This window comes from Bradyrhizobium sp. B039 (genome assembly GCF_038965675.1).
GTDB lineage: Bacteria > Pseudomonadota > Alphaproteobacteria > Rhizobiales > Xanthobacteraceae > Bradyrhizobium > Bradyrhizobium diazoefficiens.
This window is the reverse complement of the sequence record NZ_CP152416.1, coordinates 5313359-5366063: the sequence shown is the minus strand read 5'-3', so window position 1 is coordinate 5366063 and position 52705 is coordinate 5313359. Positions and strand designations below refer to the sequence as shown.

At 62.7% G+C, this 52705-nt stretch carries 64 protein-coding genes, 1 tRNA gene and 5 pseudogenes (1 of these 70 only partly in view); 33 read left to right on the top strand and 37 right to left on the bottom strand.

What is annotated here, in order from left to right; translation table 11 throughout:
- The 3 genes in view from AAFG50_RS25310 to AAFG50_RS25300 are tightly spaced (at most 16 nt apart) and all read left to right on the top strand, a layout consistent with a single transcriptional unit that may run on beyond the window.
- On the top strand, positions 1–217 hold the 3' end of the coding sequence (locus tag AAFG50_RS25310) for a MarR family transcriptional regulator (RefSeq protein ID WP_028171470.1). Its footprint begins 341 nt before the window's first position; 217 of the gene's 558 nt are visible here — the last part of the coding sequence; its start codon lies beyond the left edge, outside the window; it ends in the stop codon at positions 215–217.
- A gap of 16 nt (positions 218–233) precedes the next feature.
- On the top strand, positions 234–899 hold the full coding sequence (locus AAFG50_RS25305) for a DUF4166 domain-containing protein (RefSeq protein ID WP_011088018.1): 666 nt from the start codon (positions 234–236) through the stop codon (positions 897–899).
- Positions 896–2332, top strand: coding sequence for a TIGR01777 family oxidoreductase (locus AAFG50_RS25300; protein ID WP_028171471.1), 1437 nt, complete (start codon positions 896–898; stop codon positions 2330–2332). The genes AAFG50_RS25305 and AAFG50_RS25300 overlap by 4 nt, the downstream gene beginning before the upstream one ends.
- 11 nt (positions 2333–2343) lie before the next feature.
- Here the strand turns inward: AAFG50_RS25300 and AAFG50_RS25295 are convergent, their stop codons facing one another.
- Positions 2344–3195, bottom strand: a complete 852-nt coding sequence (locus AAFG50_RS25295; protein WP_028171472.1) for a LysR substrate-binding domain-containing protein — start codon at positions 3193–3195, stop codon at positions 2344–2346.
- A gap of 113 nt (positions 3196–3308) precedes the next feature.
- Here AAFG50_RS25295 and AAFG50_RS25290 point away from each other — a divergent pair, with 113 nt between their 5' ends.
- The gene (locus tag AAFG50_RS25290; protein WP_028171473.1) at positions 3309–3731 is read left to right on the top strand and encodes a 4-oxalocrotonate tautomerase family protein; all 423 of its coding nucleotides are present in this window, start codon (positions 3309–3311) and stop codon (positions 3729–3731) included.
- 45 nt (positions 3732–3776) lie between these two features.
- Here AAFG50_RS25290 and AAFG50_RS25285 read toward each other — a convergent pair whose 3' ends face one another.
- Positions 3777–4490 carry a DNA helicase gene (locus AAFG50_RS25285; RefSeq protein ID WP_028171474.1) on the bottom strand — a complete coding sequence of 238 codons (714 nt, stop codon included), beginning with the start codon at positions 4488–4490 and terminating at the stop codon, positions 3777–3779.
- 199 nt (positions 4491–4689) lie between these two features.
- On the bottom strand, positions 4690–5439 hold the full coding sequence (gene lipB / locus AAFG50_RS25280) for a lipoyl(octanoyl) transferase LipB (RefSeq protein ID WP_028171475.1): 750 nt from the start codon (positions 5437–5439) through the stop codon (positions 4690–4692).
- Positions 5440–5506: 67 nt separating this feature from the next.
- On the opposite strand from lipB, the gene AAFG50_RS25275 reads away from it, so the two are divergent.
- From AAFG50_RS25275 to AAFG50_RS25265, 3 genes and pseudogenes are all read left to right on the top strand, one after another.
- Positions 5507–5749 carry a FliM/FliN family flagellar motor switch protein gene (locus AAFG50_RS25275; RefSeq protein WP_011088012.1) on the top strand — a complete coding sequence of 81 codons (243 nt, stop codon included), beginning with the start codon at positions 5507–5509 and terminating at the stop codon, positions 5747–5749.
- Between the two features lie 164 nt (positions 5750–5913).
- Positions 5914–5998 (top strand) — tRNA-Leu (locus AAFG50_RS25270).
- A 323-nt stretch (positions 5999–6321) separates the two neighbouring features.
- A pseudogene (locus tag AAFG50_RS25265) lies at positions 6322–6441 on the top strand (isochorismatase family protein); the annotation flags it as partial.
- A gap of 29 nt (positions 6442–6470) precedes the next feature.
- Here the strand turns inward: AAFG50_RS25265 and AAFG50_RS25260 are convergent.
- On the bottom strand, positions 6471–6728 hold the full coding sequence (locus tag AAFG50_RS25260; RefSeq protein WP_063194972.1) for a hypothetical protein: 258 nt from the start codon (positions 6726–6728) through the stop codon (positions 6471–6473).
- A gap of 293 nt (positions 6729–7021) precedes the next feature.
- Here AAFG50_RS25260 and AAFG50_RS25255 point away from each other — a divergent pair, with 293 nt between their 5' ends.
- Positions 7022–7396 carry a hypothetical protein gene (locus tag AAFG50_RS25255; protein ID WP_011088010.1) on the top strand — a complete coding sequence of 125 codons (375 nt, stop codon included), beginning with the start codon at positions 7022–7024 and terminating at the stop codon, positions 7394–7396.
- Positions 7397–7399: 3 nt separating this feature from the next.
- Here the strand turns inward: AAFG50_RS25255 and AAFG50_RS25250 are convergent, their stop codons facing one another.
- Positions 7400–8710, bottom strand: a complete 1311-nt coding sequence (locus tag AAFG50_RS25250) for a polysaccharide deacetylase family protein (RefSeq protein ID WP_028171477.1) — start codon at positions 8708–8710, stop codon at positions 7400–7402.
- A gap of 179 nt (positions 8711–8889) precedes the next feature.
- The gene (locus tag AAFG50_RS25245; RefSeq protein WP_271555320.1) at positions 8890–9663 is read right to left on the bottom strand and encodes a polysaccharide deacetylase family protein; all 774 of its coding nucleotides are present in this window, start codon (positions 9661–9663) and stop codon (positions 8890–8892) included.
- Positions 9664–9773: 110 nt separating this feature from the next.
- Here AAFG50_RS25245 and mgtE point away from each other — a divergent pair, with 110 nt between their 5' ends.
- From mgtE to AAFG50_RS25225, 4 genes are all read left to right on the top strand, one after another.
- The gene (mgtE, locus tag AAFG50_RS25240; RefSeq protein ID WP_028171479.1) at positions 9774–11195 is read left to right on the top strand and encodes a magnesium transporter; all 1422 of its coding nucleotides are present in this window, start codon (positions 9774–9776) and stop codon (positions 11193–11195) included.
- Between the two features lie 184 nt (positions 11196–11379).
- Positions 11380–11682, top strand: coding sequence for a helix-turn-helix domain-containing protein (locus AAFG50_RS25235; RefSeq protein ID WP_011088006.1), 303 nt, complete (start codon positions 11380–11382; stop codon positions 11680–11682).
- A 130-nt stretch (positions 11683–11812) separates the two neighbouring features.
- Positions 11813–12631, top strand: a complete 819-nt coding sequence (locus tag AAFG50_RS25230; protein WP_028171480.1) for an aldo/keto reductase — start codon at positions 11813–11815, stop codon at positions 12629–12631.
- 149 nt (positions 12632–12780) lie between these two features.
- The gene (locus AAFG50_RS25225; protein WP_028171481.1) at positions 12781–13761 is read left to right on the top strand and encodes a hypothetical protein; all 981 of its coding nucleotides are present in this window, start codon (positions 12781–12783) and stop codon (positions 13759–13761) included.
- A gap of 12 nt (positions 13762–13773) precedes the next feature.
- On the opposite strand, the gene AAFG50_RS25220 is transcribed toward AAFG50_RS25225, so the two are convergent.
- The 4 genes from AAFG50_RS25220 to AAFG50_RS25205 all read right to left on the bottom strand — a co-directional run bounded on the left by AAFG50_RS25220 (position 13774) and on the right by AAFG50_RS25205 (position 16049).
- Positions 13774–14025 (bottom strand): hypothetical protein, encoded by a 252-nt coding sequence (locus AAFG50_RS25220; protein ID WP_028171482.1) that lies wholly within the window; start codon positions 14023–14025, stop codon positions 13774–13776.
- Positions 14026–14751: 726 nt separating this feature from the next.
- Positions 14752–14937, bottom strand: a complete 186-nt coding sequence (locus AAFG50_RS25215; RefSeq protein ID WP_028171483.1) for a hypothetical protein — start codon at positions 14935–14937, stop codon at positions 14752–14754.
- Between the two features lie 400 nt (positions 14938–15337).
- Positions 15338–15787 (bottom strand): hypothetical protein, encoded by a 450-nt coding sequence (locus AAFG50_RS25210; RefSeq protein ID WP_028171484.1) that lies wholly within the window; start codon positions 15785–15787, stop codon positions 15338–15340.
- A gap of 37 nt (positions 15788–15824) precedes the next feature.
- Positions 15825–16049, bottom strand: coding sequence for an AlpA family phage regulatory protein (locus AAFG50_RS25205; RefSeq protein ID WP_038967980.1), 225 nt, complete (start codon positions 16047–16049; stop codon positions 15825–15827).
- A 478-nt stretch (positions 16050–16527) separates the two neighbouring features.
- Here AAFG50_RS25205 and AAFG50_RS25200 point away from each other — a divergent pair, with 478 nt between their 5' ends.
- The 6 genes from AAFG50_RS25200 (at position 16528) to AAFG50_RS25175 (ending at position 22433) form a co-directional block, all read left to right on the top strand.
- Positions 16528–17055: a hypothetical protein gene (locus AAFG50_RS25200; RefSeq protein WP_162185845.1), complete on the top strand. Its 528-nt coding sequence runs from the start codon at positions 16528–16530 to the stop codon at positions 17053–17055.
- 190 nt (positions 17056–17245) lie between these two features.
- Complete coding sequence (locus AAFG50_RS25195) at positions 17246–17539, top strand: hypothetical protein (protein WP_011087999.1); 294 nt, start codon at positions 17246–17248, stop codon at positions 17537–17539.
- 13 nt (positions 17540–17552) lie between these two features.
- A complete protein-coding gene (locus tag AAFG50_RS25190; protein WP_011087998.1) occupies positions 17553–20747 on the top strand; it encodes a hypothetical protein in 3195 nt (1064 codons plus the stop codon).
- A gap of 283 nt (positions 20748–21030) precedes the next feature.
- Positions 21031–21594 carry a hypothetical protein gene (locus AAFG50_RS25185; RefSeq protein WP_011087997.1) on the top strand — a complete coding sequence of 188 codons (564 nt, stop codon included), beginning with the start codon at positions 21031–21033 and terminating at the stop codon, positions 21592–21594.
- Between the two features lie 82 nt (positions 21595–21676).
- The gene (locus AAFG50_RS25180) at positions 21677–22285 is read left to right on the top strand and encodes a hypothetical protein (protein ID WP_011087996.1); all 609 of its coding nucleotides are present in this window, start codon (positions 21677–21679) and stop codon (positions 22283–22285) included.
- A complete protein-coding gene (locus AAFG50_RS25175) occupies positions 22257–22433 on the top strand; it encodes a hypothetical protein (protein WP_156149846.1) in 177 nt (58 codons plus the stop codon). The genes AAFG50_RS25180 and AAFG50_RS25175 overlap by 29 nt, the downstream gene beginning before the upstream one ends.
- 223 nt (positions 22434–22656) lie before the next feature.
- Here the strand turns inward: AAFG50_RS25175 and AAFG50_RS25170 are convergent.
- Positions 22657–22902, bottom strand: a pseudogene (locus tag AAFG50_RS25170) (DNA polymerase/3'-5' exonuclease PolX); the annotation flags it as partial.
- A 108-nt stretch (positions 22903–23010) separates the two neighbouring features.
- Here AAFG50_RS25170 and AAFG50_RS25165 point away from each other — a divergent pair.
- Both AAFG50_RS25165 and AAFG50_RS25160 read left to right on the top strand, forming a co-directional pair.
- Entirely contained in the window at positions 23011–23457 is a 447-nt protein-coding gene (locus AAFG50_RS25165) for a nuclear transport factor 2 family protein (protein ID WP_011087994.1), read from the top strand.
- 221 nt (positions 23458–23678) lie between these two features.
- The gene (locus AAFG50_RS25160) at positions 23679–24095 is read left to right on the top strand and encodes a hypothetical protein (RefSeq protein ID WP_011087993.1); all 417 of its coding nucleotides are present in this window, start codon (positions 23679–23681) and stop codon (positions 24093–24095) included.
- Between the two features lie 224 nt (positions 24096–24319).
- Here AAFG50_RS25160 and AAFG50_RS25155 read toward each other — a convergent pair whose 3' ends face one another.
- The 9 genes from AAFG50_RS25155 to groES form a co-directional block, all read right to left on the bottom strand.
- Positions 24320–24784, bottom strand: coding sequence for a hypothetical protein (locus AAFG50_RS25155; RefSeq protein ID WP_011087992.1), 465 nt, complete (start codon positions 24782–24784; stop codon positions 24320–24322).
- Positions 24785–24847: 63 nt separating this feature from the next.
- On the bottom strand, positions 24848–25963 hold the full coding sequence (locus AAFG50_RS25150; RefSeq protein WP_049832391.1) for a trypsin-like peptidase domain-containing protein: 1116 nt from the start codon (positions 25961–25963) through the stop codon (positions 24848–24850).
- 72 nt (positions 25964–26035) lie between these two features.
- Positions 26036–26536 (bottom strand): Hsp20/alpha crystallin family protein, encoded by a 501-nt coding sequence (locus AAFG50_RS25145; protein WP_011087990.1) that lies wholly within the window; start codon positions 26534–26536, stop codon positions 26036–26038.
- An 84-nt stretch (positions 26537–26620) separates the two neighbouring features.
- Entirely contained in the window at positions 26621–27082 is a 462-nt protein-coding gene (locus tag AAFG50_RS25140) for an Hsp20 family protein (RefSeq protein WP_011087989.1), read from the bottom strand.
- Positions 27083–27597: 515 nt separating this feature from the next.
- Positions 27598–28524, bottom strand: coding sequence for an RNA polymerase sigma factor RpoH (gene rpoH, locus AAFG50_RS25135; RefSeq protein ID WP_028171491.1), 927 nt, complete (start codon positions 28522–28524; stop codon positions 27598–27600).
- A gap of 165 nt (positions 28525–28689) precedes the next feature.
- A complete protein-coding gene (locus tag AAFG50_RS25130) occupies positions 28690–29148 on the bottom strand; it encodes an Hsp20 family protein (protein ID WP_028171492.1) in 459 nt (152 codons plus the stop codon).
- A 592-nt stretch (positions 29149–29740) separates the two neighbouring features.
- Positions 29741–30088 carry a hypothetical protein gene (locus tag AAFG50_RS25125; protein ID WP_011087984.1) on the bottom strand — a complete coding sequence of 116 codons (348 nt, stop codon included), beginning with the start codon at positions 30086–30088 and terminating at the stop codon, positions 29741–29743.
- A 202-nt stretch (positions 30089–30290) separates the two neighbouring features.
- Positions 30291–31913 carry a chaperonin GroEL gene (gene groL, locus AAFG50_RS25120; RefSeq protein ID WP_011087983.1) on the bottom strand — a complete coding sequence of 541 codons (1623 nt, stop codon included), beginning with the start codon at positions 31911–31913 and terminating at the stop codon, positions 30291–30293.
- 48 nt (positions 31914–31961) lie between these two features.
- A complete protein-coding gene (gene groES, locus AAFG50_RS25115) occupies positions 31962–32276 on the bottom strand; it encodes a co-chaperone GroES (RefSeq protein WP_028171493.1) in 315 nt (104 codons plus the stop codon).
- Positions 32277–32549: 273 nt separating this feature from the next.
- Here groES and AAFG50_RS25110 point away from each other — a divergent pair, with 273 nt between their 5' ends.
- Positions 32550–32753, top strand: coding sequence for a hypothetical protein (locus AAFG50_RS25110; RefSeq protein WP_011087980.1), 204 nt, complete (start codon positions 32550–32552; stop codon positions 32751–32753).
- Positions 32754–32832: 79 nt separating this feature from the next.
- On the opposite strand, the gene AAFG50_RS25105 is transcribed toward AAFG50_RS25110, so the two are convergent.
- The 4 genes from AAFG50_RS25105 to AAFG50_RS25090 all read right to left on the bottom strand — a co-directional run bounded on the left by AAFG50_RS25105 (position 32833) and on the right by AAFG50_RS25090 (position 35008).
- Positions 32833–33156, bottom strand: a complete 324-nt coding sequence (locus AAFG50_RS25105; RefSeq protein WP_231166505.1) for a DUF2905 domain-containing protein — start codon at positions 33154–33156, stop codon at positions 32833–32835.
- Between the two features lie 44 nt (positions 33157–33200).
- Positions 33201–33917: an ETC complex I subunit gene (locus AAFG50_RS25100; RefSeq protein ID WP_011087978.1), complete on the bottom strand. Its 717-nt coding sequence runs from the start codon at positions 33915–33917 to the stop codon at positions 33201–33203.
- 53 nt (positions 33918–33970) lie between these two features.
- Positions 33971–34462, bottom strand: a complete 492-nt coding sequence (locus tag AAFG50_RS25095; protein WP_011087977.1) for an Hsp20/alpha crystallin family protein — start codon at positions 34460–34462, stop codon at positions 33971–33973.
- Positions 34463–34555: 93 nt separating this feature from the next.
- Entirely contained in the window at positions 34556–35008 is a 453-nt protein-coding gene (locus tag AAFG50_RS25090) for an Hsp20 family protein (protein ID WP_028160471.1), read from the bottom strand.
- Positions 35009–35489: 481 nt separating this feature from the next.
- Here AAFG50_RS25090 and AAFG50_RS25085 point away from each other — a divergent pair, with 481 nt between their 5' ends.
- The 4 genes from AAFG50_RS25085 to AAFG50_RS25070 all read left to right on the top strand — a co-directional run bounded on the left by AAFG50_RS25085 (position 35490) and on the right by AAFG50_RS25070 (position 37803).
- Complete coding sequence (locus AAFG50_RS25085; RefSeq protein ID WP_028160472.1) at positions 35490–35945, top strand: Hsp20 family protein; 456 nt, start codon at positions 35490–35492, stop codon at positions 35943–35945.
- Positions 35946–36012: 67 nt separating this feature from the next.
- Entirely contained in the window at positions 36013–36342 is a 330-nt protein-coding gene (locus AAFG50_RS25080; RefSeq protein WP_028171495.1) for a hypothetical protein, read from the top strand.
- Positions 36343–36352: 10 nt separating this feature from the next.
- Entirely contained in the window at positions 36353–36574 is a 222-nt protein-coding gene (locus AAFG50_RS25075; protein ID WP_028160473.1) for a hypothetical protein, read from the top strand.
- Positions 36571–37803 (top strand): glycosyltransferase family 4 protein, encoded by a 1233-nt coding sequence (locus AAFG50_RS25070; protein ID WP_011087973.1) that lies wholly within the window; start codon positions 36571–36573, stop codon positions 37801–37803. Before AAFG50_RS25075 ends, AAFG50_RS25070 begins: the two co-directional genes overlap by 4 nt.
- Before the next feature lie 193 nt (positions 37804–37996).
- Here the strand turns inward: AAFG50_RS25070 and AAFG50_RS25065 are convergent, their stop codons facing one another.
- Positions 37997–38248: a hypothetical protein gene (locus AAFG50_RS25065; protein WP_231166504.1), complete on the bottom strand. Its 252-nt coding sequence runs from the start codon at positions 38246–38248 to the stop codon at positions 37997–37999.
- A 43-nt stretch (positions 38249–38291) separates the two neighbouring features.
- Here AAFG50_RS25065 and AAFG50_RS25060 point away from each other — a divergent pair, with 43 nt between their 5' ends.
- Both AAFG50_RS25060 and AAFG50_RS25055 read left to right on the top strand, forming a co-directional pair.
- Complete coding sequence (locus AAFG50_RS25060; protein ID WP_028171497.1) at positions 38292–38630, top strand: PRC-barrel domain-containing protein; 339 nt, start codon at positions 38292–38294, stop codon at positions 38628–38630.
- 78 nt (positions 38631–38708) lie between these two features.
- Positions 38709–39104, top strand: a complete 396-nt coding sequence (locus AAFG50_RS25055; RefSeq protein WP_039184693.1) for a response regulator — start codon at positions 38709–38711, stop codon at positions 39102–39104.
- 74 nt (positions 39105–39178) lie between these two features.
- Here the strand turns inward: AAFG50_RS25055 and AAFG50_RS25050 are convergent, their stop codons facing one another.
- From AAFG50_RS25050 to AAFG50_RS25035, 4 genes are all read right to left on the bottom strand, one after another.
- Positions 39179–39394 carry a hypothetical protein gene (locus AAFG50_RS25050; protein WP_028171498.1) on the bottom strand — a complete coding sequence of 72 codons (216 nt, stop codon included), beginning with the start codon at positions 39392–39394 and terminating at the stop codon, positions 39179–39181.
- A gap of 396 nt (positions 39395–39790) precedes the next feature.
- Complete coding sequence (locus tag AAFG50_RS25045; protein WP_028171499.1) at positions 39791–40117, bottom strand: hypothetical protein; 327 nt, start codon at positions 40115–40117, stop codon at positions 39791–39793.
- Between the two features lie 85 nt (positions 40118–40202).
- Entirely contained in the window at positions 40203–40694 is a 492-nt protein-coding gene (locus tag AAFG50_RS25040) for an Hsp20/alpha crystallin family protein (RefSeq protein WP_028171500.1), read from the bottom strand.
- An 83-nt stretch (positions 40695–40777) separates the two neighbouring features.
- Positions 40778–41053 (bottom strand): Hsp20 family protein, encoded by a 276-nt coding sequence (locus AAFG50_RS25035; RefSeq protein WP_231166736.1) that lies wholly within the window; start codon positions 41051–41053, stop codon positions 40778–40780.
- 565 nt (positions 41054–41618) lie between these two features.
- On the opposite strand from AAFG50_RS25035, the gene AAFG50_RS25030 reads away from it, so the two are divergent.
- The gene (locus AAFG50_RS25030; RefSeq protein ID WP_074077688.1) at positions 41619–41849 is read left to right on the top strand and encodes a hypothetical protein; all 231 of its coding nucleotides are present in this window, start codon (positions 41619–41621) and stop codon (positions 41847–41849) included.
- A gap of 358 nt (positions 41850–42207) precedes the next feature.
- Here the strand turns inward: AAFG50_RS25030 and AAFG50_RS25025 are convergent.
- A pseudogene (locus AAFG50_RS25025) lies at positions 42208–42384 on the bottom strand (DNA ligase); the annotation flags it as partial.
- A 78-nt stretch (positions 42385–42462) separates the two neighbouring features.
- Between AAFG50_RS25025 and AAFG50_RS25020 the strand changes: the two are divergent.
- From AAFG50_RS25020 to AAFG50_RS25005, 4 genes are all read left to right on the top strand, one after another.
- Positions 42463–42705, top strand: a complete 243-nt coding sequence (locus AAFG50_RS25020; protein WP_028171501.1) for a hypothetical protein — start codon at positions 42463–42465, stop codon at positions 42703–42705.
- Positions 42706–42738: 33 nt separating this feature from the next.
- Entirely contained in the window at positions 42739–43476 is a 738-nt protein-coding gene (locus tag AAFG50_RS25015; RefSeq protein ID WP_080668022.1) for an HAD family hydrolase, read from the top strand.
- A gap of 396 nt (positions 43477–43872) precedes the next feature.
- On the top strand, positions 43873–44055 hold the full coding sequence (locus AAFG50_RS25010; RefSeq protein WP_162185844.1) for a hypothetical protein: 183 nt from the start codon (positions 43873–43875) through the stop codon (positions 44053–44055).
- A 194-nt stretch (positions 44056–44249) separates the two neighbouring features.
- Positions 44250–44513, top strand: coding sequence for a hypothetical protein (locus tag AAFG50_RS25005; RefSeq protein ID WP_028171502.1), 264 nt, complete (start codon positions 44250–44252; stop codon positions 44511–44513).
- An 80-nt stretch (positions 44514–44593) separates the two neighbouring features.
- Here AAFG50_RS25005 and AAFG50_RS25000 read toward each other — a convergent pair.
- The 7 genes and pseudogenes from AAFG50_RS25000 to AAFG50_RS24970 all read right to left on the bottom strand — a co-directional run.
- Positions 44594–44759 (bottom strand): annotated as a pseudogene (locus AAFG50_RS25000) (SOS response-associated peptidase); the annotation flags it as partial.
- A gap of 509 nt (positions 44760–45268) precedes the next feature.
- Positions 45269–45391: a hypothetical protein gene (locus AAFG50_RS24995; protein WP_257784482.1), complete on the bottom strand. Its 123-nt coding sequence runs from the start codon at positions 45389–45391 to the stop codon at positions 45269–45271.
- Between the two features lie 94 nt (positions 45392–45485).
- A complete protein-coding gene (locus AAFG50_RS24990; protein WP_074076869.1) occupies positions 45486–46547 on the bottom strand; it encodes an ATP-dependent DNA ligase in 1062 nt (353 codons plus the stop codon).
- A 381-nt stretch (positions 46548–46928) separates the two neighbouring features.
- On the bottom strand, positions 46929–47906 hold the full coding sequence (locus tag AAFG50_RS24985; protein ID WP_231166503.1) for an MFS transporter: 978 nt from the start codon (positions 47904–47906) through the stop codon (positions 46929–46931).
- Between the two features lie 509 nt (positions 47907–48415).
- Positions 48416–50623, bottom strand: a complete 2208-nt coding sequence (locus tag AAFG50_RS24980) for a xanthine dehydrogenase family protein molybdopterin-binding subunit (protein ID WP_028171504.1) — start codon at positions 50621–50623, stop codon at positions 48416–48418.
- A gap of 7 nt (positions 50624–50630) precedes the next feature.
- Complete coding sequence (locus AAFG50_RS24975; RefSeq protein WP_011087966.1) at positions 50631–51647, bottom strand: xanthine dehydrogenase family protein subunit M; 1017 nt, start codon at positions 51645–51647, stop codon at positions 50631–50633.
- A complete protein-coding gene (locus AAFG50_RS24970) occupies positions 51644–52135 on the bottom strand; it encodes a (2Fe-2S)-binding protein (protein ID WP_028171505.1) in 492 nt (163 codons plus the stop codon). Before AAFG50_RS24970 ends, AAFG50_RS24975 begins: the two co-directional genes overlap by 4 nt.
- A gap of 242 nt (positions 52136–52377) precedes the next feature.
- On the opposite strand from AAFG50_RS24970, the pseudogene AAFG50_RS24965 reads away from it, so the two are divergent.
- Positions 52378–52494: pseudogene (locus tag AAFG50_RS24965) on the top strand (cysteine hydrolase); the annotation flags it as partial.
- Positions 52495–52705: the final 211 nt, after the last annotated feature.

Genomic DNA, 52705 nt, shown 5'->3' with positions numbered 1-52705 from the left:
AGCGATCGTAGCGCTCCGGGCCTGCGTGTCCGATGCCGCCGACGATCCGACCATCAATCCGGTCGCGAGCAAACGGCTGAAGGAGATGCTCGCCTTCACCGAGCTCGCCGACCACTGGTTCATGCAGATGCTGAAGGTGCCGCGGCCGCGGCTGGTCGCCCTGATGCGGCTTGGCGAGAAGGTCGTCAACCTGCTGCCGCTGGGCAAGGTCAAATAGCGTCGGGGAGGGTGCGATGACGTCGGCTCGATTATCAGGTTCCAGCGCATCTCTTCCCACTCACGCCAAATTGCTCGACGACCGCCGCTTCCGTGCGTTGCTGTCGGACGAGGATTGGGGCCGCCTGCCGCTCGCGACCTGGCGGCGCTTTTCCAAGCGCGTCGCTGACGGCGACAGCGTCGTTTATGTCGGCGTCGTCGACGAGGTCGCTTTCAGCGACATCGGCTGGTGGCTCGCGCAGCTCGTACGCCTGATCGGCGGGCCATTGCCGACCGGCCGCGACACCGGCGTGCCGATGATCGTCACCGTCACCGAGGACGGCGCCAGCGGCGGCCAGACCTGGACGCGCATCTGCGCGCGCAAGCGCGGCTTTCCGCAGGTGATCCATTCCGCAAAGCGCTTCGCCGGTCCGACCGGGCTCGAGGAATATGTCGGCTTCGGCCTCTCGATGGCGCTGCGCATCGCGGTCGAGGACCAGGTGCTGACCTTCCGCAGCGCCGCTTACGGGCTCCAGCTCGGAAGCCTGTGGATTCCGTTGCCGCGATGGCTGACGCCGGGCGACCTCACGGTGACGCATCGCGATCTCGGCGAGGGCGCCTTCCGCTTCACCCTCGATCTCAGTCACCCGCGTTACGGTGCGCTGATCCACCAGTCCGCCACCTTCAGGGAGGCCGTATCATGACGCCGCTGTTGTGGATCCTCATCGCCGTCCAGATCGCGATGGGCGTGTTCGACACCTTCTATCACCACGAATTCACCGAGCGCCTGGCCTGGCGTCCGTCGCAGCGCTTCGAGCTGAAGCTGCACGGCGTCCGCAACATGCTCTACGCGCTGTTGTTCCTCGTGCTCGGCTGGCTCGAGGTTCATGGCCTGCTGGCGCTCTCGATCGTCGCGGTGCTGGTCGCCGAGGTCGTCATCACGCTGATGGATTTCGTCGAGGAGGATCTGAGCCGGAAATTGCCGCCGAGCGAGCGCATCAATCACACGCTGCTTGCGATCAACTACGGCGCCATTCTCGTCCTGCTGCTGCCGGTCCTGATCGACTGGGCGATGCGGCCGTTCGGCGTGACCGTCGTGTATCAAGGTCTGCTCAGCATCGCAGCGACCGCCTGTGCGGTCGGCGCAGCGCTCTGCGGGATCAGGGATTTTGCGGCGGTGCGCCGGCTCGGCCGCATGACGAGCGTGCCGGCGTACGGGCTCGTCGAAAAGCTCCCCGGGCGCAAGACCGTGCTGATCACAGGTGCCACCGGCTTCATCGGCAGCCGCCTCGCGGCGAGCCTCAGCGCGGCAGGGCATCACGTCGTCGCGCTCATTCGCAACCCGGCGAAGGCCGAGCTGCTGCCGCCGCCGGTGACGCTGATCACCAGCCTCGATCAGCTCGCCTCGGACATGCGTATCGACGCCATCGTCAATCTCGCCGGCGAGCCGATCGGCAACGGCCTTTGGACCGAGGCGAAACGCGCAGAGATACTGAAGTCTCGCATCGACATGACCGGCGAGGTCGTCAAGCTGATCGCGCGGCTCGACCACAAGCCCGACGTGCTCGTCAGCGGCTCCGCGATCGGCTGGTACGGCCTGTGGGCCGACCAGGTGCTGACGGAGTCGGCGAAGTCGCATGCCTGCTTCAGCCACGAACTGTGCGCGGCGTGGGAGCAGGCGGCGCGGCCGGCGGAGGAGCTTGGCGTGCGCGTGGTCTATCTGCGCATCGGCCTCGTGCTCGGCACGGAAGGAGGCTTCATCACGCGCATGCTGACGCCGTTCGAGTTCGGCCTTGGCGGGCCGCTCGGCACCGGGCGGCAGTGGATGTCCTGGATCGAGCGCGACGATCTGATCCGGCTGATCGCCTATGTGATCGCGACGCCCGATCTCACTGGGCCCGTCAACGCCACCGCGCCGATCCCGGTCACCAACGCAAAGTTCACCGAGGAGCTCGGCCGCCGCCTGCATCGGCCCGCCGTGTTCCGCATCCCCGGCGGCCTACTGCGCCGGATCGGCGGCGGCTTTGCCGACGAGCTTCTGCTCGGTGGCCAGCGCGTGCTGCCGAACAAGGCGCTGAGCCGCGGTTTTGTGTTCCGGCACGAGACGCTGCGCAGCGCGTTCGAGGCGATCTTGTGAGGTGATGGACGTCAGGCGGCAACGCTCTTGAACGTCGCCGCCACCGCCCGCAGCGCCGCCAGCTTCGCGGGATCGCTGACCTTCGAATGCAGCATCACCTTCGAGCTGCCGAGTTTCGGCAGCTTGTGCGCGGGCCCGATGTCGATCAGCCCGGGAGGCGCGATCCGCCGCGCCAGCGGCGCGATGGCAAGTCCGGCAAGCGCGGCAGCGACCACTGCGGTGACGCCGCCTCCGACAAAACGTTCGCGCCAGGCGAGGCCGGCCCTGTCGAGCGCGCGGACCGCAATGGCGCGAACGCCGCAGGGCGGGGCGAGCGTCGCGAGCGGCAGCGGCTCACCCTTCGGCAGCGTGAAGCGTCGTGACGCGAACCAGCAAAACTCGTCCTCGGCGAGCTTCTCGCCGCCGCGGCGGCTGCCTTCCTGGCGGACGATCACCGCATCCAGCTCGCCCGCGTCATAGGCGTCCTGCATCTCGCGCGAGAAGCCGATGGTGACGGCGAGCGTGAGGTTCGCGGACATCGCGTGCAGCCGTTCGAGCAGTGGCACCAGTTCGGGGCCCGCGGCATGGTCGGAGATGCCGAGCGAGAGGGATTGTGCAGTCGATGTATCGCCGGACAGCGCGCGGTCATGCGCTTCCATCAGCGCACGGGCGCGATCGAGGAATGCGGCGCCGTCGGCGGTGAGCCGGACCGCGCGCGGCGAGCGCTCGACGAGGCGTTTGCCGAGCAACGTCTCCAGCCGCTGTAGCTTGAGGCTGACGGCGGCCTGGGTGGTGCCGAGCGCTTCGGCGGCGCGGGTAAAGCTCTGGAGATCGGCGACCAGCAGGAAGGCCTTGATGGTGGCGATGTCGAGTGTGGCTGTCATTATAGTCGGTTATCACTGGTATCAACAGAGATAAGATACCAAAATGACGAGGGGAGGTCTAGCTTTTCATCACCACCGCGCAACGCCAGTGCGGCATCTTGAGGAGAACGACCATGCCCCTGATCACCGTGTCCTACACCGCCTCGCGCCAATCGCCTTCGCTGAAGGCCGACATCGCCAGCGCCGTGTCCGAACTCACGGCAAAAATCCTGCACAAGGATCCCAAGGTCACCGCCATCATCGTGAAGTCCGTCGATGCCGGCGACTGGTTCGCAGGCGGCAAGTCACTCGCCGAGCAGAGGCTCGCCAGCTACTGGATCGACATCCATGTCACCGAAGGCACCAACACCAAGGACGAGAAGGCGGCCTATCTCGCCGCGATGTTCAAGCGCATGGCCGAGATTTTGGGCCCGCTTCATCCCGAGACCTATCTGCATGTCGACGAGGTCAAGGGCGACGCCTACGGCTTTGGCGGACTGACGCAGGAGCGGCGCTACATCGCCGGCAAGCTCGAGGTTGCGCTGAAGGCGGCATGACGTTGCGGGCCGCGGGTGAACCATCTCACCCGCGGCCCGAAGCCATCAGCTCGCCGCGCGGAACTGCACTTCGGCGTTGTTGATGAAGCACGTCTTGTCGAACAGCTTGAGGTCCAGCGGGTTCGGCAAGCGGACATCGTCGAGGTCGGGGCATGGCTTGAGTGAGGGATCATAGGACCGGTCGATCTGCGAGATGAAGACGACGATCAGCCCCTTGTCGCGCGCGAACGATTTCAGTGCGCGCACCTGAACGGTCAGGTCGGGGTTTTCCCGTCGCTGGTCGAGCAGTTGCAGATAGTCGATCACCACGACCGTGCCGCGGGGGGCTGCGGCCATCTGCTGGACGACGTAATCGGCGCTGATCGCGTCGGAGCAATCGACCTCGAACATGTCAGCGAATTGCGCGGGGTCCACGCCGATCGCCCGAAGGCGTTCCAACACGTCTTTCTCGGTATATTCGAGCGAGAAGAACGCGGCGCGATGGCCCGACTTCATCGCCTCCACGGCAAGCTCGAGGCTCATCAGCGTCTTGCCCTGACCGGGGCGCGCCCCGACCAGCACCAGGTCACCCGGCCGGAATTGCGGGAACAGCCGATTGGCCGGCGTCATCGCGGCGGCTTTTGCCGCAAGCATGCTCCAGGCGGAAAACCCTTCCGTCGTGGCGATGCGGTCAAGCGCGTGGTGGAGCGGAATGCCTTCCTCGCGGGACAGGCGCTTCGCCTTGCGCTTCAGATGATAGATGGGTGCAGAGAGTCTCATCGTCAAAACCTCCCATTGCGAGCATGGATCGCAACCCCTCCTTATGCCTGGCGCTCGAACAGTCGGCCGATGATCAACTCGCCCGGCATGAGGTCTGCTTTCCCGGCGGAGGGGGGAGGCGTGGGCGGCACCTGAAACAAGCATAGCCGATTCCATTACGAGCGGAGAACTCGCGCGGTCAGGCTCGAACAGGAAAATGTCAGGCGGCCGCTTCCGGCACCAGCGCGCGGGTCGGTCCGAACAGCTCTTCGAACGCCTGCCGAAGCGCGACGTCGACATCGGCCATCGTCACGAGCTGGCCGAGATCGACCAGCGAGGTGACGCCGTAGCGGGGATCGGCGACGCCGCAGGGCACGATCCCTGCGAAATGCGACAGCTCCGGCTCGACATTGATGGCGATGCCGTGGAACGCGACCCAGCGCTTCAGCCGCACGCCGATCGCGGCGATCTTGTCCTCGTGTTCCGACCCCTTGTCGGGCCGTTTCACCCAGACGCCGACCCGGTCCTCGCGCCGTTCGCCGCGGACGTTGAAGGCGGCGAGCGTCTTCAGGATCAGCTCCTCCAGGCTCGCGACATAGGCCCGGACATCAGGCCGGCGGCGCTTGAGGTCGAGCATGATGTAGGCCACCCGCTGGCCGGGCCCGTGATAGGTGAGCTGCCCGCCGCGCCCGGTGGCGAAGGTCGGGAATCGGGGATCGAGCAGGTCCGAATCCTTGCCCGAGGTGCCGGAGGTGTAGAGCGGGGGGTGTTCGAGCAGCCAGACCAGCTCGGGGGCCTCGCCGGCCGCGATCGCGGCAACCCGCGCCTCCATGGCGGCCACGGCCTCCGGATAGGGCACCGGCGCGTCCGAGATCCGCCATTCCACGGGGGGGCCCGCAGAGGCGGAAAACGACGTCAAATCGAGGTCTTGACGCTGATCTTGGCGGGGGTTTTGAGGCGAATTAACCATTGGCTAACCATAACGTGGTGATGATTGCAGGCGCAAATGCCAGTCTCAAGTTGCGGCGGTCCCGACAGTGCCCACTCTCGATAAAGTCACCGTGGATCTCATGGTCGTCCTCGGGACGACCACCATGCCGATCCATCAGGTATTACGTCTTTCCCGCGGCGCCATCATCGAGCTGGATGCAACCGAGGCCGACGAGGTCAAGGTTTTGGCCAACAACCTGCCGGTCGCCTCCGGCGTCGTGCTGGTCGACCGCAACCGGATCGCGGTCGAGGTCAAGCAGATGCTGCCACGCACGCCGGGCACGCGGTAGCGGCCTGGGCATGCGGTAAATGCCGATCCTGCGGGGAGGGCCGGAACTTTCCTGCCAAGCTTGTGGAATTCTGGGCCTTTGCAGGCTTGTACCCCTCTGATGGATTTGTTAGATCGGCGCCGTTGATCCGGCCGGCCCTCAAGCCTCAGGCCGGCATCCCCAAAGCGCTCGTGGCGGAACTGGTAGACGCGCTGCCTTGAGGTGGCAGTGAGTAAAATCGTGGGGGTTCGAGTCCCTCCGAGCGCACCACAAGGCCGAACTTGGCTTTGAAATCCCTGAAGTTTTTCTGATGTAGACCCGGGACTGGCATCACGCCGGTCCTCTTCCGCGCGCCGCTTGCGTCGGTCGGGCCGTCGCGTGACCGGTCCGATCGCTGACACCGTCAATCGATCCCGCGATTCGCCGGCGTGATGGAGCGCGCTGATGGCGCGGGGCTTCGCCCACCGCGGATGACCGCGGAACGACGGCTGTCGGACGCGCATGACAGCCGATGTGCTCGCCGCGTGCCGTCGCGCGGCCATGCGTTTGAAGGTGGAGGACGACGAGGGACAGCGCGTCGGAAGTTGCCGACATCCAGGGCGGAGACGGGCGTCTGCGTCCTGTCGACGGTCCTGAGCGCTGTCGATCTCGGCTTCAGGGTCGTCATCGTCGAGGACGCGCTGTGCAGTTCGTCCGATGTCGCGCACGATGCGGGCGGGAGTAGGGTGATGATCCGCCCCCCTCAGCCATATTCCTCGCCGATGCCGTATTCGCGGTAGATCTCCAGCGGGTCGAGATCGGGAAACAGGCGGCATTTGGCCTGGGCGAGGTGCAGGCTCACCGCCGCCGGCTCCTTGCCGTTCGCAAGCATCTTGCGGATGTCGTCCATATGCGCGTTCGGCTGGTGCTTCGGCTCAAGCTGCTCCAGCGCGACCAGCGCCGTCGCGAGAGCTTCGGTCAGAACCCAGTCGTCGTGGCCCGTGATTCCCTTCTTCGGCATCGGCAGACCCCACATGTGGCGGCGAGTCCCAGTCTATCGCGACTTCCGCCAGATCGCCATTAAGCGTTGCGGACACCCGTGTGCGGAACGGACCGGCCGTCGTGGCCCGGCTTGCATTATGGCCGCGCGTGGCTAAAAGGCGGCGAGTTGAGGGCGATGGTATCTTTGTTGAAACGAAGTTGGCGTAGACGGGCCCGCGCGGCATTCGGGCCGGCTGTTCCGGCCTGTGTCCCATAATCGCTGAACGCGCAGCACGATCCGGTTGCGCGCATCTTCTCTGGGCTGGAGCCAGCATGGTCTTTCTAAGCTTCGTCTACCGCTTCGTGACCAATTTCGCGTTCATGGCGATGGTCTATTTCAGCCTCAACTTCCTGGAGAAATATCAAAACCGGGCGATCGTCGCGATCCTGGTGCTGGTCTACACCGGCATGCGCGCGGCCTCGACGCTGCGTGCGTTCTACTTCTTCCAGAAGATCGAGAAGCTGGAAGCCGAGACCAAGCGCCTTCAGGCCCCGATCAACGATGGCGCCGGCGGAACCTCGACGCGTAAGCAGATCGTGACCGACGTAGCGCGGCTGCGCCGCGACGGCGAGCTCAAGTCCTATATGGACCTGTTCTTCCTGGCGCTGATCGTGCTGCTCTGCGTCGCCAACATCATGCGGCAGTAGAGCTTACTGCGCGCGCTTCTTCAGGCTGGCCACGCGGGTTGGATGCGGCGCGGCGTTCTGCGCAGTGCTCTTTGGAGCAGCGTTCTTGGGGGCAGCGCTCCTGGGGGCCGTGCCCTTGGCCTGCGCGGCATGCTTCGGTGCGCCGTGCGCCGCGTGGGCGGTGCGGCGCGCCTGCGACTTGGCAGCCTTGCTCGTGGCTGCACGGGGCGTCTCGGCCGCCATCGCCAGCCGTGTCGCAGCCCGCCGCGACAGCGTCGTGGACAGCAAGACCTCGATCGAGCCCTCGGGAATCGCGAAGAGCTCGCGGTCGGGCACGGGCAGGGTGGCGGCGACATTCGCCTGCGCCATGGTCCGGCGCGGCAGCAGCGGCTGATGCCCGGTCTGCGCATTGAGATCGGCAAGCGAGGGCGCCGGAAGCGTCTGGGTCTGCGTGAACACGAAGTTCGGCACGGCCGGCCAGCGCGCGATCGGCACGGTCTCGGTCGGCGGATGCAGCAGCCATTCTACCGGCGTGGTCGGCGTCGCCGGGCGGTCCGCGGTCGCGGGCACCACATGCACGATGCGATAGCCGCGCGCCTTGAGATCGCGGATGATCTTGGGCAGCGCCGCCACCGTGCGGGCCTGGATGTCGTGCAGCAGCAGGATGCCCTTGCCCTTGGCCTCCAGCCGCTGGATCGCGAGTTGGTAGACACGGTCGGACGACACGTGCCGCCAGTCGTCGGCGGGGAAATCGGCGCTCCAGACCTGGATGCCGCGCGAGATCAGATAGTTCTCGACGCCCTCGGCGCGCATCAGGCCGGGAATGCGGAAGAACGGTGCGAGCTTGGACGGATCGGTCATCGCGGCCGAGGTCCATTCGATGCCGCCGTTGATCTCGGGCTCGAATTTTTCGATTCCCATCCGGTCGAACGTCAGCGGATGGTTCATGCTGTGCGTGCCGACGGTGTGGCCCGCCGCGACAAGCTTGCGCACCCCTTCCGGATTCGCCTTGGCCTGGCCGCCGATGATGAAGAAGGTCGCCTTGATGCACTCGTCGGCGAGGATCTGGAGCACCTGGTTGGAATATTTCGGCAGCGGACCGTCGTCGAAGGTCAGGACGACCTCGTGATCCTTCAGCGGCAGCGTCTCGCGGTACTGCATCGTGCCGATGCGCGGATGCTCGTGCGGATCGACCACGAGGGTGCGGGAGGTCCCGAGCGCGTCCGGGTGGCCGGGACAGTCGGATGCAAGGGCCGCCGGTGTTCCAACGGTCAGCAAGCCCAAACAAAGGACGATCCACGATCGCGTCCGAACAACAACGCTACTTCCGATCATGAATCCCGTCTGCCTCATACGCGATTGTCGCCATAAGTAGGTCGGAGACATCAGGAAACGGTTCAGGCACAAGAACCTTCCCCACGACGAGTCCGCCTCGATACTTGCACGGCGTAGCATGAACAGAGTGTTAATAGGCCCTAAATCACCCCATTTTGCGACGGCGTGACATTCCGGCATCAGCGCGTATCGGCATTCTTCTGCGCTGCGCCCGCCGGGACGATGTGAACCACCCGGTAGCCGTTCTCCCTCAGATACCGCAGGAAGGCCGGCATGATCGCGGCCGTGCGCGCCTTGGGATCGTGGAAAAGGATGATACCCTTGCCGGCCGCGGCGAGCCGCTCGGTGATCAGCTTCAGTTCCTGCTCCGGCGTCATCTCGTTCCAGTCGCTGGCCCAGAGGTCGGCCCCGAACACGACGATGCCGCGCGACTGGAGCAGGTCGAGCTCGGCTTGCGTCGCCTCGAAATAGGGGAAGCGGAAGAACGGCGTCGAGGGCGTCGTGGTCGAGGTCCCGTGCAGCGCCATCTCGTCGGCGGCGATGCCGCGGTCGATCTCGGCCTTGGCCTTGTCGAGCGGGATCCGCGCCATGAACGGGTGCGACCAGGTGTGATGGCCGATGGTGTGGCCCTCGCGCGCGATGCGCTTGACCATCTCGGGATGTTCGGAGGCGTGCAGGCCGATCAGGAAGAAGGTCGCGCGCGCGCATTCCTGCGCCAGCGCCGCCAACACCTTTGACGTCGTCGGCGGATACGGGCCGTCGTCGAAGGTCAGCACGACCTCGTGATCGGCGAGCGGCAGCGTCTGCGGAAAGCTCTTCAAGCCCACGCGCGGCGTGGTCCTGGCGTCGACGCTCAGAATGCGCGAGGTGCCGAGCGCATCCTTGCGCGGGCACTCGGCGGCTTCGGTCGAGGCGATGCCGGCGAGGGCCGCGAGCACCGCGCCCAGCGACATCGAGGTCCATTTCAGCCGAAGCATCTTTGCCATTGCGCTCGGAGTTGCCTTGTGGGTATTGCCTGAACCATCAGCTCAGACCACCAACCTGTCAAACGGCGAGGCGCACCATGGATGAACATATGGACGGTGCTCCATCCGCTGCGGCCTCGGTACTCGACCACGTGCCGATGCGCAATGAAGACGGCGAAATTCGTCATGAATTCGTCGAGGAAATTGCCCGTGCGATCGAGGCCGGCGACAGCGCCGCGCTGCGCGCCTGCGTTGCCGAGCTGCACGAGGCCGATCTCGGCGATCTCATCGGCGCATTGGAGCCCGACGACCGCGTCCGCCTGGTCGAGCTCACGGGCCGCGACTTCGACTTTTCGGCGCTGAACGAAGTCGACGAGAGCGTCCGCGAGGAGATCCTCGATGAGCTGCCGCCGGAGACGGTCGCGGAAGGCGTCCGCGAGCTCGAATCCGACGACGCGGTCGAGCTGCTGGAGACCCTCGACGAGGCCGAGCAGGAGGAGATCCTCGAGAAGCTGCCCATGCGGGAGCGCGTCGCGCTCGAGCGCAGCCTGCTGTATCCGGAAAATTCCGCTGGCCGCCGGATGCAGACCGAGTTCATCGCCGTGCCCCAGGATTTCACCGTGGGGCAGGCGATCGACTACATGCGCGAGACGCCGGATCTGCCCGACCGCTTCTACGAGATCTATGTCGTCGACAAGGACCAGCACTGGCAGGGCGCGATCTCGCTCGACGTGCTGCTCCGGGCCCGCCGCCCGGTGGCGCTTGCCGAGCTGACCGACGAGAATCGCCGTCGCGTCTCCGTCCTGGAGGACCAGGAGGAGGTGGCGCGCATGTTCGGCAAGTACAATCTCGTCGCAGCTCCCGTGCTCGACACCCAGGATCGCCTGGTCGGCGTCATCACCGTGGACGACGTCGTCGACGTCATCGAGGAAGAGGCGGACGAAGACCTCAAGGCGCTCGGCGGCGTCACCAGCGACGAAGAGCTGTCGGACACCGTGTTCACCATTGCCCGGGCGCGGTTCAATTGGCTGCTGGTCAATCTCGCCACCGCCTTCCTGGCGTCCTCCGTGCTCGGCCTGTTCGAGGGCCAGCTGGAAAAGATGGTGGCGCTTGCGGTGCTCGCACCGATCGTGGCGAGCCAGGGCGGCAACGCCGCGACCCAGACCATGACGGTCGCGGTGAGGGCGCTCGCGACCCGCGAGCTCGGCTCCTCCAATGCCTGGCGCGTGGTGATGCGCGAAGGCCTGGTAGGCCTCGTCAACGGCCTGGCCTTCGCCGTGATCACGGGCATTGCCGCGGTGGCCTGGTTCAAGATCCCCGGCCTCGGCATCGTCATCGGGCTTGCGATCATCTGCAACCTCGTCGCCGGCGCGCTCGGCGGCATCCTGATCCCGATGGCGCTCGAACGTGTCCGGGCCGATCCGGCGGTGGCCTCCGGCACCTTCGTCACCACCGTGACCGACGTCGTCGGCTTCTTCTCCTTCCTCGGGATTGCGACCTTGTGGTTCGGGTTGAGGTAGCTGTCGCCTCCGCTCCGTCATTCCGGGGCGCGCCACTTGGCGCGAGCCCGGAATCCATTTGTCGGCGTGCTCCGGTGCACGATGGATTCCCGGCTCGCGCTCCGCGCGCCCCGGAATGACGGCCCGCCATCATCTTTAATCCGAACTTAAGCGACCTGACGCATCATCGCCCGGGCCTGGGGGAATGAACATGCGGTTGCGGCTGAAGGCGGACGGACGGATCGTCGAGTTGCGGGACGGGCAGGAATTTCCGGTCCAGCCCACGGCCAATGCCGCGCCGGCCGACACCGGCTCGCTCGCGGTGCGCGACCTGCGCCGCCGCGCCTGCCTGACCCAGATGGAGTTCGCCGCCAAGCTCGGCGTTCCCGTCGAGACCATCCGCAACTGGGAGCAGGGCAAGCGCGCCCCGCGGGGACCGGCCCGCGCGCTGCTTGCCGTGATCGCGCATGCGCCCGACACCGTGTTCCAGGCGCTTGCCAAAGCATGACGCGAACCTCCCATTAGCATTGCGCTGAATAACCGGCCCGGTTGCAGCGGCTTCCGTTGGCAGCCTCTCGGACCCGGTCCATAATGATGCCTGATGGTATTTGGGGCGACCGCAACAGAGAGGATTCCTCATGCTGTTCGTCGAGGCCAATGGCGCAAGGATCCCGGCGATCGGGCTCGGGACCTGGGAGTTGAGCGGGCGGCCATGCGCGCGCGTGGTCGAGCAGGCGCTGCGGCTCGGCTATCGCCACATCGACACCGCACAGGTCTACGACAATGAGCGCGAGGTCGGCGATGGCGTGCGCGCCTCCGGCGTGCGCCGCGACGACGTCTTCCTCACCACCAAAGTCTGGACCAACCATTTCGCGCCCCACGATCTCGAACGGTCGGTGAAGGAGAGCCTTGCGCGGCTGCGACTTCCCTCCGTCGATCTGTTGCTGCTGCACTGGCCCAATTCGCACGTGCCGCTGGCGGAGACGCTGGGCGCGCTGTCGCATGCCAGGCAAATGGGCCTGACGCGTCACATCGGCGTCTCCAATTTCACGGTGGCGCTGATCGAGCAGGCGGTCGCGCTGTCGCCGGAGCCGCTCGTCTGCAACCAGGTCGAATTTCACCCTTATCTGGACCAGGCCAAGGTGAGGGCGGCCTGCGACCAGCATGGGCTCGCGCTGGTCGCCTACAGCCCGATCGCCAGGGGGCGCATCAAGACCGACCAGACGCTCGCCGGGATCGGGCGGGCGCATCGCAAGACGCCGGCGCAGGTCTGCCTGCGCTGGCTCGTGCAGCAGAACGTCGCAGCGATCCCGCGCACCTCGCGCATCGAGCGTCTGTCGGAGAACATCGAGATCTTCGATTTCGAGCTCTCCGACGACGAGATGGCCCGGATCGCCGCGCTGGCCAATCCCAAGGGCCGCCTGACCGACTTTGGCTTCGCGCCAAAATGGGATTGAGGGCGGGCTGCCGTATGCCCAGCATGATCCGGAAAAGTGCGAAGCGGTTTTCCGATAAGATCATGCTCGAACAAGAGCCTAAAGCGGGATGACGGTTGATCCTAACCTCATCGCGCTTTAGGAGCAGGGCGGCAACCCAAGATCGGGCGATGGAACTGCGGAAGATCATACGGACGGACATTGCGGCGTCGGCGATCGCGCATCTGACGCTGGTGGCGCTGATCATCGTGATCAGCGAGGTCCATCCGTTCCATGCCGCGCCGCCCGAAGCTGTTGCGGTCGACATCGTCACGCCGGAGCAGGTCAAGGAGCAGGAGACGAAGGCGGAGGAGGCCGCAAAGGAGAAAGCGCCGGAGCCGACCCCGACCCCCGAGCTGAGACTGCCGAAGCTGGACGTCACCGACAAGGCGGATGCAGCGGCGAAGCCGGACGCCAAGCAGCAGGCCGCCTCGCAATCATCGCAGCAGAAAGCGTCGCCCGAACCGGAGCAGCCGACGCAGCAGAAACAGCCGCAGCCGCAACCCTCACAGACGCCGAAGCAACGTGAGGCCACCGCGCAGCCGCAGCAGCCTCAGCAACCGCAACCACAGCCGTCGCAGTTGCCGCCGCAACAGCCGCTGCCGCAGTCGCAACCTCAGCCCGCGCCGCAGCCCTCGCAAGCGGTGCCGCAGCGGCAGGCCGCGCCTCCGGCCTATCAGGCCCCCGAGCCCGACGTCACCGTCAAATACGGCGTGATGCTGGGCCTGCCGCCGGAACTGCCGGTCGAGCCGAAAGACGCGCCGAGGGATGACGGCGGCGATGCCAAGGATTCCATCGGAGCCAAGCTGCCGCCCGAGGTCATTGCCGAGCTTCGTCGGCGCCTCAGGAGCTGCGCAAAACTGCCGGCCGGTGTCGCGCCGACCGACCCGGTGCGCATCAAGCTGCGCGCGGTGTTCGCCACCGACGGCACGCTGGCGCGCCCGCCGATCCTGATCGAAGCCCCGCCATCCGCGAAGGGCGTGGCCATCGTGAAGTCGGCGACGAGCGCGCTCCAGGCATGCCAGCCGTACAAGATGCTGCCGGCCGACAAATACGAGGAATGGAAGGTGTTGGACCTGCCGTTCACGCCGCAGGATTTCGGCGGGGGATAAGTTGCCTCGCAGCTATCCGCGCGCGGCGAGACAGGCGCGGACCTTGTCGGCGGCGGGCTTCGGCACTGCGTGAGCTCGCCACTGCTCGCGCGTCGCGCCCGCCGAGGCGAGGCACTGGTTGATGTTTCGCTCATATGTGGCGCGAGACATGCTGTCGCGCTTGGCCTGGCAGGCCGGGTCGCCGCCGCATTCGTAAAGTGGAGCCGCCTTGGCCGTTGATGCTCCGAGAATGGTTACGGCAACCGCGATCATCAGCTTGTTCATTTCGCCCCCGGAATTATGCTTTGAGTATTCTCAATGCTGCGCCTATAGCGCATCGAACTGCTGCCTGCAACCTTGGGTGAAGTGCCGGCGGCGCTATGGAAGCGCGCACTGACTGTTCACTGGCGACGATCTCGTCGTTGTGTTTCTCAATGGCATCCAGAACAAGCCATTACCCGACGGGCAAGACACCGCGAATGCAGTCAAGCCTCTTTCCCGAAAATATTCCACTTTACCGAAATTCGGATTTATCGTATTTGTCGCCCATCCCGGCTCATCCTTGAGGGGCGATCGTGTGGTCGTCATGTTTCGCGAGCCGGGCTTGCGGTGGACGCGGCAGCGTCGGGCGCGAGAGGCGTGGGCAGGGCGGATTGCTCTCCGTGAGCCCAGGACTTCGTGCTGGATGAGCGGCGCTGTCAGGTTCGTCTCGCCCGTAAGTTTCCGGCTCCGTCGACAGGGCCGGGAAAACTGCGGCGAAATGGCGGGCCGTGCGTACGGCAAAACCGTGTGGTCCTTTCCGCAAGGCCTTTTTCCGGCCTCTTGAAGGCGGTGAAAGTACCTGAAACTAAAGGCATATTTCGGTTGTTGCCCGGCTAACGAACGAGCCGACCGAACCTGCCGGGCCCTATTAGGCCCTAGTTTCACACCTGTCCGCTGGCGCGGCCCTGCTGTTGCGGCGCGCTGTGCGGCCTTCCTGCGGGCTCGACGCTGTCGCCTGCCGGTCGCGATCTAATGGATGCGGTCAGCGATGATGCCGAGCATAACAACTACGGCTGCGAGCAGCCACATCACCCCTCTGATATCCTGCCGCGTATGTCGGATGTAGTCGTCGGTGCCGCCAGTGTCCTTGCGCTGCTCTCTGTTCGCGAGGAAGACCACTACGACTATCATGCCAATGCCGATCAGCGTGAACATGGTACTTCCTTCACTTGAGCCTGCCCGTCCAGGCGGCGAGCATCGAGCAGAGCTTTGCAGCGATGAGCAATAGACGGATGCGGTTATCCCCCGCCTTCGGGCCGTTCGGCGCGGCGGCTTCGGCCGGTTAGCTTGAAGCGGGCAACGCTCGTTGCTGCCCGCCCCAATCGCTTACTTGAAAACGCCGTTTGGCCAAATGGAGCCAACGAGGACGGCTAAGGCGATGAACAACTCGGATAGAGCATGCACCGAGGCGGGTTCGAGCGCGTGCATCGCGTTCACCCTTCATCAATGGATGATTGTTTTGCGATGCATGTTGGACGAGACATGCCCAGTGCGCTTGCGAGACACCGATTGCGACCGAAAACGCGCAAGCTCCTGAATGATAGCGCCTGAACCCCTAAAACTTCACTAAATCCGCGACGCCCGGCGATGTTTCGCGCAATTCGGTAGCGCGCGGTGAAGTGACCAGCCGCACGCCAAGCAGCGCGAGCGGCGAGATGTCGGCACGATGCTCGACCGGGGAGCAGACGTTGCTGCGCAGCCACACCAGTGCCGCCTCATCGCGCTCAACCCCCAGCAGATCGCCCTGCACCTCGGCTTCGCGCTGTTGCCGCGTTTCATGCGACAGCGCCGCCTCGTCATCGGCTTCGGTGTCTATTTCCGCAGCAAGCCGTTTGATGATGGCCTCGGAATGCAGCCACACGAGCAGAAGGGTCGCTGCGTCTATTTCTGCGAATGCAAGCGATGGCGCACCGGTGTTGTAGACCTGCGACTGCAAGCGCTGCATCGGCCCGACGATCTTGCGATCGTGCTCGATCAGGTCCGAGACATCCGGCGCGCCCTGCATCGCCGAGGGCCGCCGTGGGCCGGACAAACCCCAATCATCAGCACGGGTTCACAATCGTGCGCGCGCGCCTTCCTTTGCCCCGCCCCCGACGCGGATCGAATTCGTCAACCGCGTTCTGCCAAGCGATGATCTCGTCCTCAAACCAGACGCGCCGGTTCGGGCTGATGTAGGTTGATTTGGGGAAGCGGCCGGACTTCTCCATGCGGTAAAGCGTGGTGCGCCCGACCGGGATGATCTCCAAAACCTGCTTTTCGTTGAGCATGCGTCGAGGACCGAATCTTGTGGGTTCTTCCTCCTCCAATTGGGCTCCGTGTCGATTTCCTGCTACCATCCGAATCTCAGGTGTTCCCGCGGCATCGCGCCACTGCCTCGTCATGACAATGTCTGCGCTCACACGGAACCAAATGGAGCAACGGGCATTCGGGTGGAAGATTTAACTAGCCGAAATTGCACCCCTCAACCCAATGCCTCATGGTTCGGACTGGCCGACAGCAACAAGGATCACGGATGATCCAGAGCAAGCACGCGCTTATCTAGCGACTGTGCTGAAGGCATTCGGCCCAGTCGGGGCGATAGTCGATTACGTGGGGCCGGATTGGGGAACTGTGTCCGAACCTGATCTATTTGAGCGCCCGACACGCACCGACGAGGTGGCTCGCCACGTTGAGCACAAGCTCCGGGCGGCCGGGCGCCTATACTGGAGAGTGTCGCGGTTCCGTTCCGTTGCGGAGACTCGTGAGTTGCTTGACGATCTCCAGATGAAACTGAGCGTCGTCTACCGCCGGATGCAGCAGCTACCGAATGTCCGCAGAGCATTTAACGCTGGACGGGACAGGGATGTGCCCGACAGCGGATGGTACCAAGATCCGCCCGACAATCCATGGTATCCACATGTGTTCGACACCAGCGTTGCTGAAGAAGAAGTTCCCGAGCACGAAAAATGGGGGCGGCTCCTGCTGGCAATCGAGGACGGCTGGAGCAGAGTTGGGTACTTATTGAGGCCCGATGTGGATTTGGGTGAATTGTTGGAACAGCCGCCAACCAACCAAAAGAACCCGGAACGCGTGCTCTGGGAAGCGATCTTCGCGCTGCTGCGGGAGTGTGGCATTGAGCCGCTGGAGAGGTATCAGCCCCTGATATACACGCTCAGAGCTGCGCACCTGCTGTTCGGAATTGAGGAGCCGCCGAACCCTAACAGCGTCGGCTACGTGAAATTTGAATTCCTGAAGCAGCAGGCAAGCAGCGGCAAACAGCAAGGCATTGGGTGAGGGGGACTAATAATCCCTAGCTAAATATTCACGGCAGGACTGCCTTCCGGCTCAATGAGAAACCTCGTCGACTCAGCGCGGCGAGGTTTTTTCTATCTGAAACCGGGGTCGCATCCGGTCCTGACTTGGTCACCCGCGAGCGGTGATGATGCAGGGTTGACGACCCCCTAAGAGCCGAGGTCTCCATCTCATGGGTTTCACCGTCGTCCCGCGCGGCCGCAAGCCGAAGCCGCCGATCCCGTTGCATCGCTTCGTGCGCAGTGCCTGTCGCGACATTGAGCGCATCACCAGTATGGCGCTGACCTGTGCGCCGACGGACAGCTGGTCGCAAACATTCTTCACCAACCTCATCCGCGCGCTGCGTAATGCGGGGGATGTGCTGGAGCGTGCTGTCGAACTGCGCGTTGCCGAAGATCGCGCGGTTCACCAGGAGAAGCTCGCCGCGATCCGTGAACGCGAAACTGACGCGCGTTTGCACAAGTAGTCGCGGAGCGACAATGAGCACTCCTGACTCTGTTCCGCAGTCAGCTGACGACGTCACGCAAAGCGACGACGACGTCGCCGGTCAGACCAACTTGGCCGGCGCACAACTGACCTTGATCACGAAAATGGACGAACCGTCGCTGATGTCGAAGCGGCTGTCGTTGAATGACGACGGCTCGTTGAACAGCGACGGCTCGAAATGCTGGATGAGCAAGGGTATGGCTACGCGCGCATTCGCCGCCACCGCGGCTATGCTTGCGCGCATCATCGTCGCTTGTCGTCCCAATCAAGCGATTGCGCTCGGCTCGCTGGCGAAGAACATCGCCGATCCCGTCCACATCGTCACGAAAGACCGAGTCAACGAGAGCCCTGGTTGCATTGCCCGGACCCGCGACTTCATCGACTATCGGTCGGGCGTGCCCTCTTGGCTTTTGATTGATTTTGATACCAAGGGCATGCCTCCGGAAGTCAAAGCCAAGATCGCTTCCAACAGCGGTATGTGGGAGTGCCTGCTCACGGTGGCTCCCGACCTCGCGCGTGCCGCCCGCGTGAGCCGCGCCAGCACGAGCGCGGGGCTGTCTCGTGCGGACACCGGTGATTTGATCCCCGGCTCGGATGGTGAGCATCACTACTTGCTCGTCGCTGACGGCGGCGACATCGAGCGCTTCTTGCGCGATCTGCACGATAAATGCTGGCTGAATGGATACGGCTGGTACATGATCGGCCGCGCCGGCCAATTGCTCGAACGGAGCATCGTGGATCGCATGGTGGGCTTTGGCGAGCGCTTGTGCTTCGAGGGTACTCCCTTGCTCGTCCCGCCGCTGGTCCAGAACTCTTCGAAGCGAGAGCCTCGCGTCTTTGACGGCCAGGCGATTGACTCCAGCCGCGTCGTGCCGCCGCCGACCGAGTACGACCGGCACCGGATCAGCCTGGCCAAGGCTGACAGCAAGCGAGCTTTGAGCAAAGCCGCTGCCGAGGTCGCGAACAAGCGCGACCAAGATCTCGCCAAGGCCATCTCAGCTCGGTCAGGCACGCCGATCGCTACCGCGTTGCGTTTGATCAAAGCGCGGCACCAGGGCGTGCTCTATCCCGACATTGAGTTGGAGTTCGATCGCCTTGGTAGCGTCACCGTCGGCGCCGTGCTGGCGACGCCGGAGCGTTACGTGAATGAAACGCTTGCCGATCCGCTGGAGGGCGTGTCGTACGGTCGCGGCAAAGCCATGGTGTTGGGAGGAGGCGAGGGCGATCTCGTGATCCACTCATTTGCGCATGGTCGTTCGCTCTATTACCTGCGTTACGATCTGGCATCAGCAAAGGCGATCGTCACCGCCGGACCCGCCGCCGGCATGGTAGATCACGCGATGGCGATTCTTGCTCAAGCCAGGCTCGAGCTGGACGAGCTCGACGACTTTGCTGCGTCGGTAGCAAAGGCGGCTGGCGCGAGCGTGCGTACAATCAAGGCGCGAATGAAGAACGAGCTCGCTGCGCGAAAGAGCCAGGCGCGGGAAGTTTTTGCGGAGGCGACGACCGATGGCCGTATCGTTCGTCCGCTTCCGTATGCAAATGAGGAATTGCTGCCGACGGTCACCTTCATCGACGATGTTCTCGCAAAAGACGACAGCCCCGAGCCCCCGATGCGCAACGCAAACGGTGTTCCTGTTCGGATCGACGAAAAGGAGCCATGGGCTCTCCATCTTTTGACGTCCGGTTCGGCAAACGCGACCGCTCGCCCCGATGAGCTGATGAAGGCGCCGACCCAGCCGGTGATCACCGAGTTGACGGCGAGCAGCCTGCAGATGCTGATCGAGAAGTATCTCCGCTGGGAGAAGGTCTGCGAAGATGGACCTAACTATTTCGCGGCAACGCCATTGCCGTTCATCAAAGCGTTCTTTGACTATGCAGACAGCGAGATGCCCGTTGTTCGCGGGATCAATCAGGCGCCGCTCGTGACTGCAACCGGACGAGTGATCGACGGAAACGGCCTCGACCGGGCTCTCGGTGTTGTGCATCGCATCGATCCCGCCCTGCGAGCGTGCTTGCCTGCCGGCAAGCCGACGGACGACGAGGCTCGCGTGGCGCTGGAATTTCTGATGCGTGAATGGCTCGTTGATGTGGCTCTCGATGATGCCGGCAAATGTGTCGTCATTGTTCTCGCAATCACCCTGCTGCAGCGCGCGCTGCTTCCCGAGCGTCCGGCGTTCTTCGTCACGGCGGGCCAGCGCGGTGGCGGCAAGACGACGTTGATTCAAATGATTGTCGCGGCAATTCTCGGCCGACCTGCTGCTGCGGCGGCGTGGTCGGATAATGCGGAGGAGCGAAAAAAGGCGTTGTTCTCGTATCTGCGTCAAGCTGTCGGTGTGTTGATCTGGGATAACATCAGTCGTGGATCCACGATCAGCTGTCCCCATATCGAGGCCGCGCTCACTGCGCCCGAGATCTCAGATCGCGTGCTGGGCGTTTCCCTTTTCGAGACCGTGCCGGCGTCGACCATCCAGGTCTTCACCGGCAACTCGATCGCGCCTCGTGGCGACATGGCAAGCCGGTCATTCGTCCTGTCGTTGAACGTCGATCGGCCCGATCCTGAGAATCGCGATTTCAAGCACAGCGATCCCGTGGGCTGGACGCAGGCGAACCGCGCGCGTGTTCTTCGGGCGCTCTATTTGATTCTGGTTGCCGGCATTCAGAACCGGCCGAGTGATCAACAGGCGAAAACGCGCTTCAAGAGCTGGTGGAACTTGGCCGGGTGGCCGGTTGAATACGCGGCAGCTTTGGTCGGCATTGACTTCGATTGCGGCAAACTCCTCTTAGCCGGCGAGGCCCAGGACGAGGAAGCGAGCACGACGTCGCGCGTCCTGACCGCCCTTTGGACGCGGTTTGGTGAGGAGCAGTTCACCGCGCGGTCAGTGGCCTCGCTTTTGTCGGACTACAATCTGGCGACCGACGAGGATGCCGCTGAGCTTGCGGACGGTTTGGCGGAGTTGGCACAGAAAGCGGTCGATAAGGCGACGGCACAGGGCATCGGCAAGCTCTTCCAGAAGCATTTGACCGGCCGTCCAACATGGATCGAAGACCGCGTCGCGTTCCTGCGCCGCGTCCCTGGTCATCAGCAGAATCTATATCGGATCGAGATCCGGCGGGCGGCTGACGATCGGCGGTCGCCTGCGAAGTCCGGCGATTGTGACGATGATCCTTTTTCGGATCCGAACTGACGCGAGATGTCGAAGGGGAAAGAGGGGAAAGAGGGGAAAGAGGGGAAAGAGGGGAAAGAGGGGAAAGTTTACAGCCTCGTCGCAGGGAAATGCGCGAATTTTGGGAGTGAGTTCTCGCTGGTTCGAGAATTTTTCATAGCAGCGGGGCTCTAACATTCCCCACATTCCCCCTTTCCCCAAGCAAGCGTTTTCGGAACAGGTGCGGCGGATTCCCCGCTGCGCTCGGTATGACGATGGGACGCGTCATGGCCGCTCGACAGAGTCCCGATGAGAAGAGGGTCAAATGAACACGTACAACGTCGTCACAATGAAGGGCGATCGGCTGAAAATGCCGCCCGTCAAGAATTTTCACGTCTTGATGGAGTTTCCTTGGCTCCCCGACTTCGCGAAGTGGCTGCTGAAGGTAGTGGAGGCAGAGGAACTCTGGTTCGAGGTGCGTCAGGCTGAATTGTTTGCGCAGAACTTTCCTCACCTGGTAACGTTCCCGGATCCGCAGCTTCATGATTGCGCGCTGGCAGTCGTGAGCGCGCTTCAAGATCAAGAAATGATGGACGGTGAAGCAGACGATGCCTTCGTGTACGCCATCGACTTCAGCTTCTGCAAAGCCCGTGGCTTCGAAACGGAATTCATTCTTTTAAAAGAGCTGGGTTTCTTCACCGTCTTCGAGAATTTCTACCGGACGGCGATTCCGAAGTCGATCGATCGTTGCTTAGTGAAAATTGTCTTCCACCGCGTCGCCTATCATCACCTGGACGAGGAGGGCAAACTGTCAGCGAACTCACCGGGCATTCTCTACATGCCGAAAGCGGAGGCCGAGGCCAAGGCCGAGTGGTGGCGCGCACAATAAGTTACACACCAATCGTCTTCCCGGTCTGGAACTCCAGATCGGGACCTATCGAACGGCGCGGGTCCCTGTCGGACCCGGGCACATGCGGGTCGCACTTGCGCGCACGATATTTGTACTGTATGGTACAAAATTAGGGGTCAGTAGGAAAATGGCGACGATAGCTCAGGCGGCAGCTCATATTTGCTGCTCGCGCTCACAGTTTGATTCTTACCTCGCCGAGGGCGTGATCACCCGGCAGCCTTCCGGGAAGTATGATCTCGATCAGGTCCGTCGAGAGGTTTTGGCGCATCTGCGGTCCGTCGCCGCCGGTCGCGGCGGTGCTGCCGGTAGCAGGCTAACCGAGGAGCGCACGCGCCTTGTGGCCGCGAAACGTCGCCGCGAGGAACGCCAGGACGCTTTCGAAGCAGGCCAACTTGTGCAGCTTGAATCCGTCTGCCGTTGTCTGGAGCAAAGTCTCGTCGGCATGCGCAATCGACTGCTCAACTTACCTGGCGAGACCGCCTATTTGCTCGCTATGCGTCGGCAGGAAGAATGTTTCAAGGTTGTGGATGATGCTGTTCGCGCAGCCCTCGAAGAAATTGCCGATCCGGCCTGGACTGCTGCGCGTATGACGGCTGCGGGCCTTGTGAGCCAGATCGACGAAACCCATAAAGGCGATCATGATGACAAAGAAGACCCGGACGTCGCTTGAAAGTGAGTCGCGCGTTGGCTTTCGTATTCATTCGAATGGCGAAGTGGAAATGCTGACCGAGGCCGAGACCCTCGCGCTCATCTTGCGAGCCTTCCGCGAGGGCATGCGGCGCGCCGGCTGGTCACGGCTGGCACCAACCTTTCACTGAAATGACTTGCCACAGTTTGCGGGTGAGTGGCGCTTGTGTTGGAGATTGGGTAGGCGAGGCTGGCGGCGGGCAAGGTACCGGTGCTGCGAACGCGCTGACGTGGACGTCGCCTTCTACGCATGGGCCACTAGCACGATGTGCGGAATTTTGCTGAAATCGTGACCGCGATCCGTGGCGACCGCAACCACATTTCCCTCCAGCGAGCCATCGTGCGCTGGCGACATTAGGCCGCCCGGGCGAGCGAGCGCCGCTTCTGGCGGAGGTAGCGCGTGATCTCCGGAAGCGTCATCGCGTTCAGGACACGGTCGGCGGGAATGCCGCCCTTCCGGGCCATCTCGACGCCCCAGTGCATGTGGTCGAGCTCCGGGATCGAGTGCGCGTCCGGATTGATGCTGAGCATGCAGCCGAAGTCGAGGGCGGCCTGGTGCCAGCGCCAATCCAGATCGAGGCGCCATGGGTGGGCGTTGATGCTGCACCGCAGCGGTCTCGACGATTGCCGACCATCCGTATTTGATGTCAAATTGATCCTTGTTCTGGGTCGAGCTTTTTTGATGTCCATTTTCAGGGAGGAATTGCGATGCTGCGGGCCTGCTTCTCATGCCTCTTCGTTGCGATCGTTTCGCTGTCAGCAATGGCCGCTGACGGTGATCCGAAGCAGAAGGTCGAAGCGATCGCTTCGGAATATGCTGCAAGCTTCAACAAGCAGGACGGTGCGGGAATTGCCGCCCTGTTCGCGGCGGGCGGGATCCACGTCAATCCGGCCGGTCCGCGTTCCGACATCGCGGAATTCTACCAAGGCGCGTTCAAGGCTGGGTTCGACCACGAGGAGATCACGGTCGACCAGGCATGGCCGCTGGGGTCGGACATGGCGCTTGCCATAGGGGCGTACCGCCTCGCAGGCAAAAATCAGAACGGCGCGCCCATCGAGACGGGAGGTATCTGGACGGCGACCTACGTGACCGAGGGCGGCAAGCTCAAGATTCGTTTGCTGTCGGCGATGCCCAAGCCGCCGCCTCCGAAGTAGGAGGTCGCCTAATGTTCGACGCGCCTACCACAGCACTCTTGCGTGCGGTCCTCGATGAAGTCTGCAAGAGCATCTCGGGGTGCGAGATCGGGATGCGCGCGCACCTCGCTTCGAAGATTTTGGAAGCCGCAACGAAGGGCGAAATCTCCACGAACGATTGAGGCGAGCCGGGCGCAAAGCCCTGGGCGCCAACCATATGGCGCTGAGCGCAGGGGGCGGGGATGAATTTTCAGGTCACGGTCCTGAAAATCCTGGTGAGCTATCCGGACGGCTTCGCCGTCATGGCCGACCTCAAGCGCGACATGGCGATTCTGGCGACCAGCGGACGTGACTGGGCCGAACGCACCAAGCGGCTGGCTGCGCGCGTGCCCGAGCTGGACATCTTCTCGCAAGGTCTCGTCGAGAGGCTCGACGGCGGCTGGCGTATCACCGAGAAAGGCCGCGCCGTTCTCGAGATCATGGAGGCGCGGCCGGTTGCCGTGCCGGCTACCGAGCAGCCTCCCATCCGGGCGACCGATGCCTCGACGCCTGCGGCGACACCGGCGGCATCCCCCGTCGCGACGGGCCGACGCAAGCGGGACCAGAAGCGGCGTCGACGCGATCTGGTCGCAGCGCGGGCAAGGGCCAAGGCTTCGTAACGGAGCCCATCTCAGGCCAGCGTAAGAAGGCGTCGTCCGTCACCGATTTGCCGTCAGCTTCCCGCAACGCCCTCCCGGGCGACGGCCTCCGCCTCGCCCAGATTGGCATGGCCGTTCGCGGCCCGCAGGAGCGCTTGGACAACGTATTTGCGGGTTTCTTGATCGACGCCGCGGGGAGCTTCCGGCAAATGGTCTCCAGCGCCTCAAACCGTAGGAGCAACAGCTTATTCCAGCTCAATTTGCGTTTGAACGGACCTGACGACCCGTTCGAAGGCAGCTTTAGCCAGCCGATCATCAGTGAGCCATTCCATTGTCCAATTCGGTCGACCCTCCAGTTCCCTGAACGTGGCGACTTCGTAAGCGCCTCCGGTGCGCGACAGTGACGCCCCGAGCGTTGGATGGTCACGCACCAGGGACCAAACCCTTGCTTCGATGTCGCGTCGGCTCGCCCTAACCGGATGCAGTTCGTATTTAGCCTGCAGGTCACTGGCAATCTGGTCGAGGCGCGCATAACAGGCCACGGATACCTTGTTGTCCTTTCCGGCGATCCCAAAGCCCCAATTTGCATCGGGGCGCGGCGTAGGACCAAATATGAAAAGATCCTCCAACTCGCCGCACTCTTCGTGCTTGCGAGCGGCCGCCAGCATCATCTGGCGCAGTTCTTCTTCACTCTTGCGATCCTTGACCACCTACATCTCCCCCGAGTACTCATGCCGTACTGCTTTGAAAACCCGTCGCCGCGCCATTCGTTATCATTGATCGGCCGTGCGTCTCACGGGCACAGCTTTTGCTGGACCCACCTCGACGCTCGCGCTGCGAGCAGCGCCATTGCGTTCGAACCGAAGCTCGACGCGGCTACCGACTGGGGTAAGGCCAATCAAATTGCGAAGCTGGGACGCGCTCCGGATCGGCGTGCCATCGACAGCCTTCACGATGTCGCCCTTTTGCAGCCCCGCTTGCTCCGCCGGCGAACCACTGGCAATCTCCGCGATCAGCGCCCCTTGATAGCTCTCCTTGGCCGCAAGATCGACTCCAAGATCGCGGATGGATATGCCGATCTGGCCGCGACGAACTTCGCCGTATTGAACAAGCTGCTCCATGACGCGGCGGGCCATGTTGATCGGCACAGCGAATCCGATTCCGACGTTACCCCCGCCCGGAGAAATGATCGCCGTATTGATCCCGACAAGTTGTCCCCTCAGGTTAATCAGGGCGCCGCCCGAATTTCCGGGATTAATGGATGCGTCGGTCTGGATGAAGTCCTCATACCCTTGCTTGCCAAGGCCGGTTCGGCCGAGGGCGCTGACAATTCCCGAAGTTACGGTCTGACCCAAGCCGAAGGGGTTCCCGATCGCGATCACGAAATCACCGACCTCGATCCGATCGCTGTCACCCAACGGGATGGCCTTGAGGTTACCTCTTAGTCCTTGCAGTTGAAGAACGGCAACGTCGGTTGCAGGGTCACGCCCAACCAATTTTGCGTCGAACTTTCGTCCGTCTTTGGTCGTGACTTGGGCCTTAGAGATCTGCGCAACGACGTGATTGGCGGTGAGTACATAGCCGCGTTCGGCGTCGACGATTACGCCCGAGCCGGTTGCCTGGACTTCCTTTTCAAGCTGCTTGGGAAGATCAAAAAACTCTCGAAAGACGGGATCGCGGTAGAGCGGATTGTCCTCCTTGACCCGGGCGTGCACCGAAATGTTGACGACCGAAGGGGTGGTTTCCCTTACCACAGGCGCAAGGGTCGGGATTTGGACGCCCCTGATGTCCGGAACCTGTGCGAGCACGGGCGACCACGCGATAGAGGCGCAAAGGAGCAAGACTGCGGCGAACCGTCGATCCTTTATTACTGATGAGTTCTTCGACATGGTGAGTAAACGAGTTTTGTAGAGGGGGAATTCCAACGTCCCGACGATCGCACGCCCGGACGTTGGAAAGTGTCAGCCATTGCGATTGATCGCGATGCGGCGGACATTTTTGGCTTCGGCGGATTTCGGCACGGTTATGGTCAGGACGCCGTTCTTGAACGCGGCCGAGACTTTGTCCTCGTCGATGCCCTCCAGCGGGATACGCCGTTCGAATCGGCCGTAGTATCGTTCGCTGAAACGACGTGCCTTGTCTTCCGATTCGGATTTTTTCTCGCCGGAGATCGAAAGAACTCCATTCGCGATTTCGAGACTGACGTCCTTCTCCTCCAGGCCGGGCAGCTCAGCGGTGATGCGCACCTCCTTGTCCGTTTCATCGATGTCGATCTGGGGCCAGCCGAGCCCGCTCAGTCCCCGGCTCGATCCGAACGGCGCAAGATCAAAGCCGCGGAATACCTCGTCGAACATCCGGTTCATCTCGCGATGCAATGTAAGAAACGGATTCACATCGGCTCCGCGGTGAATGCCGACCTCTCGTCCGCCGTTATTCCACGGAATGAGGTCCTTGATACCCATGGTGTGTTCTCCTCAATTCAGGCGACTTCCGCCGCGAATCGCCGCGGAAGTCTGTTCTTCGCTGATGTGCGCGTTGCGTGGCGGTCAGGCCGCCTTGCCGTCGATCTGCCGGACGTTCGAAGCGGACGAACCGCTGATCGAAATCCGGCGCGGCTTCATGGCCTCGGGGATCTCGCGCACCAGTTCGATCTGCAGCAAGCCGTTGTCGAACGAGGCTCCCTTGACCTGGACATAGTCCGCCAGATTGAACTGCCGCTTAAAGGGCCGAGACGAAATTCCCTGGTACAGGAACTCGCGCTGCTGTTTTTCCGACTTCCGGCCTTCGACCGTCAACACGCTTTGTTCTGCGGTGATCGCGATTTCATCGGCCGAGAAGCCAGCCACCGCCAGCGAAATCTGGTAGCGGTCTTCGCTCAGTCGCTCGACGTTGCATGGGGGATAGTTATCCTCCGTGCCGGCCTGTTGCGCGGCGTCCACAAGATCGAACAGACGGTCAAAGCCGATGGTCGACCGCCAAAGGGGAGCGAAATCGTAGGTGGTCCTCATAGCCAAATCCTCCACTGAGCAAGATGGGTACGAGCAGGCTCCGGCGCCCGTCTCCGCCGGGCCCCCGAAGGGCGCCCGGACCGCTTGTCGCGGCACGCTAAAAATTAGAAAAAGCCGATTCGATTTCAAGTGGGCGATCAACGATTTTCAGCGACCGGGGAATCCGCCGATATGGTTTTGCTCGCGGTCGCCCGGATTCTCGCGAAGAGCGATCACTTTCCGGCTCACCAAGTCATAACTACCGCGTGTCTGGCTTTCGACGTCCGCGAATTGGAGAGGATACGGGATCCGCCTCTCATGCTGCGCCCGCAATCCCACCTGTTGTCAAGACAAGTCGGTGTTGGCGATGCCGGCTCCCTCCACCGTCAACGCCGGCGAGCCGCACAACCTGTCTCGAACATCGCGGCCTGCAAGGCGACAACGACTGCTCCAGTCGCTGCGGCTGTGTTTGCCATCACGAGAAGAATGACCAACGGAGTAAACATGGCGATCGGTCCAGTGATCTTTTTGCGGGCTTAGGCCCGCGCCACCCCCTGCTTCATTTCTTTCGCGCGGGAAGACGGCGGGCCATTGGCCTCATGTCGACTTGTCAGCATCGCAGCCTTTACCTTTTGAAACGCTCGCTCCTCGATCTGGCGAACCCGTTCGCGGGATACTCCATATTCCGCGGCAAGTTCTTCAAGGGTCGTCGACTCCTCGTTCAGCCAGCGCGCGGTGAAGATGTTGCGTTCGCGAGCGTTGAGGTTGGCGAGGGCGTTAGCGAGGGCCAGACGACGCTGCTTGGCCTCCTGCTCCTCGGCCAACGTGATTTCACAAGTCGGCGCGGGATCGACAAGCCAATCCAACGTTTGTCCGCCCTCATCCTCGTCGTGGATCGGTACATTCAAGGAAGCGTCTCCACGCAGGCGGCGGTCCATGGTGACAACGTCTCGTTCAGCCACCTTGAGACGCTCAGCAATTAGCCTGACCTGCTCCGGACGCAAATCGCCGTCCTGTAGCGCAGAGATCGCGCTTTTGGCCCTCCGCAGTTTGAAGAAAAGCTTTTTCTGGCTGGCGCTCGCGGCGATCTTGACCAGCGACCAGGACCGCAGGATGTACTCCTGGATGGAGGCCCTGATCCACCACATCGCATAGGTGGCAAGGCGAACGCCCCGATCCGGATCAAACCGCCTCACAGCCTGCATCAAGCCAATGTTTCCTTCCGAGACAATTTCCGCGATCGGGAGGCCGTAACCGCGATAGCGCATCGCTATCTTGGCGACGAGCCTGAGATGACTGGTCACCAGGTGGTACGCTGCGTCGCGATCCCGGTGCTCGCGCCAGCGCCTTGCGTAGGCGAGCTCCTGCTCGGGCGTGAGCAAGGGAAACTTACGGATCTCGACTAGATATTTCGACAGCCCAGCGTCGACAGACGGGGCAGGTAGAGCGGCATTGTTAAACATCTTGCAAACCCCATTAGAGCTAAGGAATTGGACTCGTTTCATCGGGCCTCAATCGACCGGCTCGATCTCGCTTGATCGAGGGGCACGCGCACGGACACGCCGGCACAGGTGCGGCGGCCGGTAAGCGGCTCGGCCTTGTGGTGAGCCCGTCGAACAACCAAGCCGTCAGGCCGCTTCGCGCTTGATCTGCTGGACGTCGGATGCGGCCAGATTGTCAATCGGGATCCGGCGAGGCTTCATGGCGTCCGGAATCTCGCGAACCAACTCGATCTGCAGCAGGCCGTTGTCGAACCGTGCTCCCTCGACCCGGACGTGGGCAGCCAGACCGAACTGCCGCTTGAAAGGTCGCGACGAGATGCCTCGATAGACGAAGTCCCGCCGTCCTTTTTCGCCCTTGCGACCTTCGATGGTGAGCACGCTCTGTTCGGCCGTCACGGTGATTTCATCGGGGGAGAAACCGGCCAAAGCCAGCGAAATCCGATACCGGTCGTCAGACAGGCGTTCTACATTGCAGGGTGGGTAGTTGGCTTCGCCGGCGGTGTGCCGGGCCGCGTCGACCAGATCGAACACGCGGTCGAAGCCGATAGTTGATCGCCACAGGGGGCTGATGTTGTAAGTCCTCATAGCCAAATCCTCCAAGGAGCAAGATGGGTACGAGCAGGCGTCGGACACCTCCGGCGCCCGTCTCCGCCGGGCCCCTAGGGCGCCCGGACCGCTTGTCGCGGCGAGCAGAAAACTAGCAAATCGCCTTTCGGTTTCAAGTAGAGAGCGGAGAATTTTTGTCCGAAAACTAACCCAATGTTACCGAGCCACGGAGCACGTCTTCAAAATTAGGCAAAGCCATCGAGGGGTCTTCAGGGGCCTTACCAGACGCCCCTGCGTCGGTAAGCGATGCGGCAATATCGTACTGAGTTCGATCGTCAGGCGTGTAAACGCTGCAATTCCGCTTCGGCCAGTTCGACCAACCGGGTGAGCCTTTGGCGATGTTCTGCAGCGAGATCCTGTGCTTTGAGAAGTCGCCGCAATGCTCGATTGCTCTGCGTTGGCCCTCAACCACGAAGGATCGGACCCTGGCGGCCCGCTCAAATACGAGCGTCTCAGGCGGAAACCGGACGCTGGTCAGTACGTCCGACATGATCGAATAGCGAGGGGGGAGCCGGCCGGGGGATGCGATCAGCGCAATCGGTCGAGATCGCATCCCGGTGAGTGAATGAAACTAGCCGATCGCTGGTCTCTCCCTATTGCGGTCTTCCGGCATAAGCTTGATTCCCGATGGGTCCAGGATCGGTGAAAGGAGCATGTCGACCTTCAACGTGTTCACGCCGGCGCCCCACGTCAACCAGGGCATCGAATCCAGATACGGGATCGGCGGCAGCGCGATCGTCCCGAAAACCTGCCCCGACTCCGGCTTGCTGCGCGGGCCATCCACCCCCCAAGCCGCCAGCGACGGCAGGACCAGGACCGCTGTCATCGAGGCCGTGAGAATCCCGCGGACCACGCGCTGTCCGAAGGCTTGTTTGCGGTTCTCCGCATGAGCGGAGACAATGGCTTGATCTCTGATCATCTCATCCTCCAATCGGTCGAAAACTGATCCAGGCGATCGTGAGAAGGCTGAGGGCGAACATGAGCCAATGCATTACAGTCGCCCCGCTCTTGCGCGATCGAGATTGCATGCGTGTGCTCATCTGGGTCTCCTTGTGCTTTGCGTTCCTTTCTCTTTTGGTTAGTGGTTGAGCCCGGCCGGTGGCGGCCGGGCTCGATCTTGACTAGAAGTCCATCGGCGGCGCTGCGGGCGCCGGCTCGGACTTCTTCGGCTTCTCGGCGATCAGCGCTTCCGTCGTGATCAGCAGCGCGGCGACGGAAGCCGCATCCTGCAACGCGGTGCGAACGACCTTGGCGGGATCGATCACGCCTGCCTTCGCCAGGTCCTGGTATTCGCCGCTGGCGGCATTGAAGCCCCAATTGTAGCTGGAGTTCTCCAGCAGCTTACCGACCACCAGCGAGCCGTCTTCGCCGGCGTTCTGCACAATCTGCCGCGCCGGCACCTGGATCGCGCGGCGCACGATGTCGACGCCGGCCTTCTGGTCGGCATTCACGGTCTTGATGGCATCGAGCGCCTTCAGGCCGCGCAGCAGCGCGACGCCGCCGCCGGGCAGGATGCCTTCCTCGACTGCCGCCCTGGTCGCGTGCATCGCGTCATCGACGCGATCCTTGCGTTCCTTGACCTCGACTTCGGTCGCGCCACCAACGCGGATCACCGCGACGCCGCCGGCGAGCTTCGCAAGCCGCTCCTGCAACTTCTCGCGATCGTAGTCGGAGGTAGTCTCCTCGATCTGCATCTTGATCTGGGTGACGCGGGCCTCGATGTCCTTCTTGGACCCCGCACCGTTGACGATGGTCGTGTTCTCCTTGTCGATGACGACCTTCTTGGCGCGGCCGAGCATCTTGAGCGTGACGTTCTCGAGCTTGATGCCGAGATCCTCCGAGATCGCCTGGCCACCCGTCAGGATCGCGATGTCCTCCAGCATGGCCTTGCGGCGATCGCCGAAGCCGGGCGCCTTCACGGCCGCGACCTTCAACCCGCCGCGCAGCCGGTTGACGACGAGGGTCGCGAGCGCTTCACCTTCGACATCCTCGGCAACGACGAGCAGCGGCTTGCCGGACTGCACGACGGCTTCGAGCAGCGGCAGCATGGACTGCAGGGTCGACAGCTTCTTCTCATGGATGAGGATGTAGGGGTCTTCGAACTCGACCCGCATCTTCTCGGCATTGGTGACGAAGTAGGGTGACGCATAGCCGCGATCGAACTGCATGCCTTCGACCACCTCGAGCTCGGTATCGAGGCTCTTGGCCTCCTCGACGGTGATGACCCCGTCGTTACCGACCTTCTGCATGGCGTCGGCGAGAAAGCGGCCGATCTCAATATCGCCATTGGCCGAGATGGTCGCGATCTGGGCGATCTCCTCGTTGGTGGTGACTTTTTTGGCGTGCGCCTTCAAATCATTGACGATGGCTTCTACGGCCAGATCGATGCCGCGCTTGAGGTCCATCGGGTTCATGCCGGCGGCGACGGATTTCGCGCCTTCCTTGACGATGGCCTGGGCCAGTACGGTCGCGGTGGTCGTCCCGTCGCCTGCGAGGTCACTCGTCTTGGAGGCGACCTCCCGCACCATCTGCGCGCCCATGTTCTCGAACTTGTCCTCCAGTTCGATCTCCTTGGCGACGGTCACGCCATCCTTGGTGATGCGCGGCGCACCGAAGGATTTCTCGATCACGACATTCCGCCCCTTGGGGCCGAGCGTGACCTTGACCGCATTCGCCAGCGTATCCACTCCCCGCAACACCCGGTCACGGGCGTCTGTGGAGAATTTCACTTCCTTGGCAGCCATGTTCGTTGCTCCTCTCTCCTCAATGACTGTCGGCTTCGCAAGTTGTGCTCAGGCGGCCTTCTTGACCGAGCCGGTCTTGTCGACCACGCCCAGAAGATCGCTCTCCTTCATGATCAAGTAGTCCTGGCCGTCGATCTTCACTTCAGTACCCGACCATTTGCCGAACAAAACGCGGTCTCCCGGCTTGACATCGATCGGGATCAACTGGCCTTGCTCGTTTCTGCCACCGGAGCCCGCGGCGATGATCTCGCCTTCCTGCGGCTTCTCCTTTGCGGTGTCGGGAATGATGATGCCGCCGGCGGTCTTTTCCTCGGCATCAATGCGGCGCACAAGCACGCGGTCGTGCAGCGGGCGGAAATGCATACACATCCTCCATGTCAGTTCAGCGATGTCCAAAAACCGGGTCCGGGCAACCGGCCCCCGGGCGAAAACGACCTAGGATCCGAAAAACGGCCGTTCAAGAGGTCTTTTAAAAATTTTTGTCACTCCGGCCGTCTGACTGCCAACCGCGGTCTTGAACGGCGGATTTGGCTCGACCAGTTAATTGGAAAGAGATCTTCCATTCATCGCCCTCGCTCCGGAGCTGACTGCGGATTGAGGCGTCAGCGAATGTAGAACCCGCCAAGAACGACGAACATGGACGACTATCGCGACGTGGTGACTGCTGGTCTGGCGGTGCTGTGCGCAGGTCTCATGTTGGTCGCCGGCCTCCTGTACATTCTGGGTTCGTCCGACGGGTCAAAACCGGCGGAGATTGAGCCGCCAAGCCCGCAAGTCGCTGCATCGAGTCCTTTGGAGATGGCGCCGGCGAAGCACCATTCGATCGCCAATTTCAGATGAAGGCAAACTGAGGCGCGGTGCCAGAAGCACCGGCGAGGTGCACGCATGGCCAGACCAAGCTCCGCTTGGGCTGCGCTCTTCAGCGGTTCAGGACCCAATAGACCAGGCTGAGCACTGCGCTCAAAAGCAAACATGTCATCAAAGGGAAATAGAACGTCATACTCTCCCGTTCGATCACGACGTCGCCGGGCAACCGACCCAGACCGATCCGGCTGAGATAAGGCCACAGCAGGCCGGCCATTAGACTTACAATGCCGAGAGTAATCAGAAAGCGCGCCATTGTTGCCGATCCTGCGGCTTGAAGATCAAAGGCCAATTTCAGATGCCTGGGTCGTCGTCGCTTCTTTTCCTGCTTTCGCTTAGCCTTCAACACGTCCGCTTGAGTGCGATAGGCCTTTGCCAAGTTAGGCGCCCCGCCGTGAGCGGGCCGACCACCTGCGCTCGAAGTCAGCTTGCCTTTCTGTCGACATGCTCGAAGGATGCTTCCGTAATCTGCGGCTCCTCGAGATCGAGTAGCGCGTCGATCACCTCCTGGAGATGGGAAGGCGTCGCCAGCAAGTTGCCTTTCGAGTGCTCCGTCTCAATCTGAGAGGCATGAAGAGCCCAGCGCCGCAGGATGTCGCGCTTTCGCGTTGGCGACAGATTGCTGTCCAGCAGCACCTGGTGCGGATCCGCGTAGCTCTCGGCAGGTTCAGCCCCAGGCCCGAACCCGTGGCGGATCACCTCCCGCCCAAGGGTCCGCTCAATCCATTCCAGCCGCCGGCGGCGCTGCTGGCTGGCGGCTGGGCCCTCAACGTCGGGATTGTCCGAAATCAGGCGCGGCTTCGCCCCCTGCGCCGGCAAGCCCTCCACTGAGTATTGCAGACCTTGGCGGCGCGCATATGCGATGGCGGCTTCGGCGGACGGGAACGAAAGTTCGACCTGCGAGAGGGGATCGTCGTCGCCGGTCCAACCCATCAGGGGTTCGATGTACGGGGCCGAGCGGCGCTCGAAACGCAGCGTCCAGCGCTGGGCGCGCGCACGTCCCGAAGTCATCGGCGAGGGGGTAGGCTTGTAGATCACGGCCTGCGCATCCGCCGGAAATACCGACTTCGTCACCACCGGCTCCGGGACGGGCCGGCGCGCCGTAAAGTCCGAATGTGCCGATAAAGGCGTGACGTTCATGAACGCCTCCTTCGAGCCGGGCGGGCGGGAGCTGGGCTCCCGTCCGCTTCGTCTTACTTTCCGTTGATTGCGATCCTTTTCACCTTCCGCTGTTCCGTAGGCGACTTCGGCAGCGTGACGGTGAGGATCCCGTCCTTGAAGGACGCGGCGACTTTATCCTGGTCGACGTCGTCGACGGGAATGCGCCGCTCGAAACGTCCGTAGTAGCGCTCGCTGAAGCGACGCTCCTTGTCTTTCGTTTCGCTCTTCTTCTCGCCGCTGATCGTCAGCACGCCGTCGGCAAGTTCGACCTCGACGTCTTTCTGTTCGATGCCGGGAAGCTCGGCGATAACTTTCACTTCCTTGTCGGTCTCGTTGAACTCGACGCTCGGCCACCCCATTGTCGCCGGCGGGGCGAACTGGCCGATATCGACGCCGCGAAACACGTCGTCGAACAGCCGATTCATCTCGCGATGCAGCGAGAGAAACGGGTTGTCTACCTCGGTGCGTCGCGCAGGCAGATTGCGGGAGCCGTTGTTCCACGGAATGAGTTCGCGTAGTGCCATTGTGGTCCTCCTTTCTTGGGTTTGGTCGTCAATGGGCCAGCAGTCCGCAGCGCGGACCTAGCCGCGCAGCGGTTCGATGGGCAGCAGCCAGTGTCAGGCCGCCTGCGTCCGATCGCTCCTCTGGTGGTCGTTGCCGGCAACGTCGATCGCGATTTGACGCGGCTTCAGCGCCTCCGGCATTTCCCGAGTCAGGGCAATCCTGAGCAGGCCGTCTTCGAACGTCGCGTCCTTGACCTGGACGTAGTCGGCCAGGTTGAATACGCGCCGGAAGGGCCGGACGGAGATTCCACGATACAGGTAGTCGCGTTCATCCTCGTCGGTCTTGCGGCCTTCGACCGTGAGCGTCGAGCGCTCTGCGGTGATCGCCACGTCGTCCGGGGTGAAACCGACCAGCGCCAGCGAAATCCGGTACTGGTCCTCGCTGGTGCGCTCGATATCATACGGCGGGTAAGTGTCGCCGTTGTCTACCGTATCGTTCACCAGATTTAAGAGGCGGTCGAACCCGATGGTCGAACGCCAGAAGGGTGATAGATCGTAGGTTCTCATAACCACATCCTCCTCTGAGCAATATGGATAGGAGCAACATCGGATTCTGCCCGATGGCGTCTGCCGGACCCGAGAGGCATCCGGCGCCACGCTCCCGCGTGGCTGCACAAAAACTAGGATGGGGCGATTTTGTTTCAAGAGGAGTGTAGGACAGAGAAGCGACCGGCCGACGGACCGGTCATGCCACACGAAGGCTCCTGGAAAGTCGAACATCGCCGCGTCGGCCGACGACGGGCAAAGACTCGGAGCGGGCCTCATGTAGCCCCGCCCTGGTGGCACTGCGGAAGCCCGTTATCTAGACGGCCCCGGATGGCTGAAAATTTTCCGGCCCTCCCTTGAAACCAAACTCGGTTTCTCTAATTTTCGAGTCGCCGCCGCAGGGCGGCTCTCCGGGCGCCTGACGGGCTCGGCGAATCCAGAGACGGGCACCGGTCGTGTCCGGTGCCGCTCGTAACCATTTTGCTCCGTGGAGGATCTGGCTATGCGCAGTTACGACTTCTCACCGCTCTGGCGTTCGACCATCGGTTTCGACCGCCTTTTCGACCTCGCTGAATCCGCCCAGCGCGCGACCGAGGACAATTACCCGCCCTACAACATCGAACGGCTCGGCGACGATCGCTACCAGATTTCGCTCGCGGTGGCCGGCTTCTCTCCCGACGAAATCTCGGTGACGGCCGAGCAGAACGTCGTGACGATCGAGGGCAACAAGACGGACAAGACTGAACGCGAATTTATGTACCGCGGCATCTCGACCCGCGCGTTCAAGCGCCAGTTCAACCTGGCCGACTACGTTCAGGTCAAGAACGCGTCCTTCGACAACGGTCTGCTCAAGATCGAACTCGTCCGGGAGATTCCCGAGGCCATGAAGCCGCGACGGATCGCCATCAATGGAGCGACGCCGGACAACCTGCACAAGCTCGAATCCAGGGCGGCTTGAACCAGTACGTATTGCGGCGGCCCGGTCTACGGGCCGTCCATCCACTCGTCTTCGAAGGGAGGAAAACATGCGGCCGACGACCGCCACCGACAACGTCTTCGACTTCCAAGCGCTCCTGCACCCCGGCACCGTCTTCGAGCATCCCAAGGACGTGGTTAGGCATCCGTCGCTTTCGCTGGCCGAGAAGCGGGCGATCCTCGCCTCCTGGGCTTCCGACGCTTCGGCGATTGCGTCATGTCCGGGGCTTCGTGCGCCCCATGGACTGAAGGCGCCTGCCAGCATCGATGCCATCCTGGATGCATTATGCGATCTGGATGGCGGCCCACGCAATCCGCGAAATCCGCCCGGCGGAAAGCCAAAGCGACGGTTTTCCACGTCGCGGGTGCTGGCGGCGTGAGGAGGATCCCATGGAAGATATCCGTCTACCCCGTTACGTAATCGACCGTCTGGAGCAGCGCTGGACGAGCCGGTTGCAACAGGATGCGAAGACCTGGAGCATCGACAGAAAGAAGCCCGTGCAGGCGCGCCACGTCCAGACCGACGGCTCGCGGGTCATCCCCGCGCTCGGGGCCACTGAACTGGCGTCGGCCTTTAACGGGTGTGACTGGCTGTACGGGAGGAATGAATGAGGATCGCGCAGATTGCGCCGCTCTTCGAGAGCGTCCCGCCACGGCTGTATGGCGGAACGGAGCGGGTCGTTTCATATTTGACCGAGGAGCTGATCAGGCAAGGTCATCAGGTCACGCTTTTCGCCAGCGGCGATTCCATCACCTCCGCCGAACTCGTTCCGTGCGTGCCCCGGGCGTTGCGCCTCGATCCGGACGCCCGCGACCCGATCCCGCATCACGCGCTGATGCTCGACAAGGTGCGGGAGCGCGCTGACGATTTCGACATCCTGCACTTTCACGTCGACTACTTGCACTTTCCTCTGTTCCGATCGGAGTCCGGACGGACAGTGACGACGCTGCATGGCCGGCAGGACCTTGCCGATCACATGCCGTTCTATCGCTGGTTTTCGGAGATGCCGCTGATCTCCATCTCCAACGCGCAACGGGCGCCATTGCCCAGCGCGAAATTCGTCGGAACCGTATATCACGGCATCCCGGTCGATCTTCACAAGTCGACCTGGACGTCGGCGGGCGGCTACCTTGCGTTTCTTGGTCGCATCTCGCCCGAGAAACGGCCCGACCGCGCCATTGCCATTGCGCGGGCTGCGGGCGTGCCGCTTAAGATTGCGGCGAAGGTTGATAAGGTCGACGAGGCCTACTTCCAGCAGGTCATCGCGCCACTCTTGAACGGGACGGACGTCGAGTTCGTTGGCGAGATCAACGAGAGCGCCAAGACCGAGTTTCTCGGCCGGGCGGCCGGATTGCTTTTCCCCATCGATTGGCCCGAGCCGTTCGGGCTGGTCATGATCGAGGCCATGGCCTGCGGAACGCCGGTGCTTGCCTTCCGCTGCGGATCGGTCCCGGAGATCGTCGAGGACGGGCTGACCGGGCGCATCGTCTCAAGCCTCGATGAGGCGGTGCAGGCCATTCCAGAGCTGTTGGCGTTGGACCGGAAAGCGATCCGGATGCGCTTCGAGGAGCGGTTCTCCTCCCGTCGCATGGCATCGGACTACGTGAAAATTTACCACTCCATTCTCCGTAGCCACGCTGCGCGGCAGACCAAGATTTCGGCCGTTGCCGCCTTATCCGCGAAGGCCGCGCGTAGTTTGGAAGGGTCGCCCGCGATAGGTCGGCTGGATGCGCTTGAACAGGTCATCATGCGACCCGAAGAAGGTCGTCGGAAGGGCGCAGCGGGGGCGAAGCAAAAACGAACTTCAGGATGTGGCGCGAGCCTGGGGCTGGAGGCCTGAATTCCGTCGGCGTCCTTGTCCGGCGATCGCCATCACAGGGCGCTAAGATCCGCACTCCCCGTGGCTGGTCCTGAGGCGTGTGCGGCCTAGTGCCGTGCAAGCTCCGACGATGCCGCCCCAGCCTTGCCTCCGTTCCACCCTTTTGATCACCGGCCGATGCCCTTCAGGACCTGCTGCATCTGCCGATCTACGTTTACGCGGTAGCCGCCGCTCGGCCCGCGTCAGTGATCCGGTATTCGATATCGCCAGATGGAAGCGGCTCGGTTTCCACGAGACCCAGCTCCACCAGCCGTGCCACGATCTCATGGTCGAACATCGGCGGGCTGACCCAGGATTCGCCGAGCAGCTTCCTCAAAAATTCGCGCTCCAGCTCGGCCAGCTCCATCCTCGAACTCCGCTCATCCAGAACAAGGCCACCGACGCTTTCAGCCAGGAACGGGGCCATCGTCCTCCCGTTGACTCCAGAAGACAACATCCGGGAGGTCAACATGACCATGGAAGATCGCGAGACCTTCAGCCTGATCGGAAGCGACAAGGTCGAGGGCACGAATGTCTACGGGGTCGACGGCGAAAAGGTCGGCTACGTCGAGCGCGTCATGATCGACAAGATCAGCGGCAAGGTGTCGTACGCGGTGCTGAGCTTCGGCGGCCTGCTCGGCATCGGCGACGATCACTATCCGCTGCCCTGGCAGGCGCTGAAGTACGACACCAACCTCGGCGGCTATGTCACCGGCATCACCCAGTATGCCGACGAGAGCAGTTGGAATTGGAGCGACCCCGCCACCACGCGCTCCGTGAACGCCTACTACGGCGTGCCGGTGGCTTGAGGCGGCACGAGCTGTCCGATGCCGGGTCTGCCGCGAACGCGGCGCGCGGCCGTAAGGCGAGGGAAAGGAGATTTGGAAGTGGGCGATCCCGTTCGCGTGCTGGTCGTAGAGGATGAAGCTCCGATCTGCAGTTTCATCGAGGACGCCCTATCGGACGGCGGCTTCCAGGCCTGCATGGTCCATTCGGGAGAGGCGGCCCTGTCCACCTTTCGCGATGGCCGGGAGCGGTGTCGCGCGCTGCTGACCGACGTCAATCCGGGTGACGGCATCAGCGGATGGGAGCTGGCCCGGCAGATCAGGGAAATCACGCCTGACTTTCCCGTGGTCTACATGACGGGCGCCAACGCGCGAGAGTGGGAATCGCAGGGTGTTGCAGACAGCGTGCTGATCGAGAAGCCGTTCGTGCCGGCGCAATTGGCTGCCGCGGTGTGTCGCAGCTACTCGACACGCCTATCTGAACTGGGATCGTGCTAAGGCTCTCGAACCTTTTCGATCGGGCCTTCGGCAGTGGACGGCGGATCAGGGGAAGCTGCGCACGAGGTCGTCAGTTAGGGTGGCGATCCCTTCGCCGCGCGAGCGGCCGCTACCGCCATCCAATCTCGCAGCAGGCCTCTGTCCTCCTTCGAAAAAGACGCGCGCCGCTTGAGATCCTCCAGGGTCTCGCCTGGATGACATCGCTCGAAATCCTGGCGGATCAAGGACTCGAGGTAGGTCCGGTCCCAAGCGCCGCCTGAATCGAAATGCTGGCGTGAATCGGCCTTCATGATTGTCTCTCGGCGCACTCGGTCGAAGGCGCCCGGATGCGGACAACGGCAAGAGCGATTGTTTGGTTCACGACGGGTTTGCTCATGTCGACTATGATGAACGGCGTCAAGACCGCCGATCGGGCCAAGTGAGAGGCGCTCTAGCCGCCAAGGGCGAGGGGGGAGAGGTCCCTCAAGCCTCGCCCGATCCGGGTAGGGCCGTGGCCTGCGAGACGATGCGCAGCGGCGGCAACGGTGCTCGTCGGACCGGGACGCTGGAGAAGGCTTGCCGCCTTTGGCTTCGTATTGCTTCGCCAGCGCCAGCTCCCAACTCGCTCATGAAAGCAATGAGCGGAACGGCCCACGTCGCCGAAGCATGCCCCAGCAGAACCATCGTCACGACAGCCTGCGTGAGCATCATGCGGAGCTCCGCTGCGCGGCGGCCCAGGGCCGCCGCAGCCGCATCGGCACGCCCCCGGGGGGCGGCGGATCGTCCTCGCCGTCGAGCCGCCGCAGAGCCGCGAGGATGTCGGCGAGCCGGATTGTGTGGCCCATGCCGGGAATCTCGCGAAGCGCGGGACAGGATTCGACGGCGAACATGTCGGACGCCCAAGACGACAGGATGATCCGCTTCTCCGGCGCGGAGAGCTCGCTATCGTTCAGGACATCCTCCGGAGACGCATAGTGTGCGGCCGGATGGAAGAATGGATTGAGATTGCCGTTGTTCGTGTTGGTGTCGCTCATCGGTTGGTCTCCCTTTACGCTCCTTTCTTAGGGAAGGTGTCGCTCGTCTGACGGGCGGACGGCGGCGCGGCCGCCCCCGTCGTCGTTACTGCGCGTTGATCGCGATCCGCTTGACGCCGGCCCGCGGGTTCTCGGACTTCGGCAGCGAGATCGTCAGGACGCCGTTCTTGAACGAGGCCTGGGCCTTGTCCTCCGCGACGTCCTCGAGCGCGATCTGCCGCTGGAACGAGCCGTAGTAGCGCTCGGTGAAGTATCTGCCTTCGTCCTTGCGCTCGCTCTTCTTCTCGCCGCGGATGGTCAGCACCCCGTTCGCGATTTCGATCTGGACGTCCTTCTCCGTCATGCCGGGAAGCTCGGCCGAGATCGTCAGCGTCTTGTCGGTCTCGCTGAGCTCGATCTTGGGCCAGCCGAATTGCCCTTCCATGGGCGGCGACAGGGCCGCCCTGCCGAAGCCGCGGAAGACATCGTCGAACAGTCGGTTCATTTCGCGATGCAGCGTCATGAACGGATCGTGGCTGCCGCGCGCCGGCGCGAGCTCCTGGTTTCTGGACCAGGGAATGAGATCACGAACTGCCATGGTTTTTCTCCTTCGTTGCATGGGCCAGGGAGCGCGGCCGCGCTTGCGCGCGCCGCGTTCCGCTGTCGAACCTCGATCAGGCGTCAGGCTGCCTTCTTCTGCTCGATCTGCGAGGCGGGAGAGGCGCCGCTTCCGATCTGGACCCGGCGCGGCTTCATGGCTTCCGGCACCTCGCGGACGAGATCGATGATCAGCAGTCCGTCGCGGAAGGAGGCCTCCTTCACCTGAACGTAGTCGGCGAGGTTGAACACGCGCCGGAAAGGACGCGCGGCGATGCCCCGGTACAGGTATTCGCCGGCCGCTTCCTCGGGCTTCCTGCCCTCGATAGTGAGCGCATTCTGCTCGGCCGTCACGGCGATGTCGTCGGCTCCGAAGCCGGCGACGGCGACCGAGATCCGGTAGTGATCCTCGCTGGTGCGTTCGATGTTGTACGGGGGATAGTGGTCTTCGCTCGCCTGGCGGAGCGTGCTGTCGACGAGGTCGGCCAGGTGGTCGAAGCCGATAGTGGAGCGCCACAGGGCGCGAAGTCAAAGGTGGTCCTCATAACCAAGTCCTCCAAAGAGCAAGATGGATACAAGGAGCGCAAGGCTGGAGTCAGAGCGGGTCTGGTACCCGGCCGGGCGCCCGTGCCGGACCCGTGAAGGCGCCCGGCACACCGCTGTCGCGGCGAAAAATCAATTAGAAAAACGAGAAGTGGTTTCAAGGGGCGGATCGAAAAAAATGATGTGGCGCTCGGTCGCGGTGCAGAGCCGCGGCCATTGCGGCACCGCAAACGCCGCTTGGTGATCTGGCCGAGGGTTTGGATGTTCGGCGACCGCCGGACACTTGACTCCGGTATCGCCCCGAATATTTTTGCGCCGGGAAATTCTCTTTCCCGGTTTTCTAAACACAGAAGGACCGTGACGACCGTCAGGAGTGACGACGATGCTCGACGAAGATCTGGCGCGCATTCGTGCGCACCGCAACAACATCCACCGCTATCGACGTCTGCTTCGGACTAGGCTATCGGAGCTGGAACGTCAGTTCATCGAACGGCGGCTCGCCGAGGAGCAGACCGCGCTCGATGCTCTGGCCGCCGAATTCCCCGTCGCTTTCACGCTTCCGGAAGGTCAGGATCCACAAGGATGGGGGTTGGGCGATGAGCGACGTCCATGAGCTCCTCATCCGCGGCAGCGAAAGGGGCATCGGACACTATCGCCTCCTGCTGGCGCGTGCCAAAACCGAAAGCGAGCGCCAACTCTATCGGAGCCGGATCGCGTTAGCAGCGGCTGCTGGACCAGCTCCACGGCGGTTCACCGGATCGGTTCGCAGCGTGAGCGGGATGTTCTTCTATTGGCCGGTGTGGGATGGCGTTCCGCTCTCGTCCGACGGTCCCTGAAGACGTGCCGTCACCGTGGCGGGGTTTTGCCTATGCTTCAGGCTGAGCGCATCACCACCCGATGGAGCTCAGCGGGGGTGGTTAGCCCACTTTCGAGCGCCTTGTCCGCCCATCGCCAAAAGCGGAAGGCATCCATCACAGGTCCTCCCGCAGTTCCTTTGAAGAAGGGGTTCCGGACCTTGCCCTCTGCCGACTTCGCCCGGTACTCGATCTCCGCCAGAAGCTTCGGCTCGACCCAGATACCTCTGGGATGCGTTTGGTGTAGGGTTGCGTCCTTCGGATGAGAGGCTTCAGTCGCTTCTGCAGGTCAGCGCCGGGACGCAGCGGAAGACTGCGTAGGAACGAGCCGTCGGGAGATCGGTTGCTCTGACACCATCATAGGAGGGCCGCATGGATATGAAAGAAATGTCGGCAATGACGGAAGCTTCCGGGCTGACGAATAATGACGGCGGCATAGAGCAGGCCTCCTTATCGAGGCCGAGCCGCCAAGCGGACGCGAGCCGTCGCCCGTCGCATTCGCAGGATCCCGCGATGCGCTGGGCCGAACAGTTGCGCGAGATGACTTTGAAGGCGCCGCTGCAATCCCTGTTTGTGGCGTTTCTGCTTGGGATCTGGGTCGCGCGTCGGCGCTAGGCGCCCCCTTCCTTGGGACCGGGAAACCTCGCGATGCCCCAAGCCGCCATCTTCGATCTCGACGGGACCTTACTGGACTCGGTCGACCTGCACGCGCTCGCCTGGCAGGAGGCGATGGTCGAATTCGGCCACGACGTCACGTTCGAGCAGGCGCGAAGCCAGATCGGGAAAGGCGGAGACAAGCTCATTCCTGTGTTTCTCTCTGAGGCCGCGCAACGGGACCATGGCAAGACACTCGATGAGTGGCGCGGCAAGCGCTTCAAGTCGGCGTATCTACCGCTCGTCCGTCCTTTCTCGGCTGTTCCGGACCTTTTGCGGCGCGCGCGAGGCGCAGGACTTCGCATCGCCATCGCTTCCTCCGCTAAGAAGGACGAGCTGGAGAAGTACCTTACCATTGCTGGAATCGTCGATCTGGTGGACGTCGCGACCTCGTCCGAAGACGTCGACGAGTCCAAGCCGGCACCGGACATCTTCGAAATCGTGCTGGAGAAGCTCGGCATCGAGGGCGGCGCAGCGGTCGCAATCGGCGACACGCCGTACGACTCCATCGCGGCTGGCAAGGCAGGTATCCCGACCATCGGCGTCCTCTGCGGCGGCTTTACGGAAAGCTCGCTGCGGGATGCCGGTTGCGTCGATGTGTACCCCGGGCCGGCCACCCTTTATGCACGCTTCGATGACACGCCGCTCGCGGATAAGACGACGGCGGGCTCCGTGGCTATTCCTGCAGCGGCGGCCCGTTGGAGGCGAGGCTCAGTAAGAAAAAAATTGTAAGCCAGAGCGTCAAGTATCGCCGAGCAGAGTGAGATCCAAGCCGAAGCCGAACGCCAGCGATGATAACCGGGATGACAAATAACAAGGACACATTCGGAATGGACACCACCTACCGTCACAGTCGTCGCCACGCGGTCATCGCAATTGAAGCAAGAGAGTGCATCCACTCCGATGCCATGGGATCGGCATTCGGCGTCTGAATGACGTACGACTGCAGTTTCGATTCAAAATCAACTACCGTTTCGACTCCCATTGGCACTTGAGTTTGCGTTTGCTCGAGCGGCTTGCAGCGACAGGGTTATGGATCGACGCCGACGGGCTGATGCTGACGGTCAGAGGGCGACCTGGTAGTGGTCGAGACGGGGCGCCACTCCTGAGCAACGGCCCGTGCGAAACATGATTCATCTCGCCGGAAGTCCGGCCGCGGACAGCGTGGCCCTTCCCGGCATTGAAAGAGTGTGGATCGTTGAGACTGCGGAAAAAGTGCTTTTCCGGATGCTGGCTGACCCGATGGAGGCGCGCAGTTCGGCGAAGGCCACACATCCATCGCCCGGTGCCCAAAAGGGCAAACTGAATTAGCGGATAGCGCACCAACCTCTCAGCAGGTTTGGTGCTGGCTTGGATCCATCACAAATCGGGGAACTCCGAACTGTCGGGCGAGTTACAGAACCGCCGAGGGGATGAAGGATGAGCGATCGTGTGCGCAGTAGCGCACGGCGTTTCTCTTGATCGCACTCGTCCTCCATTCGGCAGTACAAAATGGAGAGGCGACAATGAAAGCACCACTTCTTCTTGCTGGCGCATTAATCATCGGATGCGCCGCCCCAGCATTAGCAGATGAGTACTACGTCGTACAAGGTCCGAGCCATCAATGCACGATTACCACCACACGTCCGGCGGACAAGGAAGTCGTGACGCAGATCGGTCCGATGGCCTTCAAGACCCGCGTGGAAGCTGAAGACCGCATCAAGCAGACCAAAGTCTGCGAGGAAGGCACTGTTGGTAGCAGCAGCACGACCGTTATCAAAGAGAAGTAACCGACGGCCTTGGCGAATTCGAGAAGGGTCGCGCCTATTCCTCTCGGCGCGACTTTTTGTTTGCAGGCCACCTAGCTGGAGCAGCGGTTCTGAGGCTTGAGCCAACCGCTCCTGCGGCTGTGACGTATTGCGAATGTTGGTGACTGGCGGGCCACCTGTGCGCGGCGGTGGTGGCATTCCCTCGTGCATCAGCGTCATCTCGCTTCCGGCTTCCGTGTTTCGGATCATAGGCGCTGGATAGGGCATCGGCGGCGAGTTGTCGACGTAAGGGTTGACTACTTCGAAGAGCGCGAGGACACGTGCGGTCACTAGAAACCAAGATGCCCAGGGGGCAATTGCTTCGCTACGACCACAGGGAGGACGCGCATGGACATGAGGGAGCCTCTGCAATGACGGAAGCCTCTGTCCTCGTGAACGATCAGGGCGGTATTGAGCTCGGTTTCGAAGCGATGCGGCGAGAGGGATGTGGTAGGGACGCCAGGCCGACGCGAGCCGGATTCCCAACAGACAGCACTGCGGTTGTCCGACCGTTTGCGCAAGATGGCCGTGGAGGCGCCGCTGCAATCGCTCTTGCTGGCGTTCTTATTGGGAGTATTGGTAGCCCGTCGGCGTTAGCGGAGGGCGAATGATGGAGCTGCGCAGGGAGACGGGCGACCCGACGCGGTCGCCGTGGCCATGGCAAAGCCGGGCGTGGCCCTAAAGCGCTCCGCAGGATCGAGGTGCGCTTCGCCGAACAGTCTGACCTGCCGACTGACCTACGTCGGCGACAGGCGTTCGCGATGAAAATCTTCTTCTCTGGAAATAGCTTCGGCTGGATACTGGATCAGGTCCTTGGCCATCAGCATTCCGAGGAGGACGATCATGGCAATCCAGATCATGATGGACCGTACCGGCGACAGGTGAGGCGGTCTTCGGCGATCAGCACGTCGAGAGGGAGCGCGAGGGCAGCCAAGCTGTCCGGCGTAGACGTTCCTACACTGGAGCACGAAGCAATGCCGCAGGCAGAACCGAATACTGTTCACGTTGGTCCATAGTGCATTGGCGCGGCTTTTTGTCAGGACGCCACCGGATGATCGTGGTGCCGTGGCGAAATCGTCCGGCGGTGAAGTGGTCATAGGAAACTTCAACAACGAATTTCGGTTTCACCGACTGCCATTCCGTCGATCGTTTGGTCGACCACCGGCTGCGGCCGCCGGGCGCGTTTCCGGTGAAGCTGTGGTCGCTCACGATGGTCTCAAGCTGATCCGTCAAAGCCGCCTTCGCTGCAGACTTGAGCCCGGACGTGAACCCGACATGGTTCAATTGGCCCTTTTCATCATAGAGGCCCAACAAGAGAGAGCCTACGACTTTGCGCCCGGCAGTACGCCTCTCTCCGTAGCGAAAACCCCCAATCACGCAGTCCGCGGAGCGGATGCGTTTGATCTTTCGCATGCCTTCGCGATTGCCGGTCTGGTAGGGAAGATCGATGCGTTTGGCGATGACACCATCGCTACCACCACCGGCCCGAGCGAGCCACCGTTCGGCATCGGTATGATTTCGACTTGCCGGAGAGAGGACAAAGATCTCGCTGCGCTTGAAATGCCGTTTGGCGAACCGTTCCAGCGCAGGGCGCCGTTTCGTGAGCGGGAGCCCCGCAATGTCGTCGGTCCCGCAGCCAAGAAGATCAAACGCGAGAAATACGGCCGGCGTTTCCGTGGCAAGCCGTTTGACGCGGCTTGCCGCTGGGTGGATGCGCTGCAGCAGATCATCGAACGAAAAGCGCTTGCCGATTGGAATGACTAACTCGCCGTCCAGCGCAAATTGTGTTTCGGCAAGGTTCAGGGCCGCGACTGCCACTTCCGGAAAGTAACGAGCAAGCTCTCGCCCCGATTTGGACTGCATCCGAAGGCGCGATCCGCTTCGGATCAAAAGGCGGCGAAAGTCGTCCCACTTCGGCTCATATTGCCACTCGGCCCCCCTCGGCAGGCGATCAACCGACCGGGCCTCAAGCACACTTGAAGGTGGAGTAACCGGAACGGCGGCTTTCCGTTCCAGGAAAGTGAAGGATGCTCTTGCAAGAGATTCCTCGCTCGCATTCCGAGCGTGACCTCACGAAGACCAACTAGCCGTACCAAGCGCGTCGCCTTAGACGACCAAGCTTTCCGGTCATGGCAAAAGCGGATGTCGCGGTCGGATGTTCCATCGTCCGCAACACTGCGCCAGCTCCGGTGGAAGTAGCCCGCGCTTTGACTTTGGGGGTCGACGAGAACGTCTTCTGATCCTTGCGGTGGTTTGCTGGCTTGCTGTCGCGCGGCCGCATACATTTTCCAATGTGCCGGATTCTGGAGGATCCGGTAGGGCCGCTTCGTCAAGAAGGACGGCGAGGTGACCGCAGCACGATAATGCCAGCGCGTAGCGTCCGCCAATGACCCGCGCTCATCGCGAGCCCTCCTGCCGCCCCGCCAGGACAAAGACCGGCACCGAGGCAAGTTGAGCGACGATGGAGAATGCGATCAGCGCGGCCCGCGAGTTTTCGTACAGCAGACCCGCCACGATGCTGCCGACAAGCCAGCCTACGCCGTAGCCCGCATAGTACAGTCCGAATGCGAAATTGCGCTTTCCGTCCGGCAGCACTTCAGCGACGATCGCCTTGAGTAGCGTGTCTTGGATCGCGTAGCCGACGCCCCAGAGCAGCATGCCGAACAGCACAAGCCAGAAACCGCCGAGAAACACGAAGGGCGAGAACGCCGCCGAAACGCTCACTGCGGCGATCACGACCGGAAGCCCGATGCGATCGTAGGCCTTTCCGAAGGCCAGATTCGCCAGCACGCCGAAGCCGGTCGAGATCGCGAGCATCACCGGGATCCACTGCTCGGAAGTGATCTTCGCCTTGGTCAGGTGATAGGAGATCAGTTCGAAGCTCATCAGCCCAGCGGCGAACAAGGCGCCGGCCAGCATATACAGCCAATAGGCCTTGCCGAAGTCCTTGGCCGGCGCCGTATCGCCCTGCCCAAGGCGCGACGGCAATGGGAAGCTCACCCTGGCGACCACCAACGCCACGAGCGCCATCACGGCCGAGATCGTCAGGAAGGCGTACCCGGTCCGGAAGTCCCCCTTCAGCAGGAGCACCGGCGCGATGATGAGCGGACCCAGGGTCGCACCGATCTCGTCGAGCGAGGTGTTCAGCGCGTACACCCAACCCTTGCCGAGTTCGCCCGTCGTGTAGGAGAGCATCGCCTCCACCGTGGGCTTGCGCAGCGCGCGCCCTATCCGCTCGGCGAGGACAAGCGCGGCCGCGACCTGCCAGCTTCCAGCGAGCGCCATGGCCGGCACCGCGAAGAGGTTGATGACGTAGCCGATGAACGTGATTAGCCAGTAGCGCCCAGTCCGGTCCGCCGCGTAGCCGGCGGGCAAACGCAGAGCGTAGCCGAGAAACTCGCCGAGCCCCGCCGTGACTGACGATGGCGGCGCCGGCGCCTAGCGTCGCCATGAACGGTCCGTTGATGCTGGCGCCGCCTTAGTAGGTGATGTCGGCCGAACAGGTTGACGACGCCCGTGGTCATCACGAAGAGGAACGCCGGCGAGGTTAAGCTGCCTACCTTTCGGGATTGCGACATCCGCTATTCTCCGCTTGCCTGATGGAGGCACGGCGTTCTGCAGTTACCGCGGCGTAAATTGGTTCAGGTCGTGAATGCCCATCTGCTGTTCCAGTTGGGCTACGCGGGCTGCCATCTTCTCGAAGCCGTCCTCTCGCTCGCCGGCGGACGACCATGCCGCTCATTGAAGATCTGAAGGAATACGCAGAGCGCGCCACAGGACTACGACGTCCGGGTATGCGCTTCCATCAGGTCGCGTAGAAGACGCGCTGGCCATACGGCATGGATGCGCGACGAGCCTCGCTGCGGGAACACTTATCTAGCGCATCAGGCGAGGAGCTTGTCGAGCGTGATCGGGAAGCGGCGGATGCGCTTTCCGGTGGCATGATAGACGGCGTTCGCAATTGCTGCGGGAACGCCGACGATGCCGATTTCGCCGAGACCCTTGACGCCCAGCCGGTTGATGCGATCGTCGCGCTCTTGGACGAAGATCACATCGATGTCGTGAATGTCGGCATTCACGGGGAAGTGGTACTCGGCGATATTCGCGTTCATAATCCGGCCGAACCGGTGATCCATCACCGTCTCCTCGTGCAGGGCCATCCCGATTCCCCAGACCACGCCGCCCATGATCTGGCTGCGGCCGGTCTTGGTGTTGAGAATCCGCCCGGCTGCGACGGCGCTCACGACTCGCGTGACGCGGATGACGCCGAGCTGCTCGTCGATCTTCACCTCTGCGAATACGGCTGAATGCGTGTTGCGGGCGTGCGACTTGTCCTCCGCGAAGTGGTTGAGCTTGTGCTTCTCGATCCGTTCGAGCTTGCCGTAGCGCATCGCATCCGTGATCGGGACCGCACGGCTCTTCTCGCCGTTGCTGGCGATGGTGCCGTCGACGAGGATGACTTCGGCCGCATCGATACCGGCGAGGGGCGAAGAGGGCATTGCACTGGCGAGGCGCGCGAGCTCCTGGCGAATGTCTTCGGCTGCTCCCAGTACCGCATGCGCGCTCGATGCAGCCATCCAGGAACCGCCCTCGACGGGAGCTTGCGGCAGGGTCGAGTCGGCGAGCTTGACGCTAATGTTCTCGATCGGCAGCCCGAGTGCATCGGCCGCCACCTGCGCCACGATGGTGTAGGTGCCGGTGCCGATGTCGGACGCCGCGCAGGATACCTCGGCATGGCCATTGGCGCTCAGCACGATGCGGACCGCGACCGGCATCTGCAGCGCCTCCCACACGCCTGTCGCCATACCCCAGCCGACCAGCTCCTTGTCATCACGCATCGAGCGTGCGGCGGGATTGCGCTTGCTCCAGCCGAAGGCCTCCGCGCCGCGGGCGTAGCATTCGCGCAGCTGCTTGCTGGTGTAGGGCAGGTCTTCGCTCTGGTCGCGATCCGAGTAGCATTTCAGCCGCAGTTCGATGGGATCGAGGTTGAGCGCGAGGGCCAGCTCGTCCATGGCGCATTCGAGCGCGCAGACGCCCGAAGCTGCGCCGGGCGCGCGCATGTCGCAGGGGGTGGAGACGTCGAGGCGCGCGAGCTTGTGGGAATAGTGGCTGTTCCGGCTCTTGTAGAGCTGTTCCGCCCAGCCGCTGTCGTTGCGCGCGAAATCCTCGTACCGCGAGGTGATGGCCGTGGCCTCGTGCGTGACCGCCTCGAGCGTGCCGTCAGGCTTGGCGCCGATCCCGACGCGCTCGATCGTCGCCGGCCGGTGACCGAGCCCGTACATTTGCTGTCGCGTCAGCACCACGCGAACGGAGCGCTTCAGAGCGAGCGCGGCAAGCGTTGCCAGCACCACCTGATATTGCGGCCTCAAGCCGGAGCCGAAGGCCCCACCGACATAGGGCGAGAGCACGCGGATTTCATCGGGCTTTTTGCCGAATACGCTGCAGAGATATTTGTGGACGTTCAGGACGCCTTGCGTCTTGTCGTAGACCGTGAGCCTGCCGTTGCCGTCCCAGACGACCGTGGTTGCATAGAGCTCCATCGGATTGTGATGCTCGGTCGGAATGAAGTAGTCCGCCTCGTGCCGCACAGCCGATCCTGCGAGCGCGCCTGCGGCATCGCCCCGCGGCTCGTGCGGCTTTTTCACCTCAGTCGCCTTGTTGCGCCCGGCTTCGAGATCGGTCGCAAACGCCTGTTCCTGCTGATATTCGACACGCACCAGCGTCGCGGCGAATTTCGCGGTTTCCCACTCCTCCGCCACGACCAGCGCGATCGGCTGACCGTTGAATTTGATGCTGTCGTCGTAGAGCGGACGGAACGGCGAACCTTCGTCCGGCGCCACCTCGTCCTTCCAGGCCTCGTCCTTGTCGGCGAGCGGCGGGCGATGCGCATGGGTGAGCACGTCGAGGACGCCCGTGACCTTCAGCGCCTCGCTGGTGTCGAGGCGGGCAATGCGTCCGCGTGGAATTGTGGCCTCGACGACGAAACCGTGGACGAGTCCGTCGGCGGTGAATTCGCCGGCATATTTGGCGGCCCCGGTGACCTTGGCCCGACCGTCGACGCGAGACGTTGCTGTTCCGACATAGGCGTTCATCGGTCCCTCACGCGATCTTCTTGTGAGCTTGCGATTGCGGCGTGGCGCTTGCGGCCTGCATCAGCGTCCGCACGATGGCGCGGCGTGCCAGCTCGACCTTGAAGCCGTTATGGGCAGAGGCCCTCGCGCCCTGCAGCAGGAGATCGGCAGCGTGCGAGAAATGCTCCACTGTTGCCGCTTGGCCGCGTAGCGCCGCTTCGGCCTCAAAGCTGCGCCAGGGCTTGTGGGCCACGCCGCCGAGCGCCACGCGTGCCTCGCTGATCGCGTTGCCCTCGAGTTCGAGCGCGGCCGCGACCGAGACGAGGGCGAAGGCATAAGACAGGCGGTCGCGGACTTTCAGATAGCTGTAGTTATGGGCAAAGCCGCGTCGCGGCAGTTCGATTGCCGTGATGATCTCGGCGGTATCGAGATTGGTATCGATGTGAGGCGTGTCGCCAGGCAGCCGATGGAAATCGGTCAATGCCATCGTCCGCTCACCGGATGGGCCTGCGATGTGCACGAGCGCGCCGAGCGCAGCCAGCGCCACGCTCATGTCGGACGGATTGGTCGCGATACAGGCGGCGCTCGTGCCGAGGATCGCATGATTGCGGTTGAGGCCGTCGATCGCCGAGCAACCGCTGCCGGGAGTTCGCTTGTTGCAGGGCGTTGCCGTATCATAAAAATAGGCGCAACGCGTTCGCTGCATCAGATTACCGCCAACGGAGGCCATGTTGCGCAATTGCGCCGAAGCTCCGGCGAGGATGGCGCTGGCGACCAGCGGGTAGCGCTGCTCGATGAGCGGATGGTAGGCAAGATCGGAGTTCGGCAGCAAGGCGCCGATGCGCAGGCCTCCGTCAGCCGTTTCCTCGATCTTGCGGAGCGGCAGGCGAGAGATGTCGATCAGCCAGGACGGCTGCTCGACGTTCTTCTTCATCAGGTCGATCAAATTGGTGCCGCCGGCGATGAGCTTGGCACCGGGATGGGCGGTGAGCAGGAGGATCGCATCGGCGACGTCGGCGGCGCGGGAGTACTGGAAGTTGATCATGGCCGCCCCACTGCCTGCTGGATGGCGGCGACGATGTTGGGATAGGCGCCGCAGCGGCAGAGATTTCCGCTCATCAGCTCCCGGATCTCGTCAGGATCCCCGGCGCGACCTTCGGCGAGCAAACCGGCCGCCGAACAAATCTGTCCCGGCGTGCAATAGCCGCATTGGAAGGCGTCGTGGTCGATGAAGGCCTGCTGCAATGGATGCAGCGCGCCATCCCTGGCAAGACCTTCGATGGTCGTGATCTCCGCGCCGTCCGTCATGACGGCGAGCGTCAGGCAGGAATTGACCCGCCGACCATCGACCAGCACCGTACAGGCGCCGCATTGACCGTGATCGCAGCCTTTTTTGGTGCCGGTCAGCGCAAGATGGTCACGCAATGCGTCGAGCAGCGTGGTCCAGGGCACGAGGTCCAGCGTGCGCCTGACGCCATTGACGACGAGGTTGGTTGGGATGCGATTGGCAACTTGATTTGCGACATCAGCCATGTCGTTTTCCCTGCGGTGGAGGCCGAGCTGAGAAGTCAAACCTGCTGGCGCGAGTGCGCCAGTTTCCGCTCGCCATTCGCGCCCAACGGTCGGCCAATCGCTTGGTTCCATGCGGCTGCTCGGAACGGAACCTGGGCCCTCACGATCTCATTCGAATCCCGGGTGGGGCAAGTGGTGCATCGACGAGGGACAGCGAGTCGGAAATCCCCGACATCCGGGATGCGGTTCACCTCTGCATTGACATGCAGAACATCTTCGCCCCTGGCGGCCTCTGGGAAACTCCCTGGATGGACCGGGTTTTACCTGCGATCGCGGACATAGCATCACGCTACCAGGTGCGAACCGTATTCTCTCGCTATTTCCGTTTTCGGCTGAACCTACGCTCGACGGGTGCCGAAAGCAGAATGTCGGGGCGGGGAAGCGGCTTCTGGCGCTAGGCGGCCATTGAGCAAGCGAACGGGCTAACGGGCGCGTTTGAGCGACGGCGAGCCAATCGATAAGCTGCCGAGAGCCTATTCGGCGACAGTCGCAGCAATGACGCACGGCAATCGCAGCGAATAGCGCTAGCGT

Excerpts from the sequence above, each read along its gene's own strand:
- AAFG50_RS25220 (WP_028171482.1), bottom strand. The coding sequence starts at position 14,025 with ATGAACAAGCTGATGATCGCGGTTGCCGTAACCATTCTCGGAGCATCA.
- AAFG50_RS25065 (WP_231166504.1), bottom strand. The coding sequence starts at position 38,248 with ATGGCCCCGTTCCTGGCTGAAAGCGTCGGTGGCCTTGTTCTGGATGAG.
- lipB (WP_028171475.1), bottom strand. The coding sequence starts at position 5,439 with ATGGTTAATTCGCCTCAAAACCCCCGCCAAGATCAGCGTCAAGACCTC.
- AAFG50_RS25090 (WP_028160471.1), bottom strand. The coding sequence starts at position 35,008 with ATGAGAACCTACGATCTATCACCCTTCTGGCGTTCGACCATCGGGTTC.
- AAFG50_RS25160 (WP_011087993.1), top strand. The coding sequence starts at position 23,679 with ATGAATTTTCAGGTCACGGTCCTGAAAATCCTGGTGAGCTATCCGGAC.
- AAFG50_RS25095 (WP_011087977.1), bottom strand. The coding sequence starts at position 34,462 with ATGGCACTACGCGAACTCATTCCGTGGAACAACGGCTCCCGCAATCTG.
- groL (WP_011087983.1), bottom strand. The coding sequence starts at position 31,913 with ATGGCTGCCAAGGAAGTGAAATTCTCCACAGACGCCCGTGACCGGGTG.
- AAFG50_RS25255 (WP_011088010.1), top strand. The coding sequence starts at position 7,022 with ATGGTCTTTCTAAGCTTCGTCTACCGCTTCGTGACCAATTTCGCGTTC.
- AAFG50_RS25300 (WP_028171471.1), top strand. The coding sequence starts at position 896 with ATGACGCCGCTGTTGTGGATCCTCATCGCCGTCCAGATCGCGATGGGC.
- AAFG50_RS25020 (WP_028171501.1), top strand. The coding sequence starts at position 42,463 with ATGGATATGAAAGAAATGTCGGCAATGACGGAAGCTTCCGGGCTGACG.
- AAFG50_RS25225 (WP_028171481.1), top strand. The coding sequence starts at position 12,781 with ATGGAACTGCGGAAGATCATACGGACGGACATTGCGGCGTCGGCGATC.
- AAFG50_RS25080 (WP_028171495.1), top strand. The coding sequence starts at position 36,013 with ATGCGGCCGACGACCGCCACCGACAACGTCTTCGACTTCCAAGCGCTC.
- AAFG50_RS25205 (WP_038967980.1), bottom strand. The coding sequence starts at position 16,049 with ATGCTCAACGAAAAGCAGGTTTTGGAGATCATCCCGGTCGGGCGCACC.
- AAFG50_RS25175 (WP_156149846.1), top strand. The coding sequence starts at position 22,257 with ATGACAAAGAAGACCCGGACGTCGCTTGAAAGTGAGTCGCGCGTTGGC.
- AAFG50_RS25290 (WP_028171473.1), top strand. The coding sequence starts at position 3,309 with ATGCCCCTGATCACCGTGTCCTACACCGCCTCGCGCCAATCGCCTTCG.
- AAFG50_RS24970 (WP_028171505.1), bottom strand. The coding sequence starts at position 52,135 with ATGGCTGATGTCGCAAATCAAGTTGCCAATCGCATCCCAACCAACCTC.
- AAFG50_RS25140 (WP_011087989.1), bottom strand. The coding sequence starts at position 27,082 with ATGAGGACCACCTACGATTTCGCTCCCCTTTGGCGGTCGACCATCGGC.
- mgtE (WP_028171479.1), top strand. The coding sequence starts at position 9,774 with ATGGATGAACATATGGACGGTGCTCCATCCGCTGCGGCCTCGGTACTC.
- AAFG50_RS25125 (WP_011087984.1), bottom strand. The coding sequence starts at position 30,088 with ATGATCAGAGATCAAGCCATTGTCTCCGCTCATGCGGAGAACCGCAAA.
- AAFG50_RS25110 (WP_011087980.1), top strand. The coding sequence starts at position 32,550 with ATGGACGACTATCGCGACGTGGTGACTGCTGGTCTGGCGGTGCTGTGC.
- AAFG50_RS25185 (WP_011087997.1), top strand. The coding sequence starts at position 21,031 with ATGAACACGTACAACGTCGTCACAATGAAGGGCGATCGGCTGAAAATG.
- AAFG50_RS25180 (WP_011087996.1), top strand. The coding sequence starts at position 21,677 with ATGCGGGTCGCACTTGCGCGCACGATATTTGTACTGTATGGTACAAAA.
- AAFG50_RS25015 (WP_080668022.1), top strand. The coding sequence starts at position 42,739 with ATGCCCCAAGCCGCCATCTTCGATCTCGACGGGACCTTACTGGACTCG.
- AAFG50_RS25295 (WP_028171472.1), bottom strand. The coding sequence starts at position 3,195 with ATGACAGCCACACTCGACATCGCCACCATCAAGGCCTTCCTGCTGGTC.
- AAFG50_RS25005 (WP_028171502.1), top strand. The coding sequence starts at position 44,250 with ATGAAAGCACCACTTCTTCTTGCTGGCGCATTAATCATCGGATGCGCC.
- AAFG50_RS25010 (WP_162185844.1), top strand. The coding sequence starts at position 43,873 with ATGATTCATCTCGCCGGAAGTCCGGCCGCGGACAGCGTGGCCCTTCCC.
- AAFG50_RS25250 (WP_028171477.1), bottom strand. The coding sequence starts at position 8,710 with ATGATCGGAAGTAGCGTTGTTGTTCGGACGCGATCGTGGATCGTCCTT.
- AAFG50_RS25145 (WP_011087990.1), bottom strand. The coding sequence starts at position 26,536 with ATGGGTATCAAGGACCTCATTCCGTGGAATAACGGCGGACGAGAGGTC.
- AAFG50_RS25030 (WP_074077688.1), top strand. The coding sequence starts at position 41,619 with ATGCTCGACGAAGATCTGGCGCGCATTCGTGCGCACCGCAACAACATC.
- AAFG50_RS25245 (WP_271555320.1), bottom strand. The coding sequence starts at position 9,663 with ATGTCGCTGGGCGCGGTGCTCGCGGCCCTCGCCGGCATCGCCTCGACC.
- AAFG50_RS25305 (WP_011088018.1), top strand. The coding sequence starts at position 234 with ATGACGTCGGCTCGATTATCAGGTTCCAGCGCATCTCTTCCCACTCAC.
- AAFG50_RS25210 (WP_028171484.1), bottom strand. The coding sequence starts at position 15,787 with ATGCAGGGCGCGCCGGATGTCTCGGACCTGATCGAGCACGATCGCAAG.
- AAFG50_RS25215 (WP_028171483.1), bottom strand. The coding sequence starts at position 14,937 with ATGTTCACGCTGATCGGCATTGGCATGATAGTCGTAGTGGTCTTCCTC.
- AAFG50_RS25230 (WP_028171480.1), top strand. The coding sequence starts at position 11,813 with ATGCTGTTCGTCGAGGCCAATGGCGCAAGGATCCCGGCGATCGGGCTC.
- AAFG50_RS25150 (WP_049832391.1), bottom strand. The coding sequence starts at position 25,963 with ATGTCGAAGAACTCATCAGTAATAAAGGATCGACGGTTCGCCGCAGTC.
- AAFG50_RS24975 (WP_011087966.1), bottom strand. The coding sequence starts at position 51,647 with ATGATCAACTTCCAGTACTCCCGCGCCGCCGACGTCGCCGATGCGATC.
- AAFG50_RS25260 (WP_063194972.1), bottom strand. The coding sequence starts at position 6,728 with ATGCCGAAGAAGGGAATCACGGGCCACGACGACTGGGTTCTGACCGAA.
- AAFG50_RS25165 (WP_011087994.1), top strand. The coding sequence starts at position 23,011 with ATGCTGCGGGCCTGCTTCTCATGCCTCTTCGTTGCGATCGTTTCGCTG.
- AAFG50_RS25050 (WP_028171498.1), bottom strand. The coding sequence starts at position 39,394 with ATGAAGGCCGATTCACGCCAGCATTTCGATTCAGGCGGCGCTTGGGAC.
- AAFG50_RS24995 (WP_257784482.1), bottom strand. The coding sequence starts at position 45,391 with ATGATCTGGATTGCCATGATCGTCCTCCTCGGAATGCTGATGGCCAAG.
- AAFG50_RS25285 (WP_028171474.1), bottom strand. The coding sequence starts at position 4,490 with ATGAGACTCTCTGCACCCATCTATCATCTGAAGCGCAAGGCGAAGCGC.
- rpoH (WP_028171491.1), bottom strand. The coding sequence starts at position 28,524 with ATGTTTAACAATGCCGCTCTACCTGCCCCGTCTGTCGACGCTGGGCTG.
- AAFG50_RS25130 (WP_028171492.1), bottom strand. The coding sequence starts at position 29,148 with ATGAGGACTTACAACATCAGCCCCCTGTGGCGATCAACTATCGGCTTC.
- AAFG50_RS25085 (WP_028160472.1), top strand. The coding sequence starts at position 35,490 with ATGCGCAGTTACGACTTCTCACCGCTCTGGCGTTCGACCATCGGTTTC.
- AAFG50_RS24980 (WP_028171504.1), bottom strand. The coding sequence starts at position 50,623 with ATGAACGCCTATGTCGGAACAGCAACGTCTCGCGTCGACGGTCGGGCC.
- AAFG50_RS25060 (WP_028171497.1), top strand. The coding sequence starts at position 38,292 with ATGACCATGGAAGATCGCGAGACCTTCAGCCTGATCGGAAGCGACAAG.
- AAFG50_RS25100 (WP_011087978.1), bottom strand. The coding sequence starts at position 33,917 with ATGAACGTCACGCCTTTATCGGCACATTCGGACTTTACGGCGCGCCGG.
- AAFG50_RS25040 (WP_028171500.1), bottom strand. The coding sequence starts at position 40,694 with ATGGCAGTTCGTGATCTCATTCCCTGGTCCAGAAACCAGGAGCTCGCG.
- AAFG50_RS25190 (WP_011087998.1), top strand. The coding sequence starts at position 17,553 with ATGAGCACTCCTGACTCTGTTCCGCAGTCAGCTGACGACGTCACGCAA.
- groES (WP_028171493.1), bottom strand. The coding sequence starts at position 32,276 with ATGCATTTCCGCCCGCTGCACGACCGCGTGCTTGTGCGCCGCATTGAT.
- AAFG50_RS25235 (WP_011088006.1), top strand. The coding sequence starts at position 11,380 with ATGAACATGCGGTTGCGGCTGAAGGCGGACGGACGGATCGTCGAGTTG.
- AAFG50_RS25075 (WP_028160473.1), top strand. The coding sequence starts at position 36,353 with ATGGAAGATATCCGTCTACCCCGTTACGTAATCGACCGTCTGGAGCAG.
- AAFG50_RS25195 (WP_011087999.1), top strand. The coding sequence starts at position 17,246 with ATGGGTTTCACCGTCGTCCCGCGCGGCCGCAAGCCGAAGCCGCCGATC.
- AAFG50_RS25070 (WP_011087973.1), top strand. The coding sequence starts at position 36,571 with ATGAGGATCGCGCAGATTGCGCCGCTCTTCGAGAGCGTCCCGCCACGG.
- AAFG50_RS25045 (WP_028171499.1), bottom strand. The coding sequence starts at position 40,117 with ATGAGCGACACCAACACGAACAACGGCAATCTCAATCCATTCTTCCAT.